Annotated in this window: 32 protein-coding genes and 3 pseudogenes (1 of these 35 running past the window's edge); 13 read left to right on the top strand and 22 right to left on the bottom strand. The window is 64.5% G+C overall.

The genetic code is table 11. The features are described from left to right. The 4 genes from A5707_RS10235 to A5707_RS10220 form a co-directional block, all read right to left on the bottom strand. Positions 1 to 10783, bottom strand: partial view of a non-ribosomal peptide synthetase gene (locus A5707_RS10235; RefSeq protein ID WP_065014385.1) — the 5' end (the start) only. The gene continues 16436 nt to the left of window position 1, outside the view; the window shows 10783 of its 27219 coding nt (coding positions 1-10783); it begins with the start codon at positions 10781 to 10783; its stop codon lies beyond the left edge, outside the window. Beyond that, positions 10780 to 22890, bottom strand: a complete 12111-nt coding sequence (locus A5707_RS24750; RefSeq protein WP_065014384.1) for an amino acid adenylation domain-containing protein — start codon at positions 22888 to 22890, stop codon at positions 10780 to 10782. Before A5707_RS24750 ends, A5707_RS10235 begins: the two co-directional genes overlap by 4 nt. A gap of 51 nt (positions 22891 to 22941) precedes the next feature. After that, complete coding sequence (locus A5707_RS10225; RefSeq protein WP_065014383.1) at positions 22942 to 23157, bottom strand: MbtH family protein; 216 nt, start codon at positions 23155 to 23157, stop codon at positions 22942 to 22944. 360 nt (positions 23158 to 23517) lie between these two features. Then, positions 23518 to 24927, bottom strand: coding sequence for an MFS transporter (locus A5707_RS10220; RefSeq protein ID WP_419866410.1), 1410 nt, complete (start codon positions 24925 to 24927; stop codon positions 23518 to 23520). A 495-nt stretch (positions 24928 to 25422) separates the two neighbouring features. Here A5707_RS10220 and A5707_RS10215 point away from each other — a divergent pair, with 495 nt between their 5' ends. Continuing rightward, the gene (locus A5707_RS10215) at positions 25423 to 26430 is read left to right on the top strand and encodes a hotdog fold thioesterase (protein WP_065014382.1); all 1008 of its coding nucleotides are present in this window, start codon (positions 25423 to 25425) and stop codon (positions 26428 to 26430) included. Positions 26431 to 26537: 107 nt separating this feature from the next. Next, a complete protein-coding gene (locus tag A5707_RS10210; RefSeq protein ID WP_065014381.1) occupies positions 26538 to 27731 on the top strand; it encodes an amidohydrolase family protein in 1194 nt (397 codons plus the stop codon). Between the two features lie 10 nt (positions 27732 to 27741). Here A5707_RS10210 and A5707_RS10205 read toward each other — a convergent pair whose 3' ends face one another. Together A5707_RS10205 and A5707_RS10200 are read right to left on the bottom strand one after the other, a co-directional pair. Further along, the gene (locus tag A5707_RS10205) at positions 27742 to 28995 is read right to left on the bottom strand and encodes an acyl-CoA dehydrogenase family protein (RefSeq protein WP_065014380.1); all 1254 of its coding nucleotides are present in this window, start codon (positions 28993 to 28995) and stop codon (positions 27742 to 27744) included. Further along, positions 28995 to 30146 (bottom strand): acyl-CoA dehydrogenase family protein, encoded by a 1152-nt coding sequence (locus A5707_RS10200; protein ID WP_065014379.1) that lies wholly within the window; start codon positions 30144 to 30146, stop codon positions 28995 to 28997. The genes A5707_RS10205 and A5707_RS10200 overlap by 1 nt, the downstream gene beginning before the upstream one ends. 180 nt (positions 30147 to 30326) lie before the next feature. Here A5707_RS10200 and A5707_RS10195 point away from each other — a divergent pair, with 180 nt between their 5' ends. The 4 genes from A5707_RS10195 (at position 30327) to A5707_RS10180 (ending at position 34174) form a co-directional block, all read left to right on the top strand. Then, positions 30327 to 31082, top strand: a complete 756-nt coding sequence (locus tag A5707_RS10195; RefSeq protein WP_065014378.1) for a hypothetical protein — start codon at positions 30327 to 30329, stop codon at positions 31080 to 31082. Beyond that, the gene (locus A5707_RS10190; protein WP_065014377.1) at positions 31079 to 31672 is read left to right on the top strand and encodes a hypothetical protein; all 594 of its coding nucleotides are present in this window, start codon (positions 31079 to 31081) and stop codon (positions 31670 to 31672) included. Before A5707_RS10195 ends, A5707_RS10190 begins: the two co-directional genes overlap by 4 nt. Positions 31673 to 31805: 133 nt before the next feature. Then, complete coding sequence (locus tag A5707_RS10185; protein ID WP_065014376.1) at positions 31806 to 33020, top strand: cytochrome P450; 1215 nt, start codon at positions 31806 to 31808, stop codon at positions 33018 to 33020. Next, on the top strand, positions 33017 to 34174 hold the full coding sequence (locus A5707_RS10180; RefSeq protein ID WP_065014375.1) for a Zn-dependent alcohol dehydrogenase: 1158 nt from the start codon (positions 33017 to 33019) through the stop codon (positions 34172 to 34174). Before A5707_RS10185 ends, A5707_RS10180 begins: the two co-directional genes overlap by 4 nt. 6 nt (positions 34175 to 34180) lie before the next feature. Here the strand turns inward: A5707_RS10180 and A5707_RS10175 are convergent, their stop codons facing one another. Together A5707_RS10175 and A5707_RS10170 are read right to left on the bottom strand one after the other, a co-directional pair. Then, positions 34181 to 35401 carry a cytochrome P450 gene (locus tag A5707_RS10175; protein ID WP_197495301.1) on the bottom strand — a complete coding sequence of 407 codons (1221 nt, stop codon included), beginning with the start codon at positions 35399 to 35401 and terminating at the stop codon, positions 34181 to 34183. Positions 35402 to 35425: 24 nt separating this feature from the next. Further along, the gene (locus A5707_RS10170) at positions 35426 to 36433 is read right to left on the bottom strand and encodes an LLM class F420-dependent oxidoreductase (protein WP_065014373.1); all 1008 of its coding nucleotides are present in this window, start codon (positions 36431 to 36433) and stop codon (positions 35426 to 35428) included. A gap of 106 nt (positions 36434 to 36539) precedes the next feature. Here A5707_RS10170 and A5707_RS10165 point away from each other — a divergent pair, with 106 nt between their 5' ends. Then, positions 36540 to 38036 (top strand): acyl-CoA carboxylase subunit beta, encoded by a 1497-nt coding sequence (locus A5707_RS10165; protein ID WP_065014372.1) that lies wholly within the window; start codon positions 36540 to 36542, stop codon positions 38034 to 38036. 84 nt (positions 38037 to 38120) lie between these two features. On the opposite strand, the gene A5707_RS10160 is transcribed toward A5707_RS10165, so the two are convergent. The 7 genes and pseudogenes from A5707_RS10160 to A5707_RS10140 all read right to left on the bottom strand — a co-directional run bounded on the left by A5707_RS10160 (position 38121) and on the right by A5707_RS10140 (position 42962). Continuing rightward, positions 38121 to 38957, bottom strand: a complete 837-nt coding sequence (locus tag A5707_RS10160) for an SDR family oxidoreductase (protein ID WP_065014371.1) — start codon at positions 38955 to 38957, stop codon at positions 38121 to 38123. Between the two features lie 7 nt (positions 38958 to 38964). Continuing rightward, entirely contained in the window at positions 38965 to 40008 is a 1044-nt protein-coding gene (locus A5707_RS10155; RefSeq protein ID WP_065014393.1) for a TIGR03857 family LLM class F420-dependent oxidoreductase, read from the bottom strand. A 2-nt stretch (positions 40009 to 40010) separates the two neighbouring features. After that, positions 40011 to 40091: pseudogene (locus tag A5707_RS23190) on the bottom strand (nuclear transport factor 2 family protein); the annotation flags it as partial. 25 nt (positions 40092 to 40116) lie between these two features. Continuing rightward, positions 40117 to 41217, bottom strand: a complete 1101-nt coding sequence (locus A5707_RS10150) for a PHB depolymerase family esterase (RefSeq protein ID WP_065014370.1) — start codon at positions 41215 to 41217, stop codon at positions 40117 to 40119. Continuing rightward, positions 41218 to 41361, bottom strand: a complete 144-nt coding sequence (locus A5707_RS23770) for a hypothetical protein (RefSeq protein ID WP_156657745.1) — start codon at positions 41359 to 41361, stop codon at positions 41218 to 41220. Beyond that, positions 41358 to 42380, bottom strand: a complete 1023-nt coding sequence (locus A5707_RS10145; RefSeq protein ID WP_065014369.1) for an NAD-dependent epimerase/dehydratase family protein — start codon at positions 42378 to 42380, stop codon at positions 41358 to 41360. Before A5707_RS10145 ends, A5707_RS23770 begins: the two co-directional genes overlap by 4 nt. Before the next feature lie 147 nt (positions 42381 to 42527). After that, complete coding sequence (locus A5707_RS10140; protein WP_065014368.1) at positions 42528 to 42962, bottom strand: nuclear transport factor 2 family protein; 435 nt, start codon at positions 42960 to 42962, stop codon at positions 42528 to 42530. 77 nt (positions 42963 to 43039) lie between these two features. On the opposite strand from A5707_RS10140, the gene A5707_RS10135 reads away from it, so the two are divergent. The 3 genes and pseudogenes from A5707_RS10135 to A5707_RS10130 all read left to right on the top strand — a co-directional run bounded on the left by A5707_RS10135 (position 43040) and on the right by A5707_RS10130 (position 45899). Beyond that, the gene (locus A5707_RS10135; RefSeq protein WP_065014367.1) at positions 43040 to 44032 is read left to right on the top strand and encodes a Rieske 2Fe-2S domain-containing protein; all 993 of its coding nucleotides are present in this window, start codon (positions 43040 to 43042) and stop codon (positions 44030 to 44032) included. After that, positions 44029 to 44144 (top strand): annotated as a pseudogene (locus tag A5707_RS24855) (cysteine hydrolase); the annotation flags it as partial. The gene A5707_RS10135 and the pseudogene A5707_RS24855, both read left to right, overlap by 4 nt. Before the next feature lie 102 nt (positions 44145 to 44246). After that, entirely contained in the window at positions 44247 to 45899 is a 1653-nt protein-coding gene (locus tag A5707_RS10130; RefSeq protein WP_065014366.1) for an acyl-CoA synthetase, read from the top strand. A gap of 134 nt (positions 45900 to 46033) precedes the next feature. On the opposite strand, the gene A5707_RS10125 is transcribed toward A5707_RS10130, so the two are convergent. Beyond that, on the bottom strand, positions 46034 to 47482 hold the full coding sequence (locus tag A5707_RS10125; RefSeq protein WP_065014392.1) for a coniferyl aldehyde dehydrogenase: 1449 nt from the start codon (positions 47480 to 47482) through the stop codon (positions 46034 to 46036). A gap of 151 nt (positions 47483 to 47633) precedes the next feature. Between A5707_RS10125 and A5707_RS10120 the strand changes: the two genes are divergently transcribed. Further along, a complete protein-coding gene (locus tag A5707_RS10120; protein WP_065014365.1) occupies positions 47634 to 48842 on the top strand; it encodes a cytochrome P450 in 1209 nt (402 codons plus the stop codon). A gap of 22 nt (positions 48843 to 48864) precedes the next feature. Further along, positions 48865 to 50079 (top strand): CaiB/BaiF CoA transferase family protein, encoded by a 1215-nt coding sequence (locus A5707_RS10115; RefSeq protein ID WP_065014391.1) that lies wholly within the window; start codon positions 48865 to 48867, stop codon positions 50077 to 50079. Positions 50080 to 50162: 83 nt separating this feature from the next. Here the strand turns inward: A5707_RS10115 and A5707_RS10110 are convergent, their stop codons facing one another. Genes A5707_RS10110 through A5707_RS10085 form a run of 6 tightly spaced genes read right to left on the bottom strand, consistent with a single transcriptional unit; the run spans position 50163 to position 56925 of the window. Further along, entirely contained in the window at positions 50163 to 51347 is a 1185-nt protein-coding gene (locus tag A5707_RS10110; RefSeq protein ID WP_065014364.1) for an acyl-CoA dehydrogenase family protein, read from the bottom strand. Continuing rightward, the gene (locus A5707_RS10105; RefSeq protein WP_065014363.1) at positions 51348 to 52400 is read right to left on the bottom strand and encodes an acyl-CoA dehydrogenase family protein; all 1053 of its coding nucleotides are present in this window, start codon (positions 52398 to 52400) and stop codon (positions 51348 to 51350) included. A 2-nt stretch (positions 52401 to 52402) separates the two neighbouring features. Next, entirely contained in the window at positions 52403 to 53233 is an 831-nt protein-coding gene (locus A5707_RS10100) for an amidohydrolase family protein (protein WP_065014362.1), read from the bottom strand. Further along, positions 53230 to 54867 (bottom strand): acyl-CoA synthetase, encoded by a 1638-nt coding sequence (locus A5707_RS10095; protein WP_065014361.1) that lies wholly within the window; start codon positions 54865 to 54867, stop codon positions 53230 to 53232. The genes A5707_RS10100 and A5707_RS10095 overlap by 4 nt, the downstream gene beginning before the upstream one ends. A 12-nt stretch (positions 54868 to 54879) precedes the next feature. Continuing rightward, positions 54880 to 56082 (bottom strand): amidohydrolase family protein, encoded by a 1203-nt coding sequence (locus tag A5707_RS10090; RefSeq protein WP_065014360.1) that lies wholly within the window; start codon positions 56080 to 56082, stop codon positions 54880 to 54882. Between the two features lie 15 nt (positions 56083 to 56097). After that, entirely contained in the window at positions 56098 to 56925 is an 828-nt protein-coding gene (locus tag A5707_RS10085; RefSeq protein ID WP_065014359.1) for an enoyl-CoA hydratase, read from the bottom strand. Between the two features lie 260 nt (positions 56926 to 57185). On the opposite strand from A5707_RS10085, the pseudogene A5707_RS10080 reads away from it, so the two are divergent. Continuing rightward, positions 57186 to 57479 (top strand): annotated as a pseudogene (locus A5707_RS10080) (hypothetical protein); the annotation flags it as partial. Positions 57480 to 57671: the final 192 nt, after the last annotated feature.

Below are 57671 nucleotides of genomic sequence, written 5' to 3'. Positions count from 1 at the left end.
GGGTCAATACCGCCCGGTTGCCCCATTCGTCTAGCTGGGCGTGCTCGCCCTCATTGAGCAGATCGATCGACGACAGCTGCCGGCTCGGCGCGGCGGTGATCGCCACCAGCACCCGCAGCAACCGTTCGATGAGCGCCTCGATGCTCGTCGCATCGAACACGTCGGTACGAAACTCCACTGCTCCCCGGATCCCGGCGGGCTCACCGGTGCCGGTGAAATGTTCGGCCAACGAAAATGTGAGATCCATGCGCGCCGTTTGGGTGTCGACCGTCAGGGGGCTGACGTCGACATCGCCCAGGCCTGGGTTGACGGCGTGGTCAGTGTCTTGTCCGGTAAAGTTCTGCCAGGCCAACAACACCTGGATCAGCGGATGATGGGTCAGGCTTCGGGTGGGGTTGAGGCGCTCCACCAACGCTTCAAAGGGCACGTCTTGATGGTCGTAAGCGGCCAGGCTGCGCGATCGGATTTGAGCCAGCAGTTCGGCGATCGTGGGATCACCCGATAGATCAACCCGCAGCACCAAGGTGTTGACGAAATAGCCCACCAACCCGTCTAGCGCCGCGTCGCCGCGGCCGGCGATCGGGAACCCCACCGCCACATCGCAACTGGCGCTCAGCTTGGACAACAACACCGCCAACGCGGCCTGCACCACCATGAAGCTCGTCGCGTGGTGCTCACCAGCGATCCGGGCGATCTGCTCCTGTAGGTGCGCGGGCCAATCCACGGCCACACTGGCGCCGCGATAACCAGCTACCGGCGGATACGGCCGATCGGTGGGCAACTGCAGCCGCTCGGGCAACCCCGCCAACGCCTGCTCCCAATAGGCCAGCTGCGCAGCGATGCGACTGTCGGGATCATCCAGATCCCCCAACTGCTCGCGCTGCCACAACGTGTAATCGGCATACTGCACCGGCAGCGCCGCCCAGCCTGGAGCCTGCCCGACACACCGGCTGGCATACGCCACGCCCAGATCCCGCACCAACGGGGTGACCGACCAGCCGTCAGCAGCAATATGGTGAGCCACCGCCACCAACACATGCTCATCAGCAGAAACCCGGAAAAGCGTTGCACGCAACGGAATCTCGGTCGACAAGTCAAACGTGTAACGCACCGCCGCTTCGATGGTCTTTCCCAGCGACTCTGCCGACCAACCGCTGGTGTCAATGACCTGCCAACCAAAGTCGGCCCGCTCAACCGGAACCACGACCTGTTGAGCTACCCCGTCGACCGCGACAAACAGAGTGCGCAGGCTCTCCTGGCGGCCCACCACATCGGCCAGCGCCGCAGCCAACGCCTCGACGTCCAACGCCCCGCTCAACCGCAACGCCACCGCCAGGTTGTAAACCGGCGACGGCCCGTGCAACTGGTCGAGGAACCACAGCCGGTTCTGGGCAAACGACAACGGAATCCTGGCCGGCCGCTCAACGGCCACCAACGGCTTACGCCGACCCTGACCGCCGGCGACCCGCGGGGCCAACTGGGCCACCGTGGGCGCCTCAAACACTGCCCGCACCGAAAGATCAGCCGCCAGGGCGGTGTTGACCGCGGCGATCAGCCGCATCGCCGAAATGCTGTCGCCACCCAAATCGAAGAATGAGTCGTCGACCCCGACCCGCTCCAGTCCAAGGATCTGGGCGTAAACGTCGGCGAGGATTTCTTCGGTGGGACTGGCCGGAGCGCGATACTCCGTCGCAACGTATTCCGGTGCCGGCAGTGCACGGATATCGACCTTGCCGTTGAGCGTCAGCGGGACGGCGTCCAACGCCACCACGGCTGCGGGGATCATGTAGGCCGGCAGCCGCTCAGCCAATGCTGTGCGCGACGCGACTGGATCGGCGGTGCCGGTGATGTAACCCACCAGGCGTTTGTCGCCGGGGCGGTCCTCGCGGGCAACCACCACCGCCTGCGCCACCCCATCTAAGGCGTTGAGCGCTGCTTGCACTTCACCCAATTCGATGCGATAGCCGCGGATCTTGACCTGCTCATCGGCGCGTCCCAAATACTCCAGCTGTCCATCAGCACGCCAACACACCAGGTCGCCGGTGCGATACATCCGCGACCCGGTCCCGCCGAGCGGGCAAGCGACAAACCGCGATGCCGTCAACCCGGTCCGGCGCACATACCCACAGCCCACCCCTGACCCGGCCACATACAACTCCCCGGCCACCCCGGCCGGCACTGGGCGCAACCAGGCATCGAGCACGAACAACGCCGCACCCGGCCGCGGTGACCCGATCGGCACCACCCCCGACCCTGGTGTCAGCGGCGCACTGATCGTCGCGTACACCGTGGTCTCCGTCGGGCCGTAACCATTGACCATCACTCGCCCCGGCGCCCACCGCTCCACCACCTCGACCGGACACGGCTCAGCAGCCACCACCAACGCCGTCGATTCCAAGGTCTCCGGGGAAAGCAGACCGACCGCCGAGGGTGTTTGGCTTAACACACTGACCTTTTCGGCAACCAACAGGTCCTGAAAGTCCTTCGGGGAGCGCGTCACCTCGTCGGGCACCACGACCAGGCGCCCACCGTGCAGCAGCGGCCCCCACATCTCCCACACCGAATAGTCGAAAGCCAACGAATGACACTGCGACCACACCTGCTCTGGGGCCAACTCCCAACCCACATCCAGTGAGTCAAATAACCGGCTCACGTTGCGGTGTGTGACGGCCACCCCCTTAGGGGTGCCCGTCGTGCCCGAGGTGTAGATGATGTAGGCGATGTCATCGGCAGCCGGCGCCGGCAATGCCGTGCTGGATTGGGCATCGATGCGTGGATCGGCGACATCGATGACGGCCAACTCGCACCCGTCGAGCTGTGACCTCAGACCAGCGGTGGTGATCACCGCGGTCGGCGCGGCGTCCGCAACCATGAACTGCATCCGCGCCGTGGGCACCGCCGGATCGATCGGCAGATACCCCGCCCCGGACTTGAGCACCGCCAGAATCGCTGCGATCGCCTCAACCGAACGCGAAAGCAGCAATGCCACATACTGACCCGGACCCACACCGAGATCAATCAACAAGTGCGCCAGCCGGTTAGAGGCCGCATCCAGTTCTCGATAGGTCCAGATACAGTCGCCGCAGACCAGCGCGACCGCCTCCGGGGAACGCGCCACTTGGATGGCAAACAACTCCGGAATCGACGCCCCGGTGGGTGCCGGCGCAGTCAGCACCGCCCGGTTGCCCCATTCCTCTAACCGAACCCACTCAGCCGCATCAAGCAGATCGACCGACGACAACCGCCGAGCCGGCTCAGCGGTAATCGCCAGCAACACCCGCTGCAGCCGCCCGATCAGTGTTCGGATGCTGTCTGCATCAAACACGTCGGTACGAAACTCCACTGCCCCACCAATGCCATCAGGCGCACCCTCATCGGTGAAGCGTTCACCCAGCGAAAACGCCAAATCTGTACGGGCCGTGGAAGTATCAGCCCCCAACGGGGACACCTGGAGGCCACCCAGGGCCATCCCGGCGGCGTTACTGTCCTGCCAGTCGGAGTTCTGCCAGGCGAGCAGGACTTGGATCAGCGGGTGGTGGCTCAGGCTTCGGATAGGGTTCAGGCGCTCGACGAGGACTTCGAAGGGCACGTCTTGGTGCTCATAGGCGGTGAGACTGCGCGATCGTATTTGGGCCAGCAGCTCAGCGACAGTAGGGTCACCGGATAGATCAACCCGCAGCACCAGGGTGTTGACGAAGAAGCCCACAAGGTCATCGAGCGCAGGGTCGCCGCGCCCGGCGATTGCGATGCCTACTGCCACATCAGAACTGGCGCTGAGCTTGGACAAAAGCACCGTTAGCGCGGCCTGGATCACCATAAAGCTGGTGGAGTTGTGCTCACTGGCTACTCGGCCGACCTGCTGCTGCAATTGCGCGGGCCAATTCACGGCCACACTGGCACCGCGGTAATCAGCCACCGGCGGGTAGGGCCGATCGGTGGGCAACTGCAGGCGCTCGGGCAGCCCGGCCAACGCCTGCTGCCAGTAGGCCACCTGGGCAGCGATTGGGCTGTCACTGACGGCTAGGTCACCGAGGTGTTCACGCTGCCACAGTGTGTAGTCGACATATTGCGCCGGTAGCGGCGCCCAGTCGGGGGCCTGCCCGACACAGCGGCTGCCGTAGGCCACCCCCAGATCCCGCACCAACGGGGTGACCGACCAGCCGTCGGCGGCGATATGATGCACCACCGCCACCAACACATGCTCTTCGTCGGCCAGGCGGAAAAGCCATGCCCGCAAGGGAATTTCGGTCGCCAAATCAAAGGAATAGCGTACCGCCGCGTCGATGGCCCCACCCAGCCGCTCCGACGGCCAATCAGCGGCATCCACAACCTGCCAACCCAACTCGGCACGCTCGGCGGGGACCACTATCTGCTCAGGGATCCCCTCGACCGTCGCAATCAGAGTGCGCAGGCTCTCATGGCGGGCCACCACATCGCCCAACGCCGCACCCAACGCCTCAACATCCAGCGCTCCGCTGATCCGCAACGCCACAGGCATGTTGTAAATCGGCGACGGCCCCTGCAACTGATCCAAGAACCACAACCGGTTTTGGGCATACGACAACGGGATCCGTTGTGGGCGGGGCATCGGCTGCAGCGGCGGGCGGGCGGGCCCGCCACGGTGACGATGCAGATACTCGGCCAGACCCCCGACAGTGGGCGCGTCGAACAGGTACCGCACCGGCACTTGGCGGCCCAGCGCCAGTTGCAGCCGCCCACTGACCCGCGCAGCGATCAGCGAATCCCCGCCCAGGGCGAAGAAGTCGTCATCAAGACCAACTCGGGCCGCCCCCAACACCTCGGCGAACACCTCGGCCACGAGCTTCTCGGTAGGGCTTTGCGGCGCCCGAAACGTCGTTGCTGCAAATTTCGGTGCGGGCAGCGCTTTTCGGTCGATCTTGCCCGAGGAGGTCAGCGGGAACTTCTCGAGCACCACAATCTGAGCCGGCACCATGTAGTCGGGCAACCATGCGCCCAACCGCTGTCGCACCGCACCCAGTTTGGAGTTGGTTTGCGGATCGTTGGCGTAGGTGCCGCGGTGCCCGACCTCCGGCAAGTACAAGTCAGTCAGCGCGATGCGCGGGTCCGCATCGTTGTCGGCCAGGAAGACCGCATCCAACATGCCCGGCTGGCCACCCCAGCTCACTGCGACCTGATACCCGACGTCGTCCCCAATGCGATACAAGTCTTCGGGCACAACAGAACCGGCGGTGGTGGCGGCAGCGTCGGCAAGCGCGTCGTCTAACGCCAGCCCAGCCTCGAGGGCGTGTTCGACGCAGACCTCACCGATCACCCCGGCACGCGGAATTCCGGACACGCGAACAACACTCGGACGTTGGGCTAGCAACCGCTCCGCTAACCCCTCCAGGCTCGGATGGTCGGTCCATGCCCAGACGGGTGCATCGGCCAGTGAGCGCACCGGGGTGGGGGTGGTGTAGATGATGACGTCGTAGCGGTAGCGGGTCAGTTCGTTGTCGGCTACTCCGCGTTTGACTTGCATCTCAAGCCCGGCCACCGACGGATTCTCAGCAGCCCAAGTGGTGAAATATTCTGGGGATAGCAGCAATTCGGTCTCAGCGAGCATCGCGCGCTGAGCTCGTTGGCGGATCTCGTCGGCATCAGCGGTAGCGTCCTGGGTAAGCGCGATCCCAGTCTGCAACGCGCTTTGCAGGCTGTGGTTGCGCACATCGCCGATGAACAGCGCGCCACCCGGGGCTACCAATTGCAAAGCGTTGTCGATGACGTGGCGCAGATAGGCGGCGTTAGGGAAATATTGGATGACAGAGTTGACAATGACGGTGTCGAAATAGCCGTGGGGCAGCGCTTCGATGACATCGGCGGCCTGGCAACGTAATTCGACTCGCTCACCCCAGGGCTGTGCGGCCACCGCCGCCTGCAGGCCCGTGATCGCTGCCGCGGACATGTCTGTGCCGACATAGTGCTCACACTGGGGGGCGACTTGCGAGAGCACCAGCCCCGAACCGACCCCGATCTCCAGCACCCGCGCCGGATGCAATGCACGGATCCGCTCCACGGTGGCCGCGCGCCACTCGGCCATCTCCTGCAGTGGAATCGGCTTTTCCGTGTAGCTGCTATTCCAGCCCCGAAAATCCATACCGAATTCCGGCGCCGCGACCTCAGCGCCGTACAACTCGTCATAGAGGTGCTGCCACCCCTCAACGGTCTGGGTGTCGTCCTCGGCGCTGGCGATGTCCTCAAGAGTTACGTAGGCGATCAACTGTGCGCCGGTAGCGCTGTGGTGCACGCTGGCGGCGGCCCCAGCGACTTGCGGGCAAGCCAACAGCGTGTTTTCGATCTCGCCCAACTCGATACGCTGCCCACGCAGCTTGACCTGCGCGTCAGCGCGGCCCACATAGTCCAATTGCCCCTCAGCGCGCCAGCGCACCAGATCCCCAGTGCGATACATCCGCGTACCGGCACCGCCAAAGGGGTTGGCCACAAACCGTTCCGCGGTCAGCCCCGACCGGCCCACATAGCCACGCGCTATCGCGGGGCCACCCAGATACAACTCACCGACCACTCCGACCGGCGCTGGGGACAACCACCCGTCAAGCACCCATGCGCGTACCCCCGCAATGGGGCCACCAATACTGATCGGCTGCCCTGCCACTAACGGCGCGCTACCGGTGGCCCAAATCGTGGTCTCGGTCGGCCCGTAAGCATTGATCATCACCCGGCCCGGCGCCCAAGCAGCCATTAACTCGCTCGGGCAGGCCTCTCCCATCGTCAGCAGCGTGCCCAGGTCGTCGAGCCGACCCCGGTCCAGCGATGCCAATACCGTCGGCGTCACCACTGCCGCGCTAACGCGGTGGTCGTGCAGTAACCCCGTCAGAGCCTCGCCGGCATACACCCCCGGCGGTGCCACTACCACCGCCGCGCCCGACCCCGCGGCCCACAACATCTCGAACACCGAGGCATCAAAGGTCGGCGCGGCCACCATCAAGACCCGCGCATGGTCACCCAAGCCGAGCAGCTCGCGTTGCGCCGCAGCCACCCCCAACAGTCCGGCATGGCTGACCGTTACCCCCTTGGGCACCCCGGTCGACCCCGACGTGAAAATCACGTACGCGCCGTTGTCGGCCCCCAACGGCGCGAGTCGATCGGCCTGGGTGATCGGATCAGCACGGCGTCCCGAGACATCCAGCTCGTCGATGCGCAGTACCGGCCGCGCCCCAGCGGCGGCGACATCGTCGCCACCGCAGGCCAATACACACACTGCCCCTGCCGCATCCAACACCGCGGCGATGCGCTCCACCGGATGCGAACGATCCACCGGCACGTAGGTGCCGCCGGCCTTGACGATGGCCCACCAGGCCACCACCAACTCCACACACCGATCCATCGCCACGCCCACCGCGCGCTCCGGACCCACCCCGGCCTCGATCAGCACCCGCGCCAACCGCGTCGACCACGCATCCAACTCGCCATACGACAGGCTGCCCGCACCGTCGACCACGGCCACCGCCTGCGCATCGGCCGCCACCGCCGCCGCCAATATTTGCGGCGCCGCCCCCACCGGCGCCTCAACCCCGACACCAGACCACTGCATTAGCAACAGATCTCGTTCACCGCGATCGAGCAACGACACCTGGCCCACTACCGCCGAGGCATCAGCGATCGCCGCCTCGATCACCCGGCCAAACCAACCGACCAACCGCTCGATGCTGGACCGGTCAAACAAATCCGTGGCATACAACACCACGCCTGCAGCCACCGGCGAGCCCGCCTCCTCACCAGGCACCTCGCTCAGCTGGATGTCTAAGTCGAACTTTGACGTTTGGGTGAACACGGCCAGCGGCTCGACGCCGACTCCGCCGAGTGCCACTTCGGGGCGCGCATTGTTCTGGAAGGCCATGCCCACCTGAAACAGCGGGTGGTGCGCCGTGGAGCGCACCGGATTGAGCTGTTCGACCAGCCGCTCGAACGGCACATCCTGATTGCTGTAGGCATCCAGTGCCTTATTCCGCACCCGCTCCAGCACCTCGGAAAACCGATCTTGCGAAGACACGCCGACGCGCAGCACCCAGGTGTTGACGAAAAACCCGACCAGATCATCCAGCGCCTCATCGACCCGCCCGGCGATCGGGGTGCCCATCGCGATGTCCTCACCGGCGCCGGCCCGGTGCAACACCACGGCCAATACCGCCTGCAACACCATCGACGCCGTCGCGTTGTGCGCCGCCGCCAAGGCCTTGACTCCCGCCCACAGCTGCGGGTCGATACCCACCTCCACCACATCACCGCGATAGCTGGGCACCGCCGGGCGAGGTCGGTCGGTCGGCAGCGACACCACCTCGGGCAGATCGGCCAACTCCTGCCGCCAATAGGCCAACTGCGAAGTAATCACACTGTCGGGATCAGACTCGATTCCCAGCCAATCCTGTTGCCACAGCGTGTAATCGGCATACTGCACCGCCAAATCAGGCCACCCCGGTGCACGGCCGCGCCGACGCGACTCATACGCCTGACCAACATCCCGGACCATCGGAGCCAGTGACCAGCCGTCAAAAGCGATGTGGTGCACCACAATCCCCACCACATACCGCTCGGGACCTGCCGCATAGATCTGGGCACGAATCGGAATCTCGCTGGACAGATCAAACCGATACCCGGCCAACCTCACCAACTCGTTGGCGACATCCTGCTCAGACACCGCCACCAAGGCAGCACCGCCGCGCCGCCACATCCCCGGCTGAGCCGGCAACACCTGCTGCACCGCCACGCCGTCAACATCGGGAAATATCGTGCGCAGCGCTTCATGGCGAGCGATCACATCATCGAGCGCCGAGTCCAGTGCCTCGACATCCAACGCTCCGTTGATCCGAAACGCGGTCGGCATGTTGTAGGTCGCCGCCCCGCCCTCGAACCGGTCCAAAAACCACAACCGGCTCTGCGCGAACGACAACGGGACCTTCGACGGCCGCGGGCCGGCCACCAGCGGCGCGCGGCGGTCGCCGTCCTCGCCGATACGTGGCGCCAGTTGGGCCACCGTGGGGGCCTCGAATAGCGTGCGCACCGCAACGTTGGCGCCCAAGCCGGCATTGACGGCCACAACCACCCGCATCGCCGACAGTGAATCCCCACCGAGGTCGAAGAATGAGTCGTCGACGCCGACCCGCTCCAGCCCCAGCACCCGGGCATAAATGCCGGCCAGAATCTCCTCGGTAGGGGTGGCCGGAGCACGGTAAGCATCGGCGTCTTGGTACTGCGGTGCCGGCAAAGCTCGCTTGTCGAGTTTGCCGTTGACCGTCAACGGCAGGCTATCCAGTGTCACAACCGCCGCCGGAATCATGTAGGCCGGCAACCGCTCGGCCAGCCGAGCGCGGATCTGTGAGGGATCTGCGGTGCCCGTGACGTAACCCACCAGACGCTTGTCGCCAGGGCGGTCTTCGCGGTCAACGACCACCGCCTGCTCCACCCCATCCAGCGCACTTAACGCCGCCTGGACCTCACCGAGTTCAATGCGATAGCCGCGGATCTTCACCTGCTCATCGGAGCGCCCCAGATAACGCAACTGCCCGTCAGTGCCCCACCAGACCAAATCGCCGGTGCGATACATGCGTGTCCCCGCACCGCCGAACGGACACGCAACAAACCGCGACGATGTCAGCCCCGCGCGGCGCCAATACCCAACCCCCACACCGGTGCCGGCGACATACAACTCCCCGACAATGCCAGCCGGCACCGCCTGCAACGATTCGTCGAGCACGAACAACGCCGCCCCGGCTACCGGCGCACCGATCGGCACCACGCCCGTGCCCGCGGCCAGCGGTGTACTGATCGCCGCATACACCGTGGTCTCCGTCGGACCGTAGGCGTTGATCATCACCCGCCCCGGCGCCCAGCGATCCACCACCGCCGCCGGACACGCCTCACCGCCGACCAGCAGCGTCACCGGTCCCAAACCGTCGGGCGAGAGCATTCCCGCCGCAGACGGCGTTTGCGTGAGCACGCTGACCTCTTCGGCGACTAGGAGGTCGCGGAAGTCTTCCGGGGATCCGGCCACCTCTTCGGGCACCACCACCAGGCGCCCTCCGCGCAGCAACGCACCCCAGATCTCCCACACCGAAAAGTCGAAGGCCAATGAATGACCCTGCGTCCACACCTGACCTGCCAACGCTGCGTCCAGTGCCTTGATCAGCTGGACCACGTTGTAGTGGGTGATGCCCACCCCCTTGGGTACCCCGGTGGTGCCCGAGGTGTAGATCAGGTAGGCAATATCGTCGGCGGCAGGTACCGGCAGCGCCGTGCTGGGTTGTGTGGCCGCAGTGGGATCGTTCACGTCGATGACGAGTACGTCATGCCCGTCGAGCCGGTCGGCCAGCCCGGTCGTGGTGATTACCGCGACCGGTCCGGCATCGGCGAGCATGAACTGCGTCCGCGCCATCGGTGCCGCCGGGTCGATCGGCAGATATGCCGCCCCGGTTTTCAACACCGCCAAAATCGCCACGATCGCGTCAGCCGACCGCGACAACAACAATCCCACGGGTTGTCCCGCGTCCACACCATGAGCAATCAGTAAGTGCGCCAACCGGTTTGCGGCCTCGTCCAGTTCGCGATAAGTCCACGAAGTCTCGCCGCAGACCACCGCCCTCGCCTCAGGCGTGCGCTCGACTTGCGCACCGAACAACACCGGAATCGACACCCGCCCGGTCGCCGGCGCAGTCAATACCGCCCGGTTGCCCCATTCGTCTAGCTGGGCCTGCTCATCCTCATCGAGCAGATCGATCGACGACAGCCGCGGCCCTGTGTCGGCGGTCATGACCGCCGCTTCGTGTCAGCGGTCAGCGCCATCAACACTCGCCGCCACCGCTCGATCAGCGCCTCAATTCTCGGTGCATCGAAAATGTCGGTGCGGAATTCCACCGCCCCTCCAATCCCGGCGGGCTCACCGGCCTCGGTGAAACGTTCGGCCAAAGAAATCACCAAATCCATTCGCGCCGTTTGGGTGTCCACACTCAGCGGGCTGACCTGGACATCACCCAACCTCAGCCCGGCTGCCGGTTCGCGCTGTTCGGGAAGATTCTGCCAACCCAACATCACCTGGATCAGCGGGTGATGTTTCCGTGACCTACTGGGGTTGAGCCGCTCCACCAGAACATCGAAGGGCACATCTTGGTGCTCGTAGGCGGCCAGGCTGCGCGCGCGCACCTGGGCCAGCAGCTCACCGATGGTGGGATCACCGGCCAGATCAACCCGCAACACCAACGTGTTGACAAAAAATCCCACCAACTCATCCAGTGCCGGGTCACCACGCCCGGCGATCGCAATCCCCACCGCCACGTCTGAACTGGCGCTCAGCTTGGACAACAACACCGCCAGCGCGGCCTGCACCACCATGAAACTGGTCGCATGGTGCTCACCAGCCACCCGGGCAATCCGCTGCTGCAGCTGCGCCGGCCACTCCACTGCCACACTGGCGCCCCGCTGATCAGCCACCGGGGGGTAGGGCCGATCAGTCGGCAGCACCAAGCGATCGGGCATTCCGGCCAATGCCTGCTGCCAGTAGGCCAGCTGCGCGGCGATCGGACTATCGGGATCGTCGAAATCCCCCAACTGCTCGCGCTGCCACAACGTGTAGTCGACATACTGCACCGGCAGCGCCGCCCAGCCCGGAGCTTGCCCGACACACCGGCTGGCATACGACACGCCCAGATCCCGCACCAACGGAGTGACCGACCAGCCATCAGCGGCAATATGGTGAGCCACCGCCACCAACACATGCTCATCATCGGCGACCTGGAAAACCGTTGCCCGCAACGGAATCTCGGCCGTCAAGTCGAACGCGTACCGTACTGCAGCGCTGACCGCCTCAGTTAACTGCTCCGCCGACCAACCGGTAGCGTCAACGACCTCCCAGCCGAAGTCGGCCTCCTCGGCCGCAATTACCACTTGCTGGGGTGCGCCTTCGACCACCGGGAACAGGGTGCGGAGGCTCTCGTGCCGGCCCACCACATCGGCCAGCGCCGCACCCAACGCGTCGACATCCAGTTGTCCGCTTAACCGCAACGCTACCGGCATGTTGTAGACCGGTGAGGGTCCCTGTAACTGGTCGAGGAACCACAACCGGTTTTGAGCAAGCGACAACGGAATCCGCGCCGGTCGCTCAACAGCTACCAGCGGCTTCCGCTGACCCTCGCCTCCGCCGACACGCGGCGCCAACTGGGCCACCGTGGGCGCCTCAAACACCGCCCGCACCGAAAGATCGGCCTCCAGTGCGGTATTGGCCGCGGCGACCAGCCGCATCGCCGAAATGCTGTCCCCACCCAGATCGAAGAATGAGTCGTCGACCCCAACCCGCTCCAACCCCAGCACCCGTGCATAGATGCCAGCCAGAATCTCCTCGATGGCGGTGGCCGGGACGCGATGACCGGTCTCGTGATACTCCGGTGCCGGCAGGGCGCGGATGTCCAGTTTCCCGTTGGGAGTCAGGGGCAAGGCGTCCAGGGCCACCACCGCCGCGGGGATCATGTAGGCCGGTAACCGGTCAGCCAACGCTGCGCGCAGTTCGACGGGGTCTGCGGTGCCGGTGATGTAACCCACGAGGCGTTTGTCGCCGGGGCGGTCCTCGCGGGCCACCACCACCGCCTGCTCAACGCCCTCCGAACGCGCTAAGGCAGTCTGGATCTCGCCGAGCTCGATGCGATAGCCGCGGATCTTGACCTGCTCGTCGGCGCGCCCCAAATAGTCCAGCTGTCCATCAGCGCGCCAACACACCAGATCGCCGGTGCGATACATCCGCGCCCCGAGACCGCCGAAGGGACACGCCACAAACCGTGATGCCGTCAATGCACCGCGGCGCACATACCCACAGCCCACCCCCGACCCGGCCACGTACAACTCCCCGGCCACGCCGGCCGGCACCGGACGCAACCAGGCATCGAGAACGAACAACGCCGCACCCGGCACCGGTGACCCGATCGGGACCACGCCCGAGCCCGCCGTCAGCGGCGCACTGATCGTCGCGTAGACCGTGGTCTCCGTCGGGCCGTACGCGTTGACCATCACCCGTCCGGGCGACCACCGCTCTACCACCTCGACCGGACACGGCTCGGCGGCCACCACCAACGCCGCCGATTCGAGCCCCTCCGGGGAAAGCACACCCACTGCCGAGGGCGTTTGGCTTAACACACTGACCTTTTCAGCAACCAGCAGGACGTGGAACTCATCGGGTGAGCGCGTCACCGCCTCGGGCACCACCACCAACCGGCCACCGTGCAGCAACGCCCCCCACATCTCCCACACGGAATAGTCGAAAGCCAACGAATGGCACTGTGTCCATACCTGCCCGGGCACCAGTCCCAACCCGGCATCCAGCGAATCGAACAGCCGTGTCACGTTGCGGTGGGTGACCGCCACCCCCTTAGGTATCCCCGTCGTGCCGGAGGTGTAGATGATGTGGGCGACGTCATCGGGGGCCGGTACCGGCAATCCTGTACTGGGCTGGTTGGTGACGCGAGGGTCATCGACATCGATGATCGGTAGCTTGCAGCCGTGTAGCCGGCCTGCCAGGTCGACCGTGGTGATCGCGACGATGGGCGCGGCATCGGCGATCATGAACTGCATCCGTGCCGCCGGCACCACCGGGTCGATCGGCAGATATGCCGCCCCGGTCTTGAGCACCGCCAGAATCGCAGCGATCGCCTCGGCCGACCGCGAAAACAGCAATGCCACACACTGTCCTGGGCCCACGCCGTGAGCAACCAGTAAGTGTGCCAATCGGTTCGACGCTTCGTCCAACTCCCGGTACGTGCAGGAATCGTCGCCGCACACCAGCGCCACCGCGTCCGGGGCGCGCACCACCTGGACGTCGAACAACTCCGGAATCGACGCCCCGACGGGTGTGGGCGCAGCCAACACCGCCCGGTTGCCCCACCCATCAAGCCGGGCCTGCTCGGCCGCATCGAGCAGCCCGATCGACGACAGCCGCCGAGTGGGCTCGGCAGTGATCGCCGTCAGCACCTGCTGCAATCGCCCGACGAGCACTTGGATGCTGGCCGCGTCAAACACGTCGGTACGAAATTCCACTGTCCCGGAAACCCCAGTGGGCCTGCCAGTTTCGTCCCAGTTTTCGGCCAGCGAGAATGTCAGGTCGACGCGGGCGGTGTGGGTGCCCGCCGATAGCGGGGCGACCTCGAGGTCACCCAAGGCGAATCCCGCAGGATCGGTGTTCTGGGCCGGAAGGTTCTGCCAGGCCAACAACACCTGCACCAACGGGTGATGAGTCAGGCTACGGGTGGGATTTAGCCGCTCCACCAGAACTTCGAACGGCACGTCTTGATGTTCGTAAGCGGCCAGGCTGCGCTGCCGTATTTGCCCCAACAGCTCAGCCACGGTGGGATCACCGGCCAGATCAACCCGCAACACCAACGTGTTGACGAAAAAGCCCACCAATTCGTCCAGCGCTGGATCGCGGCGCCCCGCGATCGGGAACCCCACCGCCACATCGCAGCTGGCGCTCAGCTTGGACAACAACACCGCCAACGCGGCCTGCACCACCATGAAACTCGTCGCATGGTGCTCACCAGCCACCCGGGCGATCTGCTGCTGCAGCTGCGCCGGCCAATCCACGGCCACACTGGCACCGCGGTAATCGGCCACCGGCGGATACGGCCGATCGGTGGGCAACTGCAGCCGCTCAGGCAGCCCCGCCAACGCCTGCTCCCAATAGGCCAGCTGCCCGGCGATCCGACTCTCGCTATCAGCCAGATCCCCCAACTGCTCACGCTGCCACAACGTGTAATCGACATACTGCACCGGAAGCGCCGCCCAGCCCGGAGCCTGCCCGACACAGCGACTGGCATACGCCACGCCCAGATCCCGCACCAACGGAGTGACCGACCAGCCGTCAGCGGCAATATGGTGAGCCACCGCCACCAACACATGCTCATCAGTAGAAACCCGGAAAAGCGTTGCACGCAACGGAATCTCGGCTGACAAGTCAAAGGAGTAACGTGCCGCCGCAGCCACCGCATCGCTCAGCCGCTGCGATGACCAACCAGCGGCATCGACGACCTGCCAACCCAACTCGGCCCGCTCAACGGGGATCACCACTTGCTGAGGCGTTCCCTCGACTGCGGTGAACAGGGTGCGCAGACTCTCATGGCGGGCCACCACATCGCCCAACGCCGCACCCAATGCCTCGACATCCAACGTCCCGCTGAATCGGTAAGCGGTCGCCATGTTGTAAATCGGTGAGGGGCCTTGTAACTGCTCCAAAAACCACAATCGCTGCTGCGCATACGACAACGGAATTGCCGCAGGGCGCGGCTGGGCTGTCAAGGCTGCGCCGACACCTTCCTCGTCATGCGCACTCATCCATTCGGCCAACGCAGCCACCGTGGGCGTATCGAACAACGCCCGGATCGGCACCTCCACACCCAGTTCAGACCGCACCCGCGCCTGCAGCCGTGTCGCAGACAGGGAATGACCGCCCAGGTCGAAGAACGACTCGTCGATGCCGACGCGCGTCACGCCGAGAACCTCGCCGAACAGTGCGGTTAACGTCTGCTCGCGTTGATCGCGCGGCGCCCGATAGGCCACCCCGCTGACGAACTCCGGAGCTGGCAATGCTCGGCGATCAAGTTTGCCGTTGACCGTCAATGGCAGCGACTCCACCACCATGACCGCCGCCGGCACCATAAAGTCCGGCAACCTTTCGGCCACAAAGCGACGCAGCTCAGTGACTCGCTCGATCGCCGCCGGGTCGTTGACATACCCGGCCAGTGAATTGACCGGCGCGGCCGGCAGATACAGATCCGACAACGCTGCCGGCCCCGAGCCGTTGGCCGGTGCAGCGGGGTGAGTGAAGATCAGATCCACCAGGCCAGTAGTCGGCGACCACGTCACCCCCGTCGCATATCCCAGTTCCTGGCCCAACGCATGACACTGGTGTGGCAATACCCCATCGGGTGCGGAGAGGCCGGCGCGCAACTCGCTGATCGGAACCCGACCGCTGGACTGAGCCAGCGCTCGCGCCAGCGCCACCTCAGACCAGATTCCGCTGTGCGGCACGCCCGTTACACGCAATTCCGGCAGCCGCTGCGACTGCAGATAGTCGGCCAGGCCGGCCAAGGTTCCGAACTGTTGCCACGGTTGCGACGGTAGGTCCCTCAGGGGGCGCACCGGTACCGGCGCCTTACGCAGCACCACGTCGTATCGGTAACCGCTGAGTTCGTTGACCGCCCGCATCTGCTTGAGTTGGACGTCCACGGCGCCGATTTCGGGAAGGCGCTGCGGCAAAGCCGCGAAAAACTCCGGCGCCAAGAGCAGTTCGTGCTCGGCAAGCATATCCCGGCGCACCCGCTCGGCCACGACAGCGGCACTGTCCTCGCCACCGGTCGGATTAGCGCACACCACACCGGTGGTGAACGCTCGCAACAACGACAGGTTGCGCACGTCGCCGATGAACAACGCCCCGCCGGGTGCCAGCAATCGCATCGCTATTGCCAGCACATCAAGCAGATATCCCGCGCTCGGGAAGTATTGGGCTACCGAGTTGAGGACCACGACATCGAAATGCCCGTCCGGTAAGCCGTCGGCCACGTCGGCCGGCTGCACCCGCAGCCGGACCCGATCACCCCACGGCTGCCCGGCTACCGCCGCCTGCAACGTCTGGATTGTCGGCGCGGCGAAATCTGTGCCCCAATATTCGGCGCACTCGGGTGCCAACTCCGCAAGCAACAGCCCGGAGCCGACGCCGATCTCGAGTACCCGTGCCCCGCGCAAGCCGCGGATTCGTTCCACGGCAGCAGCGCGCCATTCCCGCATCTCCTCAAGCGGAATCGGGTTGCCCGTATAGCTGCTGTCCCAGCCTGCGAACTCGTCTCCCAACGCAACCGGGGTGTGCGTCGTCGACGCCAACCCCGAATAGAGGCCCCGATAAAGTTCCTGCCACTGCGCAACGAGCTTCGTTTCTCGCCCGGGCTCTCGGGTCAGGATCATCTCCTGATCCAGCACCACATAGCCGACCAACCGTTTGTTGCTCGGCTCGTCGCCGGCTCCCGCTGTCCGGGTGTCCGTGTGAGCGACGACCACCGCCTGCCCCACCCGAGGATGCGCCGCCAACGCGGCCTCGATCTCCCCGAGTTCGATGCGATGGCCGCGGATCTTGACCTGTTCGTCGGCACGCCCGAAGTAGTCCAGCTGGCCGTCGGGGCGCCAACACACCAGATCCCCGGTGCGATACATACGTCGTCCGGGCGCCTCCGCGCCCCCGAACGGGCACGCCACAAACCGCGACGCCGTCAGCGCGCTGCGGCGCACATACCCACAGGCCACCCCGGCACCGGCCACATACAACTCACCCGCCACACCAGCGGGCACCGGACGCAACCATTGATCGAGCACAAACAACGCCGCCTCAGGTATGGGCGACCCGATCGGCACGACACCGGGGCCCGGCCGCAACGGCGCACTGATCGCCACCACCATCGTCGTCTCGGTCGGGCCGTAGGCATTGCGCATCACCCGGCCCGGCGCCCACCGATTGACCACCTCGGCCGGGCAGGCCTCGCCGGCTACGAACAACGTCGCCGACTCCAGCCCCTCTGGGGACAACGCCGCCACCGCAGACGGCGTTTGGGCGAACATGCTGACGCCTTCGCTAACCAGCAACGCATGCAAGTCTTCTGGCGAGCGCGCGACCGACTCGGGCACCACCACCAGTCGTCCACCCTGCACCAGGGAACCGAAGATCTCCCACACCGAGGTGTCGAAGGCCAAGGTGTGGCACTGCGGCCGCACCCCTGCTTGGGGCACGACGAGATCCCGCGACGCCAGCATTTGGGTCGCGTTGTGGTGAGTGACTGCCACCCCCTTGGGCAGACCGGTAGTACCTGAGGTGTAGATCAGGTAGGCGATGTCGTCGGCCGCCGGTGCCGGCAAGGCACTGCTGCGCTGAGTGCTCACCGCAGGGTCATCAATGTCGATGACCGTCAGGTCATACCCATGCAACCGTTCGGCCAGTGCGGTCGTGGTGATCGCGGCCATGGCTGCGGCGTCCTCGATGGTGAATTTGATCCTGGCTTCGGGATACGCCGGGTCGATTGGCACATACGCCGCGCCGGTCTTCAAAACCGCCAACATTGCCACGATCGCCTGGGCGGAACGTGAAAATAGAAGCGCCACAGTCTGTCCCGGGCCCGCCCCGTGGCCCGCCAACAGGTGTGCCAACCGGTTGGAGTCCTCGTCCAACTCGCGATAAGTCATCGAGCGGCCCTCGAAAACCAGCGCAACTGCCTCCGGAGCGCGCGCCGTCTGCGCGGCGAACAACGCCGGAATCGACACCGGCGGGGAAGCGCGGCGGGTCAAGACCGCCCGGTTGCCCCACCTATCCAGCTGGGCGCGCTCGTCGGCATCGAGCAGGTCTATCGACGAGAGCCGTCGATCGGGATCGGTCGTCATACCGACCAACACCCGCCGCAGCCGCTCGATCAACGCTTCGATTCTGCCCGGGTCGAAAACGTCGGTCCGAAATTCCACCACTCCGTAGATCCCGGCAGGTTCACCGGTTTCGTCCCACCGTTCGCCGAGGAATAGCACCAAATCCGTACGGGCAGCCTGGGTGTCCACCGGCATCGGTGCGATCTGCAGATCGTCAAAGCTGACCCGGCGCAACGGATCGGTGTCTTGCCCAGGGAAGTTCTGCCACGCGAATACGACCTGAACCAATGGGTGGTGGGTCAGGCTTCGGGTGGGATTGAGTCGATCGACCAGAACCTCGAACGGCACATCTTGGTGTTCGAACGCCTCCAAACTGCGCGCCCGCACTTGGGCCAGCAGCTGCTCGACGGTGGGATCCCCATCCAGATCGACACGTAAGACCAACGTGTTGACGAAGAACCCCACCAGCTCATCCAGCGCAGGGTCACGACGCCCGGCAACCGGGAACCCCACTGCCACATCAGGACTCCCGCTGAGCTTGCCCAGCAGCGCCGCCAGCGCGGCCTGTATCACCATGAAGCCAGTCGTGTTGTGCTCGCGGGCCACCGCTGCAACCCGCTGCTGTAGCTCGACGGGCCAGTCCACGGGCACGCTGGCGCCGTGGTAGTCAGCAATCGGCGGGTAGGGCCGGTCGGTGGGCAATCGTAGGTACTCGGGCAGCCCGATTAGGGTCTTCTCCCAATAAGCCAGCTGGGCAGCAATTGGACTCTCGCTGTCGGCCAGATCACCAAACTGCGCACGCTGCCACAGCGTGTAATCGGCGTACTGGACCGGTAACGGCGCCCAACCGGGGGCTTGCCCGGCACACCGGCTGGTATAGGCCGTACTCAGATCACGCACGAGAGGGCTAATCGACCAACCGTCCCCGGCGATATGGTGCACCACGGCCACCAGTACGTGCTCGTCATCGCCGACACGGAAAAGCCATGCCCGCAAGGGAATCTCGGTCGCCAAGTCGAAGCTGTACCGTACTGCGGCGCTAACCGCCTCATCCAGCCGGCTTTCTGACCATTCGGTCGCATCGACAACGTCCCATCCGAAATCGGCCCGTTCGGCTGGGATCACTATTTGCTGGGGTGCCCCCTCAACCGCCGGGAACACGGTGCGCAGGGTCTCATGGCGGCCCACCACATCGGCCATCGCCGCGTGCAGCGCCTCGACGGCCACTGGGCCGCTGATCCGAAAGGCGGCCGGCATGTTGTAGGTCGCGGCCCCGCCCTCGAACCGGTCGAGGAACCACAACCGCTGCTGAGCAAACGACAATGGCACCACGTCCGGCCGCTCAACCGGTGTCAGCCGCGGCCGCCCGCCCGGCCCCTCAGTGATATGGGGCGCCAACTGGGCAACCGTGGGAGCTTCAAACAACGCGCGCGCCGAAAGAGCCGCGTTCAGACCGGTATTGACCGCCGCGACGACCCGCATCGCGAGAAGCGAATCCCCGCCCAGGTCGAAAAACGAGTCATCCACGCCGACGCGCTCTACGTCGAGCACCCGGGCGAAGATGCCGGCCAGAATCTCCTCAACCGCGTTGGCCGGGGGGCGGTAGTGATCAAGGTCCCCGTACTCCGGTGCCGGTAAAGCGCGCTTGTCGAGTTTGCCGTTCGGTGTTAGCGGCAGCGCCTCCAGCGCTACTACCGCGGAAGGCACCATGTACGACGGAAGCCGCTCGGCCAGTGCGGCCCGCAGTTCCGCGGCATCCGCTGTGCCGATGACATAGCCCACCAGACGCTTGTCGCCGGGGCGGTCCTCGCGGGCGATCACCACCGCCTGCTCTACCCCGTCCAGCTCGGCCAAGGCCGCGCGTACCTCACCGAGCTCGATGCGGTACCCGCGGATCTTGACCTGCTCATCGGCGCGGCCGAGGTACTGCAGTTGACCCTCGGCGTCCCAATACACCAGATCCCCGGTGCGGTACATCCGCGCCCCCGGAATCCCGAACGGGCAAGCCACAAATCGCGAACCCGTCAAGCTCGGGCGTCGCCAATAACCGCAACCCACCCCGGCACCGGCGACATACAACTCGGCGACCACGCCGGCCGGCACCGGGCGTAACCACGCGTCCAGCACGAACAAGGCCGCGCCGCTGACCGGCGAGCCGATCGGTACCACACTCGACCCGGCTGCCAACGGCGCGGTCATCGCCGCATACACCGTGGCCTCGGTCGGGCCATAGGCGTTGATCATCACCCGGCCCGGCGCCCACCGGTCCACTACCTCAGTCGGGCAATCCTCGCCGGCCACCACCAACGCCATCGAGTCCAAGCCATGCGACGACAACATCCCTACGGCAGAAGGGGTTTGGCTCAAAACGCCAACTTTTTCGGCGACCAGTAAGGCATGGAAGTCGTCGGGTGCACCGACTGCCGACTCGGGCACCACCACCAGCCGCCCACCGTGCAGCAGCGCGCCCCAGATCTCCCACACCGACACGTCAAAGGCCAGCGAATGCCACTGCGTCCACACCTGACCGACCGGCTTTAGGTCGGCCTGCAGCGACTTCACCAGCTGGGTCACGTTGTGGTGGGTGACGGCGACGCCCTTGGGGACACCGGTAGTGCCCGAGGTGTAGATGAGGTAGGCGACGTCATCAGGGCTTGGCGCCGGGAGAGCTGTGCTCGGCTGGGCGTCGATGCGGGCGTCGTCGACATCGATGAGCAGCAGATCGCACCCGTCCAACTGAGACCGCAGGCCCGTCGTGGTGATCGCGGCGATCGGCGCGGCATCGGCGAGCATGAACTCAATGCGGGCCGCCGGTAGCGCCGAATCCATCGGCACATACGCCGCCCCCGTCTTGAGCACCGCCAAGATTGCCACGATCGCCTCAGCCGACCGGGAAAACAGCAGCGCCACACACTCGCCCGGGCCCGCGCCGTGCGCAGTCAGCAGATGTCCCAGCCGATTCGCGGCTTCCTCGACTTCGAGGTAAGTCATGGAGCGGCCTTCGAAGGTCAGCGCCAGCGCCTCCGGGGTGCGCGCCACCTGCGCAGCCCACAACGCCGGAATCGACGCTGCGACAGGTGCCGGCGCAGTCAACACCGCCCGGTTGCCCCAGTCGTCCAGTCGGGCATGCTCACCGGCATCCAACACATCCAGCGACGACAACTGGTGTCCCGGGTCGGCGGTCATCGTCGCCAACACTGATTCCAACCGCTTCGCCAAATCGCCGACACCGAAATTCGACAATGGATGCCCAGCGCCCAATGTGCTGAGAAAAAGATCGTCGCCGCTGCCAGAGAAGATCAGCCCAAAGCCGTCCACGAGACCGGCGTTGGTCAATGATGCCGATGCCGCGACACCACCGAAATCGAGAGTGAATGCGGCCGGCAGGAAATTGACGCTCACCCGATCGAGTGGCTGCGCCGCGCCGCGCGAGCGGGCCTTTCGCTCAAGGGCTTGCACCGGAAACCGCTGATGTTGCAGCGCTTCTCGTATTTGGGTGTCAACATGCCCACAAAATTCGGTCACTGTGGTTCCGGGTGAAACCGTCAATACCAACGGCACGACCCCGGCGACCATCCCGGGAAGCGTTTTCGACTCCGGATGGACTCGTCTGGTCACCGGAAAGTCCAGCGCCACCTCCAAACCTTCGGAACACCACGCCCGCACCAAAAGAGCGCAGGCCGCAGTGATGACCGATGACCGAGGTACATTCCAGACGCGAGATAACTCTTCGACTCGGCGAAGGACTACCGGGTCCAATCGAACCGGCGCAGACGGCCAATACGAATCACCGTCATTCGAGCCCAGCGGGGACCGATAATTCGGTCCCCGCTCGGCCGGCAGATTCCTATTCCAATACTCCTGATCTTCGAGATAGTCGGTTGACGCTTCGTATTCAAATTCAGAATCGACCAAGTCCTGCAATGACCCGAAGACGGCAGGGGGGATGGGGGACCCAGAAACAATTGCAGAATAGACGGTCGCAATCCGATGACCGACCAACGCAATGCCCGAGCCATCGACGACGATATGGTGGCCGCACCCGAATAAATAAAATTCATCAACCCGCGTCTGGAACAACGCGAATTTGAACAGCGGGCCGCTGAGCGGCATTGGCGTGCGCTGGATCGATGCTGCTAGCCGCTGCGCTTCCCGCACCGGCTCGCGGGAACCGGTCAGGTCGCTGAATTCCAGCTGGACATCCGGGTAATCGACAGGTTTTTGAAAAACTTGCCCATCGACTTCGAAGATTGCGGCCCTGACCGGTTCAGCCTCTTGAATCACTCGACGGATCGTCCACTCGAGCGCATCACGTTCTACCGCGCCCGCAATTTTCACGAATAGACCGAGTTGCCACTCCGTGCAGGATTGACCCGTCTCCTGCGCAAGCCAAATGTCCAACTGTCCGCGCGTCAACGGAAGTCCTGCGTCGCGCTCCATTGCCTGTCCGCGCGTCAGCAGAAGCGACCGGACATCAAGCTCCATTCATCTTCCCCAAGGACTCCCCAACCCCCGCGGTTGAAATCGTAAGGGCCGTCAGCCCGTTGCCAGCCTGTCGCGCAAACTCTTCGGTCGTATATCGGCCCAGTTCTGCTCGATGTAGTCCAAACAAGCCGCGCGGTCCGCTCCGCCGTAAACCACCTGCCAGCCGGCTGGAACGTCGGCGAAGGTCGGCCACAGGCTGTGTTGCTCCTCGTCGTTGACCAAGACGAAAAAGCTGCCATTGTCGTCATCGAACGGATTGATACTCACCAGTTCCCCCAGGGCGTCTAATTGACATACCGTCGCAAACTTTACGGGAGTCGAACAGCGGCCGTCGGCGGTTTCGAGAAAGTGACGCTCGCAAAAGCGGCGGAATCTGAAGTAACTGAAGGATGGTCTGTGAGCGAGTGCGCCCGCCGCCCCGCGATAGGCGCGGCCGAGCGTTGGAGTCAAAACTGATACCGCCGACCTGCGGCGTCGTGTCTCGAAATCGAAATCGGGACAGCGGATGACCACAAGTCGGTTGGATGGCAACAGATGCGCGCAATAATTGCTGACGATTGCTGGATTAGAGGTGACACGCGGCGGTATGGCGCTCTGAGGTCGGGCACGGTCCGGTGCTGCGGTTGGTTACAGTCCCCCGGCGTCGACGGCCTTCTTGACTTCCTGCGCGCGTGCCACCTGCTGCGAGGTGTAGCGGATGAGCAGCGCCACCCCAGCGACCAGGATGACCAGCCCGGCCAGCCACAGCAGACCATAGGTGTAGCCGCGGTCCAGTGCATGCAGCTGCGCCGGGTTCATGGATTTCACCGGTCCGATGATGCCGCCCAGCTGCAGCGTGCGCGATGTGACAGCGACCTGAACGACGGCCAACACCATCGGCCCGCCGAGGGTCTGCAGGATCACTGCGATCGCTGACGCCGGCCCGATGCGGTCTGGGCCGACGCTGGCGATCAACGACAGCGTCAGCGGGACACCCATCGCGCCGATACCGATGCCACCGATGACGATCGGGACAACCAGGTTGGGGAAGTACGGCATGTCGTGTTTGAACGTCGAGCCGTACAGCATCGCAACCAGCACCAGGACGCTGCCCGCGGCCACCACCACCCGCGGCGAGAACCACATCACCAAGCGCGACGACACCCCCACCCCGACGGCCATCGCGATGGTGAACGGGATGAAGCTGATGCCAGCCCGCAGCGCGCTGTAGCCCATGATGTCCTGCACGTATACGGCGACCAGCAGGACCAAGGTGAACATCAGCCCGCCAGCAAGGAACATCGCCGCCAACGTAGCGAGCCGGCTGCGGTCGAAGAACAAATCGAACGGCACGATGGGGTTCTCGGCCCTGCGCTCCACCACCACGAACGCCACTGCAGCAGCCAAGGCCACCGCCGCCAAACTGATGGTCGGCACCGAAACCCAGCCCTTCTCGGGCCCGATCGAGAAGCCGAAAACCGCCGCTGTGCCGATCAAGGTGGCCAGCACGGCCCCGGCGGCGTCGAGCTTCATCCGCTCTTTCTGAGTTTCCCGCAGCGCGGTCTGGGCCAGCCAGAGCACCAAGATCCCGATCGGCACGTTCACCAAAAACACGAGCCGCCACGACACCTCGGTGAGCACTCCGCCCACAACCAGGCCGAATACTGAGCCGACACCTGCCATTGCGCCCAGCACCGCTACTGCGGTGTTGCGCGCCGGCCCTTTCGGGAACGTGGTCGCCACCAGCGCCAAGCTGGTCGGTGCGACGATCGCGCCTCCCACCCCCTGCAGCAGCCGACCCACGACGAGAACGCCTTCGTTCCAAGCAATGCCGCACATGGCCAGGGCCGTGGTGAACACCACTACCCCCATGATGAAGGCGCGCTTACGCCCGATGGTGTCGCCCAGGCGGCCGCCCAGCAGCATCAGGCCGCCGTAGGTCAGCAAGGCGGCGGTGATCACCCAACTCCGGCCGGCATCCGAGAGCCCCAGCTCGTTCTGGATCTTAGGTAGCGCGATCACCGCGATGGTGTTGTCCATTCCCACCATCAGCTGCATGCCGCCGATCGCGACAATCGCGGCGAGGAACCAGCGAGACGGCCGCCAAGGCGGCGAATCGTCACTCGTCTGGACCGCCGTGGAGGTTTCGACAGTCGTTGGCGCCGCTTGTTCCGCGGATTCTGTCATCGACCGAGGTAGCGCTTCTTGCGCATCATCACGAGCCCCCATAGCTGGCCACCGTACTGGAACCTCCTCGTACCGCGGGGGAAATCCGAACGGATCACCGCCACTTTGCGGCAGACCGTACCTGCTTCCCCGGTGAGGCCAAACGACTCCCGCTGTCGCACAGCCCTTCTCGGCAGTAGAGGGGTGCCCGATGACCTGACACGTGCGCTGACCTGCTGTCCAAGGGCGCTAACTCTTTCGTTGCGGGGGCCGTGGTGAGCTGACGGCGAGATACGACGTCGGGCAGGTTTGCGGCGGTCAGGACGCTACCTGCGGTAATCTCATTCTCAAGTTGTGACCAGGCGCGGCGGAAGAGGAGATGCGCCCATGCCCATCCTGGACGGCGAAGCCGACGTCACGCGCGGTGAACGCTTCATCAAAACGGCGGTCGAAATCCTGGGCGAAACCGGCCGCACCGATTTCACGGTGCAAGAAGTGGTCGCCCGTTCCAAGACGTCGTTGCGGGCTTTCTATCAGCACTTTTCCAGCAAGGACGAGTTGCTGCTCGCCCTGTTCGACAAGACGATGGCGCAGACTGCGCGGGCCTGGCGCGCGGAGACCGCCGGGCTGGACAGCACCGCGGCGATGAAGCTGGTGATCGACCGGATCAGCGCACAACCCGAATCCAGCACCCAGGACAGCCTCAACCGGGCGTTGAGCCTCTACAACCAGCACCTGGCCGAAACCCGGCCGCGCGACTACGCCCGGGTGCTCTCGCCTTTGCATCAGCTGATTCGCGACATCGTGCAACGCGGCGTCTCCGAAGGCGTTTTCGGTCCCAGGCTCGACGTCGCAGCCGCCGCGGCGATCATCATGCAGACCGTTTTGGGTGCCCAGCGATTGCATTGGCTGGGCGCGGAATTGACCGGCGCGCCGATCGACTCGGCCCAGTTGTACGACTTCTGCATCCATGCGCTCGGCGCCGACGACGAGCGCGAGGTGACCGCGCCGACGCTGGGTGAATTGTTCGCGCAGATCGGTCTCCGCGAAACCGACCACGACGACGAGTACACGATGGAGTTGCCAGTCAGCCCGCAGGTGGTCAACACGTCCGGCGCGGTTCAAGGCGGACTGCTCGCCACCCTCGCCGATGTAGCGGGTGGACAGCTCGGGCTGCATTATCTGCCGACGGGCGCCGGCTTGACCACCGCTGATCTGTTCATCCGTTATCTGCGCCCGATTACCGCCGGTTCCGCGCGAGCGGTCGCCCGGGTGCTGCGGGCCGGCCGACGCGCCGTCGTTACCCAAGTGGACGTATACCGCAGCGACGACGACGAACTCGCTGCGACTGCGACGGTGAATTTCGCCATCGTCAACGGCCCGGAACGCCACTGAGTCGGCCGGCGCTGACCGCCGACGACTATTCCGCATCCGCCCATCTGGGTGGTAACGTCATTACCGCCTCCCGCAGCCGCTTTTCGGAACCACGATCAGGAGTCGCCATGCCGTCCCGCGAACTGTCCTTCCCGGTATTCGACGCCGACAACCACATGTACGAGCCGCAGGAGGCGCTGACGAAGTTCCTGCCGGAGAACCGCAAGCGCGCCATCGACTACGTGCAGGTTCGCGGTCGCACCAAAATCGTGGTCCGCGGCCACATCAGCGAGTACATTCCCAACCCGACCTTCGAGGTGGTGGCCCGGCCGGGCGCCCAGGAGGACTACTTCCGCCACGGCGCCCAAGGCAAGAGCTACCGCGAGATCCTGGGTGAGCCGATGAAGGCCATCCCCGCGTTTCGTGAACCGGGCGCGCGGCTGGAGGTCATGGACGAGCTCGGCATCGACTACGCCTTGATGTTCCCGACTCTGGCCAGCCTGGTCGAGGAGCGCATGAAGGACGACCCGGAAATGACCCACGACGTCATCCACGCACTCAATGAGTGGATGCATGAGCAGTGGTCGTTCAACTACAAGGACCGCATCTTCGCCACTCCGGTGATCACCCTGCCGATCGTCGAGCGAGCGCTCGAAGAACTCGAATGGTGTCTGGAGCGCGGCGCCCGCACCGTGCTGGTCCGTCCGGCGCCGGTGCCGGGTTTCCGCGGCAGCCGGTCGTTCGGCCTCGAGGAGTTCGACCCGTTCTGGCAGGCCTGCATCAAAGCCGAGTTGCCGGTCTCGATGCACGCTTCGGACAGTGGCTACTCGGAATTCGCCAACGTGTGGGAACCCGGCGACGAGTTCCTGCCGTTCAAGCCGACTCCCTTCCGCAGCTTCGCGATGGGCCACCGGCCGATCTTGGACGCCATGGGTGCGCTGGTGTGCCACGGTGCGCTGTCGCGCAACCCGGAACTGCGGATCCTGTCGATCGAAAACGGTGCCGACTGGGTACCCGACCTGTTCAAGGGCCTCAAGGGCGTCTACAAGAAGATGCCGAAGTCGTTCAGCGAGGACCCCATCGAGGCGTTCAAGCGCTGCGTCTACATCACCCCGTTCTGGGAGGACCGGTTCACCGAGATCGTCAACATGGTGGGCACCGATCGAGTGCTGTTCGGATCCGACTGGCCGCATCCGGAGGGCCTGAAGGATCCCATCTCCTTCGTCGACGAGCTCACTGACTTCGATGAGGCGGATGTCGCAAAGATCATGGGCGGCAACCTGATGAAGCTGATGAAGGTCGTCAAACCAGTCAGCGCCTAAGCCCGGCGCGCTACTGGGACTTGCCGTGCCGCACTTGGTTGAACGGCACGCCGCGGTCGGCAGCGTATTCGCGGGGGAAGTCCAGTACCCGCTCGCCGATGACGTTGCGGGCCATCTCGGTGGTTCCACCGCCCATGCACACCGTCTGGCGGGCCAGATACCGCAACCCGGTTTGCAGTCCCTCGCCCTGTTCGCCGACCACCCCGGCCGAGGCTGCGATTGCCAACGCGGTATCCATGTCCAGCGTCACGGTCTCGGCGTGGAAGAGCCGGATCAGCGTGCCGCCGGCCGGCGGCAGGGTGCCGTCGCGCACGCTGCGGTACACGTGACCGGATAGCTGGTCGCTGACCGCGCGATGCACCAGCACCCGCCCGGCCATCTCGCGCACCCGTTCGTTGTCGGACCGGCCGGTTTTGTCGACCAGGGCCACGTAATCCACCGGCGTCGAACGGCCGCCTTCACTGCCTGTGCCGCTGGCGAATTCGGAGCTCTGGCCCACCGCGCGACGCTCATGGTAAAGCTGACGCGACGCGACCGCCCATCCGTTGTTCACCTCGCCGACGACGGCGTCAGGTCCGACGTCCACGCTGTCGAGGAACTCCTCGCAGAACTCTGTCGAGCCGTTGAGCTGGGTGATGCGCCGCAACGTGATTCCAGGATGGGCGATCGGCACCAAGAACATGGTCAGCCCGTCGTGTTTGGGGACCTCCCAGTTGGTACGTGCCAGGCACAGCCCGTAGTCGGCGGCAAATGCGCTGGTGCTCCACGTCTTTGCACCATTGATCACCCAACGGTCGCCGGCTTGGTCGGCGCGGGTGAGTACACCGGCCAGATCCGATCCGCCGCTAGGCTCCGACAGCAGTTGCACCAACACTTCGTCGCCGCGCAACGCCGCAGCTATGTGCTGTTTCTTCTGTTCCTCGCTGCCGGTGTCGAGCAGCGTCGCACAACAGATCGTGAATGTGGGCGTGTTGAGGATCAGCGGCATCTCGTACGCGAGGCTCTCCTCGTCGAACGCCTTCTGGTACTCGTAGTCCAGTCCCAATCCGCCATACTGCGGCGGGAAGCAAATGCCGGCGAATCCGCCGTTGTACAACAACTTTTGCAGTTCACGGGCCCGTTGCCAGCAGCGTTCGTCGTCACGGTGGGCGACTGGCGGCGATGCCGGATCGATGCGCGGCATGTTGTCGGCCAGCCAGGCCCGGGCTCGGGCGCGGAACTGCTCGACCGACTCGGCGGCAGCTGTCGCACCGGTCTGGGTCATCAAGCCGACCGCGGTGCGTGTTTTCCGGCTTCTTGCCATGCATACACCCGCAGGTTGTGTTCCTCCGGAGTGCCGAACATGGAGCGGTACAGCGCAACTCGCCGCAGGTACAGGTGCAGGTCGTGTTCCCAGGTGACGCCGATGCCGCCGTGCATCTGGACGCAGCCTTGCACGATCTCGTTGGCCATCTCCCCGACGTAGGACTTGGCGATGCTGGCCGTCAACCCGGCCTCCGGCGAGCCGGCGGCGATCGCGGAGACCGCTGCAGCCGTCGTCGCCCGACATCCCTCCAACCACATTTTCATATCGGCGAAGCGGTGCTTGAGCGCTTGATAGGACGCCAGCGGTCGCCCAAATGTGTGGCGGTCCAACGCCCATTGCACGGTGAAGTCGAACACCGTTTGCAGGATGCCGACCACTTCGGCGCACTGCAGCACCTGGGCAATCTGACTCTGCCGGTCGATCAGCGCGGTGGTCTCGGCGGCGCAGCCGACGGCTGCGCTGTGGTGAATGTCCACACCGCCGAAATGCACACGGGCGTACTGCTTGACCAGATCGATGGACTGTTGCGGTTCGATCCGCACCCCCGCCGCATCCGTCGGCACCAAAAATTGGCGCACACCGTCGTCGCAGCGCGCCACCACCAGGAGCAGGTCGCTCTGAGCGCCCGCCTCGACGCGATCTTTGACCCCGTCAATGCGGTAGCCGGATTCGGTTGGCGTGGCGGTTACCGACGGTTCGTCCGGCGCCCAGCCCTGGCCCGGTTCGTAAACGGCCCACGCGGCCACGGTCTCGCCCGAGACCAGCGATTCGATCGTGCCGGCATGGGTTTCGGGCTCGCCGCAGCCTGCCAGCGCGGCAAGCACCGTACTGACCGGATACAACGGCCCGGGCGCCACCGTCTTTCCGAGCTGTTCGGCGACCATCGCCAGATCCGCAACGCCGCTGTCGGAAACGGCTCCGCCCCCGAATTCCTCGGGCACCAGCAAAGCCGTCCACCCCAACTCGACGGCGCGCCGCCACCACGCCCGGTCAAAGGAGATGCCTGCTTCGTGCAGCGCCCGCACCCGGCTGAGCGGGACCTCTTTTTGGAGAAACGCTTGGGTGGTGGAGGCGAAGAGTATCTTTTCGGGAGAATCGACGGCAGTCATGATGCTGGCTAAGCCTCCTGGGCTTTTCCTACGAACGCAGCGGATGAAGGTCGGCGTGTCCTGCTCATCCGTACGATCGGTCCCAGTCGGGGTTCGCTGGTTCTCCGATGGTAGCAATGGTCAATACAGTAAGAGACACCGGAGATCTGTCGATAATGACGTTGACAAGCTGGGGACAGCATGGCTGACGAGCGCCCGAAAGCCGACAAGGCGGACGCGGACGCCCTCGCGCTGGCCGAGCAAGCCGAAGCCGAAGCTGCTGAGGCCGAAGCGCTGGCCGCAGCAGCACGGGCCCGTGCGCGGGCGATCCGATTACGCCGCGAGGCAGAGGAAGCGGCCGAAGGCGGCGACGACGCGGTGAGCACCGCTACTGAGATAACAACCACCGCCGCATCCGCCGAGTCGACCGAGCCGGCTGTGCCGAGCGACCCGGTCCTGCGGCGCCGGCGGATACCGGGCATAGCTACGGCGCTGACCGCTGCGGCAATCGTCGCCATCTGCGCTCTGCTTGGCGCCAGCGGATTCATGATCTGGCATCACCACGGCGTCGTCGCGCAACAGCAGCGATCCGCGGCGTTCGTCGCCGGGGCCAAGCAAGGCATCGTCAACATGCTGTCGCTGGACTACAAAAATGCCAAGGACGACGTGCAGCGAGTGATCAATAGTTCCACCGGCGAATTCTTGGACGACTTTCAGAAGCGGGCCGCCGATTTCACGTCGGTGGTTGAGAAGTCCAAGGTCGTTACCGAAGGAGCGGTGGTGGCCACGGCGGTCGAGTCGGCCGACAAGGACTCCGGCGTGGTGCTGATGCTGGCCACTGAACGCGTCACCAATTCCGCTGGCGCCAAAGAGGAGCCGCGCACCTTCCGGTTGCGCGTGTCGGTCGCCCGGGACGGCGATCAGATCAAGCTGTCGAAAGTGGAGTTCGTGCTGTGAACGCGGACGACACAACCGAGCGCGTCGACGTCGAGATCGACAAGGCTGTAACGGAATCCGACACGTCATTGCAGCGCAAGCCGGCCGCTGGCCGCAGTGCGGCGGTGCACATCAAACTCACTCCGGCCATTCTCGTCCTGCTTCTGTTGGTCTCCAGCGGGCTAGCGGCTTGGCTGTATTTCAGCCAGTACCGGCCTGATACGCAGACCGGCGACGCGGCTGCCAAGGCGGCGACCACCGCCGCCGCGGAAGGCATGGCCGCGTTGCTGTCCTATAGGTCCAAAACCCTCGACCAAGACCTCACAGCCGCCAAATCTCACCTCAGCGGGGATTTCTTGAACGACTACGAGGCGCGGGTCCGCGAAGTCGTCATTCCGGCGGTCAAGGGAAAGGACGTGACGACCACCGCTCAGGTCGTCGGCGCCGCGGTGTCCGAACTGCGCCCGGACTCGGCGGTCGTGTTGGTCTTCATCGATCAGACCACCGTGAGTAAAGACCGGCCCGATCCGGCGATGTGGGCGAGCAGCGTGCTGGTGTCGTTGACCAAAGCCGACGGTAAGTGGCTGATCACGAAATTCGAGCCGGTATAGCCGACTGACTCGTCCGCGCCTGGGTGCATGAGGCATCGACCGTTGGGCTTCGTTGCTATCTATATTATGATAGCGAGGTTCGCCCGGACGGCTGGTCCGGGACGGCCCTACCGGTTGCCCAGGAGGGACGCTGATGCCCATCGGCACCGACCCGCACGGCCAGTCCGTCACGCTCGACCCCACCGGCGAAACCAGCCCATATCCGTTCTTCGAACACATGCGGCACACCGAGCCGGTCTGGCACGGAACGCTCACCGACCAATCACAGTTGCCGCCAGAGTTGGTGCCCGACGACGAGTGGGTCTTGTTCGGGTACGACGACGTATTCCGGGCTTTCCGCGACGACCAGATCTTTAGCTCGCATGCCTACGATCAGACCATCGGGTTGGTGATCGGGCACACGATCTTGGCGATGGGTGGCAAGGAGCATCACGACCATCGCAACCTGGTAGCCAAAGCTTTTCGTGCCACGGCGCTGGAGCGCTGGGAACCGTCGGTGATCGCGCCGGTCTGCGATCAGTTGGTCGATGAGATCAAGAACGACGGCACAGCCGATCTGGTCAAGGCTTTGACGTTCGAGTTCCCCACCCGGGTCGCCGCCACGCTACTTGGGCTGCCCCGCGACGACCTTGACTTGTTTCGGCGATTGTCTTTCGACTTGATCTCGATCCCAGTCGATATCGAGGCGGGACTAAGGGCATCGATCGAACTGCACGACTACTTCCTCGCGCAAGTGGAGCAGCGGCGCCGCAAGATCACCGATGACATCATCGGCGACCTCGTTGCCGCTGAGATCGACGGTGAGAAGCTGACCGACGAGGCCATCATTTCCTTTCTGCGGCTGCTGCTGCCGGCCGGCCTGGAAACCACCTACCGCTCCTCGGGCAACCTGCTCCACCTGCTGCTGACCCATCCCGAACAACTGGCGACGGTCTACCAGGACCGGTCGCTGATCCCGGCTGCATTCGAAGAAGGCCTGCGATATGAGACACCGCTGACCACGGTTCCGCGGACGACCACCGAAGCCGTCGAAATAGGTGGGCGGACAATCCCATCCGGCGCGCAGGTCGACCTGTGCATGGGCTCGGCCAACCGCGACGAAAGGCGCTGGAGCAATCCGAACATGTTCGACATCCACCGCCCACGGCAAGCGAATCTGTCCTTCGCCGGTGGCATTCACATGTGCCTGGGAATGCATTTGGCCCGGCTGGAGACGCGGGTCATGCTCAATAGTCTCTTCGACCGGGTGGGAAACCTGACGCTGGCGTCCGACGACGAAGCCAGGATCGTGGGGCTCACCTTCCGCTCCCCCAACAAACTTCCGGTCACCTTCACCGCGACGTCATGAGGAGCCGGGCGGCGATTCTGCACGACGTCGGCGGTCCTTGGGCTGTCGAGGAATTCGAGCTCGACGCGCCTCGCGCCGGCGAGGTTCTGATCGAGATGGCGGCCGCCGGGCTGTGCCATTCCGACGACCACATCCTCAAAGGCGACATGTCCGCGCCCAACGAGGTACTTCGGTCGCTGGGGCTGCCGACGATGTTCCCGACCATCGGCGGTCACGAGGGGTCCGGCCGGGTGGTCGAAGTCGGCCCAGGTGTCACCGAATTGGCGCCTGGTGACCATGTGGTGACATCGTTCGTCGCGGTATGCGGTCAATGCCGTTGGTGTGCAACGGGGATGGAGTACCTCTGCGACACCGGAATCGGAACGTTGACTCCCGGTATGCCTACCGACGGGACGTTTCGTCACCACACACTGGACGGCAAACCACTGGGCCACATTTCCAAGATCGGCGCATTTGCCGAACACACTGTGGTGGCGGCTAATTCGCTGGTCAAGATCGAACGGGACATACCACTGGCTCCGGCTGCGTTGCTGGCTTGCGCTATCCCGACCGGATACGGATCGGTCGCCAACCGCGGCGCGATCCGGGGCGGCGACACCGTCGTCGTCGTCGGTGTCGGCGGCATCGGCACCGGCGCGGTCCAGGGTGCCCGCATCAACGGCGCCGCACGCATCATCGCGGTCGACCCGGTGGAGTTCAAACAGAAATCGGCGCTCCAGTTCGGCGCCACCCACAGCGCTGCTTCCGCCGCTGAGGCACTGGATCTGGTGCGGGCGCTGACCTACGGGGTGATGGCCGACGCGGTGGTGGTTTCGCCGTCGCTGATCACGCCCGACGACGTCCGCGATGCGCTACAACTCACCCGCAAGGGTGGCACCTGCGTGCTGACCGGCATGACCTCTCAGCTGACCCGCTCGGTCAACCTCGACCTGCAGGACTTCATCTTGATGAACAAAACGTTGGCAGGCACGGTGTTCGGGTCGTGCAACCCGAAGGCCGACGTCTTCCGGCTAGCCCGGCTCTACCAGACCGGCCAGCTACAGCTCGACGAAATGATCACCAGGCGCTACCGGCTCGACGACATCAACGAGGCGTATGTGGACCTGCTGAACGGCAAAATCATCCGGGGCGTCCTCGATTTCGGGAACGGGTGAGTTGCGCTACCGAAAGGAGTAGCGTACCGGCAAGTGCTTGAGGCCTCCGACGAACGTGGTGGCGACGAACTGCGGTTCACCGGCCAGCTCAATAGATTTCAGGCGCGGCAGTAGTTCGGTGAAGAAGCTGTTGACTTCCATACGGGCCAAGGCCGCGCCTAAACAGAAGTGCACACCGTAGCCGAAGGACAAGTGTTTGTTGGGATCCCGGGTGACGTCGAAGCGGAAGGGGGTCTCGAAGACATCCTCGTCGCGGTTGGCCGACACATACGACAGCAGCACCGACTCCCCCTTGGCGATCGGCACTCCGTGCACCGTGGTGTCTTCAGCGGCGGTGCGCATGAATGCCTTAACGGGGGTGACCCAGCGGATCATCTCCTCGACGGCCAGCGGCATCAATCCTAGATCGTCGCGCAGGCGTTGTAACTGATTGGGGTTGTCGATCAGAGCGTGCAGGCCACCGGAAATCGTTGCGCTGGTAGTGTCGTGGCCGGCCGCGGCCACGATCGCGTAGTACGAAACGGTGTCGATATCCGACAACGGCTCACTGTCGATACGGGCATTGGCGATGGCGGACGCCAGGTCCTCGGTGGGGTTTTCGCGCCGTGCGGCGGTCAACGCGGTGAAGTACTGGAACATTTCCAGCAGGGCGGTGGATTGGTCCTCCACTGTGGCGCCACGTTTGTACTCGTCGTCGTCGCTGCCGAACAGTTCTTGGGTCAGCTTGAGCATCAGCGGAAAGTCGGATTCGGGCAGACCCAGAAGCGACATGATGACATACAGCGGATAGTTCACCGCGACCTGCTGCACGAAGTCGCATTCCGGGCCGATCGCCGCCATCTTGTCAACGTAGGACTTGGCGAGTTCGTCGACGCGGACCTTCAAGGCCCGCATGGCCTTCGGCCGGAACCAATCAGCGCCGATAGCTCGCAGGTCACGATGCTCGGGGTCATCGAGGTGGATCAATGTGCGCACTCCGACAGCAGCTTGCATCTCGTCGGCCTCCGCGGTCACCAATACCGGGCGCGGCGAGTTGGTGAACAGCATGTTTTCCCGCTCGATATCCATGATGTCGACGTGTTTGGTGATCGCCCAGAACGGCCGATAGTTCGGCACGTCGACCCGCGACACCGGAGCGTTGGCCCGAAGATGGGTCAGCGCCGCATGCAATTTCGGCTCGTCGGTATAGGCCAGCGGATCGGCGAGCAGTTTGGCGGCATCGTCCATCGTGGGTGTGGTCATGGCGGTTCCTTACTCACGCAACTCTTGCAGCACAGCGGTGACAGTGGCCTCCGGAAGGGTGTGGGGAAGCGACGGCATCACCCGGTCGATCACGCCGTCGCACCGGCTTGCAAGCGCGGCGGCCAGCTTTTCGACCGGCGCAACGACCGCGAACGCCTCGAGTATCTCGTCGTCGATCACCGCGCTCATCGCGTCCCATTCGCCTTGCAGCGAAAGCCGATGCAGTTCCGTTGCCACCTGCCCCCACCCATGCAACTCGAGAACCTTGCGATAAGCCGGCGTCGAGCCATAGAAGGCAATCTGTTTGCGGACTCGCGCCGCGGCGCCCTCCAACTCGGCATCGTCGTTACCGGTCACGGTGAACACCGGGCACGCCACCTGAAACCCGCTGCGTTCCCGGCCGGAACGTCGCATGCCACGCTCCAGCGCCGGAATCGTCACCTCGTGCAGGTAGCGCCTGGTGGTGAATGCGTGGACCAGTAATCCGTCCGCGACGTCGCCCGACATCTCGGTCATCGCTTCGCCCACCGCGGCGATGAAGACCTTCGGCGCCGGATACGGCTGCGGCTCCGGGGTGAACATCGGCGTCATGAGCTTGTGGGTATAGAACTCGCCTTCGAACCGCAGCCTGGTGCCGTCCTTCCACGCCGACCAGATCGCGTGCAGCGCCAGCACGAATTCGCGCATCCGGCGCACGGGATGACTCCACGGCATGCTGAATCGCTTTTCGATGTGCGGCTTGATCTGCGTGCCCAGCCCGAGAATGAACCGACCCTGCGAGTAGGTCTGCAGGTCCCAGCCGAGGTTGGCCACGGTCATCGGGTTGCGGGCGAACGCCACCGCAATACTGGTGCCCAGTTCCAGGCGCGAGGTGTGTTCGGCGGCCAGCAGCAGCGGAAGAAACGGATCGTGGTTGATCTCACCGGTCCAGCAGCCGTCGTAGCCGCGTTTTTCCAGTGTGCCCGCTAATTCCGGCACCCGAGCCAGGTCGCTGAAAAGGCCGCCGTCAACCTTCATCGCGGCGCCAGCCAGACACCCATGTCGCAGACGCTACAGTAAGCAATTCAGTAGGGTCAATGGAGGTTAGGCTCTAATCAACCCGTCGACGAGTGAGGACATGCGGATGACGAAGCCCCCCGATTGGGAGGAGACGCTCGACGATCTCGATCGCCGCCGTCAATACGCGTGGGGCATGGGCGGCGAGGAGCGACTGGCCAAGCACCGCGGCAAGGGCAAGCTCGACGCGCGCGCCCGGGTGGAGCGACTGCTGGACCCGGGGACGTTTCGCGAGCTGGGCACGCTGGTCGGCGGCGACGCGGCCGCCGACGCGATCGTGGTGGGTTCCGGATTGGTCAACGGCTCGCCGGTGATGGTCGGCGCCGAGGACTTCACCACGTTGGCGGGCAGCATCGGGCCCGGAGGCAACTCCAAGCGGTACCGGATCGCCGAATTGGCGCTGCGCGACAAGATTCCGTTGGTGATGCTGTTGGAAGGCGCCGGCTTCCGGCCCACCGGAGGGCATTACGGCCGCACACCGACCGACCTGCTTGCCCAGGCGCAGTGCTCGGGACGGGTGCCCACGGTCGCCGCGGTGCTCGGTCCGTCGGCTGGGCACGGCGCCTTGGTGGCGCCAGTGTGCGACTTTCGGATCATGAGCCGGCAGGGCGCGATCTTCACCGCCGGTCCGCCCGTCGTCAAAGAGTCGACGGGAGAAGACATTTCCAAGGAAGACCTGGGCGGCCCGGATGTCGCGTTGCCCAGCGGCGTAATTCACAACGTCGCCGAAGACGACGAGGCCACACTCGCCGACGTCCGGCGTTACCTGTCCTACTTTCCGTCGAGCGCCTGGTCCTATCCCCCATCGCTGACGACCGACGAGACCGCCGAGCCGCGGCCGACGCCGGAGCTACTCGAGATCGTCTCTCGCGACAACCGGCGGGTCTACGACATGCGCGCGGTGCTCGACGTCATCTTCGACCGCCCCGACTGGTTCGAGGTGCAGCCGCAGTTCGGGCGGGCCATCATCTGTGCGCTTGCACACCTGGGCGGTCACCCGGTGGCGGTGGTGGCCAACCAGCCGCAGGTGCTGGCGGGTTCGATCGACGCCGATGCCGCCGACAAGGCAGCGCATTTCATCATGGTGGCCGACTCGTTTCACCTGCCGATCGTGTTTCTGGCCGACAACCCGGGGATGCTGCCGGGCAGCCGGTCGGAGCGTCAGGGCGTGCTGCGCGCCGGCGGGCGAATGTTCGCCGCGCAGACCGCGGCCACGACGATCAAGCTGCACGTCACGTTGCGCAAAGCCTATGGGTTCGGGTCGATGGTGATGTCGCTGCTCGGCTTTGATTCTCAGGCAGCGACGTTCGCGTATCCGGGTGCGACGATGGGCGCGATGAGCGCGGCGGCGCTGAGCCGCGCATCACATGCCGGAGAAGACCTTTCGGCCAAACTGCGCAACGCCGAGCTGCAGGCGTCGTATCGGTCGGCTGAGCACATGGGTTTCGACGAGCTCATCGATCCCCGCGAAACCCGCGACGCGCTGTTGGCCACGCTGCAACGCGGTCTGCACAGCCGCCAAGCCGCCCCCGAACCAGTGATGCGAACAGCGATCCTGCCGTAACTTTTCTGCGCGAGCGTGCGTGTTCCCGGCCGACACGCCGGGGAAATTACCGTTTTTGCGCACGCTCGCGCCTATTTGGGGAGATCAGTAGACGTAATTCTCGCCGGTTGCCCGCACCGTGACGTCGCTGAGGTTGATCCCCCACGGCTGGTCGATGACGTGCACCACCGCGTTCGCCAGGTCGTCGGGCGTGATCAGCCAGTACTGTATCGAGTCGATGTCCGTCTGCTGCGGTCGAAGGGAACCGTTCGTCAAATCGTCGACATTCTCCGAGAATTGAGCAGTTTTGTGCCCGACGATACCGATGACCGCCGCTTCGTTGACCACCCAGCTGGCGAGATTGGTTCCCAACACGCCGGTAGGCTTGACGGTCGTCACCTTGATCTTGCCTTGGGCCTCAACGCGTAACGACTCCGAGAGCGCATCGACGGCAGCCTTGGTCGCGCTGTAGACCCCGGAGCCCTCGGTCCCGGCGTTACCGTAGATGGACGAGATGTTGATGACCTGTCCACGGCCCTGTTGGATCATCGTGTCGTAGACAGCCGCGATGCCGTTCACGACGCCCTTGATGTTGATGTCGATCGCTTTATGCCATTTCTCCCACGCGCGTTCATGATCGGCGAAGAATGCCAGCGGCATCACGCCGGCGTTGTTCACGATGACGTCGATGGCACCGTAGGTGTCGACGGCATGTCGGGCCGCCGCTTTGACCTGGCCCATGTCGGTGACATCGGCGACATGGCCGCTGCCTTCGAAGCCGGCAGCCCTGATGCCGTCGAAGACCTCGTTCAGGCTCTCGGCGTTGACATCCACGCCGACGACCTTTGCGCCGCCGGCAGCGCATTTTTCCGAGATCAGCCTGCCGAAGCCGCTCGCGGCGCCGGTGACGATAATGACCTTGCCCGTCAAGTACTTCGACATGTCTCTCCTATTGGCTCACTCGATAATCGGCGACGATCGGCGCCAACTCGTCGGGCGTGGCGCCGTGCATGATCACCGCGTCGGCGCCGTAGTCGAACTCTTTGCGGATGCGTTTTACGCATTGGCCGGCTGATCCGGTTGCCGACGGTTCCAGCCATTCCTCGGGAATCAAGCCCGCGACGTGTTCGATCTGGTCGGGGGTGGCCTTGTGGTCGATGCCACCGGCGATCGACGTCACCACCGGATCCTCCCGAAAGCGCTGCAGCACCGCGGGATCCCAGTTATTGGTCTGCACCAAAAGGTCCCCGTAGCCCTGAAGATAAGTGGCGAGCCGTGCGACGGTCTTCTTCAGGCGCAGCTGTTCGGGAAGATGATCGCCGACGGTGGCCAAACACGACCACACCCGCACACTGTCTGGGTCACGACCGGCTTTCTCCGCCGCGTCCTTGACGGTTTTGACGCAACGCTGCAAAGTCTCCGGCGTGAAGTAGGTGTGCAGGACGACGTCGTCGAAGACACGACCGCCCAGGGCAAGTGACTGCGGTCCGAAAGCCACCAACGCCAGCCGGATGTCCTCGTTGAAATCGGGATCGAGGAACAGCACCTGGTAGCTGCCCATCGGGCCGTCGTGGTTGAAGATCACCTCGCCGTGCCACAGCCGGCGCATGACCTGAGCCCAGTCCTCCATCGCAGCGGTGGTCACCGCCGGTATGCCGAACGCCGCGTACATCGCGGCCACGCCACGACCGATGCCCAAGGTGAACCGCCCGCCGGAAAGCCGATGCATGGTGGTGGCCCACGACGCGGTGATCAACGGATGTCGAGTGTTGTGATTAGTTGCGGCGGTGGCAATCTGCATACGTGACGTGACAGCGCAAGCGGCGCCGACGAGCGACGATGCCTCTTTGACGTTCCAGCGCTCGGAGATGAAAGCCGTCCCGAAGCCCAGCTCTTCACCGCGTCGGGCTTCGTCCATCAGGCTGGCCGGCCCCTCACCACCGGCTCCGGCCAGCAGATAATAGCCAAGTTCGTCGAGCACGCGACCGCTCAATTTCACACCCCTTGCTTGTAGCCACAGTTCCACACCTCGGTGATCTTGCCGTCGACGACGCGGATGACCTCGATGCTGGCAACTCCACCACCTCACGGGCAGTGCGGCTCACCCCACCACCTCCCGCAAGAAGCGCTCCGAGACCGCCTGCACGCGCCGGGAGAAGATGTGGCCGACGTGACTGCCGTCGTACCAGTAGAACTGGCCGCCCCACCGGTCCTGCAGCGCAACAGCGGGCTCGCGCATCGCCATTCGATCATGCCACGCTCCGACGATCAGCCGGCGATGCGGCGGCGGCGCAGGCTCCACCGAGAGCGGATCGATCACCGAAGTCAGCGCCGACACGACCGGTGACCCCAGCAGCTCTCTGACCTCGCCGCGCGCGGTACCCCAACGTGCCAGGTGTTGGGCGATCATCGCGTTGAGTCCGAGAATCGGCGTGTACAACGCGACCGCATCGACCTGCTTCTCGAAATGCGACACCAACGCCGCCACCGCGCTGCCCATCGAAATGCCGGACACCACAACGACGGTCGACTCTGGCTGCACCCACTGCACGACGGCGCGAACCTCCGATACGGCGCGCATCATGCCCGCAACATTGGTCAACGGATCCATGTTCGGATACGGCGGCCACTGACGGCGACGGCTGCCGTGTCCCGGCTGTACCGGTACCGCAATGTTGAAACCCAGCGAGCGCTGCAATCGTCTGGCCCGGGACACCAACAGGTCCTCAGGTCGCCCCTGGCCGGCGCCGTGTACCCATACCAGCCACGGCCTCGGCTTGTCGCGGTATCGGCACACGTGCACCACTGCGGTCGCCGAGCCACCGAGGCCCGCGGTGGTCAGCGCACTCGGCAGCAACGGGTCGTGTTCGAAGGTCACTCGATCGTAGGCCAGCATGCCCATGCGCCGACGTTGGATCGCCTTGACGTGCAACGGGTGCGGGTCGGCGTGCGCGCCGTCGACGCCCAAGGTAGACAGTTCCTGAGCCGCGTCGGTGCACTCACCCAATGGCCGTACGGCTTCGGCTAGATCGCCGCCGAACAGCGAGAAACCGGTGAGAACCAGTTCGTCCATCATGACCTCACCGAACTGACGCGCACCGCGCGGCGACGGGGTCCAGCCGGTCGATTCGGTGAGCCCGGACACCGTCCGCGGCAGCACCATGGCTAGCTCTCGGCCGACATCCAATGCGCGGTTTGCCATCTACGCCAGCTTGCATCCGGTGTACCCGCCGGCAGCGATCTCGTCGCAGCGACACCGGTATTCGGGAATCCCGCCGGTGTACGCATACAAGCCGGAGAAGCCGGCGCCGACGACTAGCGCGTCACAGGAGTCTGCGGACGTCATGGCTTGACCGCCTGTGGTCGACGCTGTGCGCGTTCGACATAGAAGTGCGCGGCACGTCGTATCGAGTCAGACGTCGGATTCGGAGTCCATCCCAACTCCCGGACGGCCTTGCCGTGGTCAAGCGGCGACGTCAGCCGCATCAACCGCACGGTGGTGGCGTTCACCGGGAGGCCAAGACGCAGCAGACTGACCGCATGTCCGAACATCGTCACCAGTTGCAGCGGAACACCGAAGCGCGGCGGCTTGACTCCGACGGCATGGGCGGCGGTTTCCAAGACGTCGCGCGTGGTCATGAAGCTTTCGGAGATGATGTAGCGTTCGCCGACGCGGCCGCGCTCCCCCGCCAGCAGCATTGCCGCCGCGGCATCTTCGATGCCGACCACTTCGGCTGCCACGTCCTTGACGTAGACCGGCATCTTTCCCAGGGCGGCCGCCGCGACCAGCGAGCCATGCGGGGTTGGCTGCCAGTCACGGGGGCCATACGTGTTGGACACGCACATCGCCACTGCGGGGAGTCCGCGCTCTTCGGCGTATCGCATGACCAGTTGCTCGGCCTGTAGCCGAGACTCGATGTAGGGACCGCCCTGGCCGTGCCAATTGAACGGTGTTTCCTCGTTGGCCGGGCTGTCGCCGGAGCCGATTGCAACGGTCCCGATCGTGCTCAGGAACACGAAGCGGTGCAGATTGGCCTCGGCCGCGACATCCAGGACGTGCCGCAGGGCCTCGACATTGGTTGCGAACAGCGGAGCGGGATTGTGCAGCCATGCCCGGGCATCCACGACGCAGTAGTAGACGACGTCGCGATCGGCCATCGCCCGGCGCACCGCCTGCTGGTCGACGAGGTCGCCGTAGTGCACTTCGACGTCGAGGTCGTCGATTCCTCGTGTGGAGCTGGTTTTCCGGAGCAGCACCCGCACCTCGTCGCCCCGCTCGACGAGTTGGCGGGTGACATGTGAACCCACGAAGCCGCTGGCGCCCATGACCAGTGCACGCCGTCCGATTCCGGTATGGCTTTCCATCACCGCTCCCTATGACTGGACACGTCTCCAGCCTGATACTGGAACAATTACAGTATCTGGTCCGGCCTGTGTCACTCCCCGAACTCCACCAGGATCACCACGTCGACGGCGCCAGCGTGCACGCGTTCATCGCGCCGGCGGGCTAGGTCAGCCCCCGATCACCTTCAATATCGTTCGGGTCAGGTGCAGGCTCTTGATTTGCCACGCACCGTCATTTTTCTCGTACGTCTCGTGGTAGTGACCGGCGCCGTGCAATTCGCGGCCGTCGCCGAAGATCAGAAGATCTTCCATCGCCCAGATGCCGGTAGCCGTGGTGGCCGAGGTGAGCGTGATCTCCGGGGTGTGGCAGTGATGCATGGTCGCTACGCCCTGGAGACCGGCCATCACCGTGGGAGCGAAGTTGTCGACGCCCTCGATCGGCGGGGCAGTCATCGGGTCGGCGCCGCCGGTGGACACCGCCATATCCAGCGTCACGACCACATCGCTGGTGAACACGGTGCGCCACGAGTCGAGGTCCTTGGTGTCCAGGAATCGGCAATACCGCGCCTTCAACTGTCGGATCGCCTCGAGCTCGTCGGTCACCTGGAACCACCTCCTTGCCTGAAAGCTATACTGTAACGTCTTTAGTATCAGCGGACGAAGGTAGGAAGGCGCTTGGCGTGAAAGTCCCGTTCACCTGGAAAGTCACGGGCTGGTTCATGATCGGCTGGTCGCCGGAGTTCCCGGTCGGCGAAGTCCGACCGCTGCGCTACTTCGGTGAGGACCTAGTCGCCTACCGGGACGAGTCCGGAGAACTGCATGTACTCGAAGCGCACTGCAAGCACCTCGGCGCCCACATCGGGCATGGCGGCAAGGTAGTCGGCGATTGTGTGGAGTGTCCCTTCCACGGTTGGCGCTGGGGACCCGACGGCTGTAACAAATACATCCCCTATCAGCCCGACCGGCCGAATCGCGGACTGCGGCTGCGGGTCTATCCGGTCATCGAGCAATACGACTGTGTCTTCATGTGGCACCAGCCCGACGGCAAGGAGCCGCAGTGGGAGATGCCGGATATCTTCCGCAAGTTCCCGCAATTCGAGATCGATCCGACGGCTTACTATCGGGCGTATCCCGAGTTCTCCCGACGTGCTGAATGCGAGCCGGTACATCCGCAGATCGTGGCCGAAAACGCGCCCGACAGTGCGCATTTCGAGTACGTGCACCATGCCACGGTGACGCCCAGGGTGCTGGACTGGAAAATCGCGGACCACGAATGGCAATTTGTCGCGGGCTGGCCGGACGCCACCAGTGAAAACCCCGACGACCTGGCGCTGCGGTTTCACAGCCACTTGTTCGGCCTCGGCGGCGCGATCAGCGTCTTTGAGGGCGCGCAAAACCATCGGCTGATCTTCACTTGCACGCCGGTCGACGATGAATGCTCCGACCTGTTCTACTCCATCTGGTGGCCGCGTATCCCCGGTGACACCGCCGACGTGCCGTCCGGCAAGCTGCGCGACGTCATCGAAAAGCAGTTCCTGTCCACTGTCTTCGACGATCTGCAAATCTGGCGCTACCAGAAATACGTGGAACATCCGCCGCTGTCCAAAGTAGACGCGAAAGGCTATATGGCGCTGCGGAAGTGGGCGACGCAGTTCTACGAAGTGCCGGCATGACATCCCTCGCCGAACTCATAGACCCGGCATACATCGCGGTCGTCACTCAGGAGTGTCAGGGTGCAGTCATCGCCCCAATGCCGGGCTGACCGCACTTGCCGACGAATCCCGCGGCGGATTTCCCGAACCGCTACGATGACAAGCGCCGATGGCACCTGCTCACCGAAGCCGGCGGCCTGAAGATCCGCCTGCTCCACCAACCGTAAGAGGCACGATGTCCGACACTGCAGCGCAATTCACAGTGCCCGCGGTCGCTGCCGCCGTCGCGGCGGCGATCGGCGACCGCGAACTGGTCATCCAGGGCGATCGTCGTTTCACATACGCGCAAATTCTCGAGCGATCCCACCGGCTGGCGTCATTCATGCACTCCCGCGGACTCGGATGCCACACCGAGCGATCTGGGCTCGCCGGCCACGAGGTCGGGCAGGACCTGGTCGGGCTGTATGCCTACAACGGAAACGAATTCGTCGAAGGGTTGCTGGGCGCATTCCAAGCGCGCGTCGCACCGTTCAACGTCAACTTCCGCTACGTCAAGAGCGAACTGCAATACTTGCTCGCCGACTCCGGCGCGACCGCACTGATTTACCACGCCGCATTCGCGCCGCGGGTCGCCGAGGTGCTGCCGGATCTTCCTCAGCTACGTGTGCTGATTCAGATCGCCGACGATTCGGGCAATGACCTGGTCTACGGCGCAGTCGATTACGAGACGATCGTCGGATCAGGTTCATTGACGCCGCTGCCGGCGCAGCCGTCGCCCGACGATCTGTACGTGCTCTACACCGGCGGCACCACCGGGATGCCGAAAGGCGTTTTGTGGCGTCAGCACGACATCTTCATGACATCCTTCGGTGGCCGAAATCTGGTGACCGGCGAGACCGTCGGCTCCATCGAGGAGATCGTCGGGCGCCTGACCGATGGCCCGGGCACCAAACTGCTGATCCTGCCGCCGCTGATTCACGGCGCCGCCCAGTGGAGCGTGATGACGGCGATCACGACCGGGCAGACGTTGGTCTTCCCGTCGGTGGTTGACCATCTGGACGCCGACGACGTCGTCCGAACCATCGAGCGGGAGAAGGTTGCGGTGGTCACGGTGGTCGGGGACGCGATGGCGCGACCGCTGCTGGCGGCGATCGAAAAGGGCATCGCCGACGTGTCGTCGTTGGCGGTGGTGGCCAATGGCGGTGCCCTGCTGACCCCCCACGTCAAGCAACGCTTGATCGAGGCGCTGCCCAACGCCATGGTGATCGACGGCGTCGGCTCCTCGGAGACCGGTGCGCAGATGAGCCACCTGTCGATGACCGGGGCGGTGTCGACCGGCACGTTCAACCCCGGCCCGGATACCTACGTGATGGCCGAAGATTTCGGCTCGCTCCTGCAACCGGGTCACGACGACATGGGCTGGCTCGCGCAGCGCGGTTATGTCCCGCTCGGCTACAAAGGCGACGCCGCCAAGACCGCCAAAACGTTCCCGGTCATTGACGGCGTCCGATATGCGGTGCCCGGCGACCGCGCACGCCACCGCGCCGACGGCGTTGTCGAGCTATTGGGGCGCGACTCGGTGTGCATCAACTCGGGCGGCGAGAAGATCTTCGTCGAGGAGGTCGAGACGGCGGTCGCGTCACATCCCGCGGTGGCCGATGTCGTAGTCGCGGGGCGGCCGAGCGAGCGGTGGGGCCAGGAAGTCGTCGCGGTGGTCGCGCTCGCCGAGGGCGCCGATGCCGGCGCCGAGGAATTGATCGCGCATGCCGCAAACTCGTTGGCCCGCTACAAGCTTCCCAAAGCGATCGTCTTCCGGCCGGTGATCGAGCGAAGCCCGTCGGGTAAGGCCGACTACCGCTGGGCACGTGAGCAGGCGGTGACCGGTTAGTTCGGGCCACCTACTCGGCTATCACGGGTCACACCGGCACCAGCAGCTGGTCATAAGGCCCTTCTCGAAAACGATGCCGTATGTGATATCAAGTCGGAGAAGGTGTTGTCCCCACTCAGGGACAGTTGGGTTTACTAAATTTCAGGCATGCCGCGCGCACCACGCTCGAGCCTGCGACGGGTACGCATCCGCGCAATCCGCATCGCCGCACTGGCGCCGAGGCGCAACGGCAAGCCGAACGGCGGGGCCGCGGTTCCGGTGATGCTGAACGGCAGATCGTTGCCGACCACGGTGCGGTAGTGACTGAACGTATCGAAACCGGCCTTGCCGTGGTAAGCGCCCATCCCGCTGCGGCCCACTCCCCCGAATGGCGCCGCTGACGGAATCATCTGCGCAGCAAAGTCGTTACGCGCCACTCCGCCGCTGCGGGTGTTGCGGACGAAGGTTCGGAAGTCGTCGTCGTCCGGACCGTACCAGTAGGCTACCAGCGGTGCCGGCCGTTGGTTAATGTAGTCAATGGCGCCGTCGAGCCGGGAATATCCCTGGACCGTTAGCACCGGGCCGAAGATCTCCTCGTGCGCAATCTTCATGCGATCATCGATGCCGCACACAATAGTGGGCCCGATCTTGCGAGTCGCCCGGTCGGGTAGTGACTCTCCCTCGGGCGCAATCGTTTCCACATGTGCTCCGTGGGCTCGCGCATCCTCGATCAGTCCCACAACCCTGTCGAAATTGGCTTGGTTGACGCTCGAGCAGTAGTCGTCGTTGGTGACGATGCGCGGGAACATTCCGTGCAGGGTCTCACGCGCGGCATCGACGAATGCCGCTATCCGGTCGTTGGGCACCAACACGTAATCGGGGCAGACACACACCTGGCCGCCGTTGACCATCCGGCCCCGCGCGATGCGCGTCGCCGAGCGCCGGACATCAGCGCCCGGCGCGACGACCACCGGGTTCTTGCCCCCGAGCTCCAGCGTCACCGGCACCAGGTTCTGCGCGGCCGCTCGCTGCACCAACGCCCCCACCGACGGCGAACCAGTGAAGAACAGGTGGTCGAACGGCAACGCGGAGAAGGCGGCCGCAACCTCTGGGCCGCCGGTCACCACATCGAGTTCGGCCGCGTCGAAGTATTTCGGTGCGGTGGCCTTCATCAACTCCGCGGTGTGTGCGGTGATCTCCGACATCTTGATCATCACCCGGTTACCGGCCGCAAACGCCGCTGATGCCGGCAGCACCACCAGGTTGACCGGGAAGTTCCATGGTCCGATGATGCCCACGATGCCCAGCGGGGTGGGCTGCACCTCCGCACGCAAGCCGGACATCCGTGCGGCCCGCATCAGTTTTGTCGGCCGCATCCAGTGCGCCACATGACTTCTGGTGTGCTCGACCACCGAGATGATGCCGACGATTTCGGTGAACAACGATGCCGCCTTGGACCGGGTGCCATAGTCGGCGGCCATGGCGTCGATGAACGCGTCGCTGTTGTCCAGCAGCAACGCCATCAGCCGATCGATCCGGTTACGCCGCACGGCGGCGCTGGGTGGCCCCTCGGCAAGGAATGCTCGCCGCTGGCGTTCCAGGATCGCCTGTAGCGCGGGCGGAGGCTGCTCTACGGAATTGCCGATCCGTTCGCCGACTGAGCTCATGGCTGCAGAGCTTACGGCAGCCGCCCGCGCTGACGTAGTCTACTGTAATATTTACAGTAGGAGCGTTTAGCCGAGCCGGAGAGCAGCTGTGGAAAGTCAACTTCAAGAGGCCGTCGCCGTCGACAAGCCTGCCGGCTACCTCCGCGACCCATACCCGTATTTTCTCCAGCAGCGCCAAAAGACCGGAGTGTTCGCCGGAACGGTGATGGATTACACCAAGACCCCCGATTCGCTGCGGCCAAAGCGATCCTTCGCCGCGATGTCCTTCGATGCGGTGAACAAAGCATTCCGCGACGGCCAGGTCTTCAGTTCGGCGATGTACGACACAACCATTGGCTTATTCATGGGTCCGACCATCCTGGCGATGGAGGGCAAGAAGCACCGCGACCATCGCAACCTGGTTTCGGCGGCCTTCAAGTCCAAGAACCTCGCCCGCTGGGAGCCCACGATCGTGCGGCCGATCTGCGATGCGCTCATCGACGAATTCATCGATGCCGGCGAAGCCGACCTCGTCCGGCAGTTCACGTTCGAGTTTCCCACCCGGGTCATCGCCAAGCTCCTGGGTCTGCCAGAGGCAGACCTGCCGATGTTTCACCGTCGCGCAGTCGAATTGATCAGCTACACCGTCAACTACGAGCGCGCCTTCGAGGCGTCGACCGCGTTGAAGGATTACTTCCTCGAGCAGATCGAACAACGTAAAACCACGCCAACCGAAGACATCGTCGGCGACTTGGTCACCGCGGAGATCGACGGCGAAAAGCTCAGTGACGAAGCCATCTACTCGTTTCTCAGGCTGCTGCTGCCCGCCGGGTTGGAAACCACCTATCGCTCGTCGGGCAATCTGCTCTACCTGTTGCTCACCCATCCGGATCAGTTCGCCGCGGTGCAGGCGGATCGCGAGTTGATCCCCAAGGCGATCGAGGAAGGGCTGCGCTTCGAGACACCACTGACCACCGTGCAGCGGTTCACCACCGAAGACACCGAACTCGACGGGGTCACGATTCCCGCGCGGTCGGTCGTCGACGTGTGCATCGGTTCGGCGAACCGCGACGAGCACCGCTGGGAGCGCCCGGAGGAATTCGATATCTTCCGCCCGCACATGCCGCATATCTCCTTCGCCGCAGGCGAACACACGTGCCTCGGGCTGCATTTAGCGCGCATGGAGACGCGGGTCGCGCTGGAATGTCTGCTGAACCGGATGACCAATATCCAGCTCGTCGTCGACAGCGGTCCGCATATCCACGGTCAGCCGTTCCGCTCGCCCACCGCTCTTCCGGTGACCTTCGACGCCAAGTAACGTGCCGGCAATGATCAAGGTGATGGACGGGTTTCGGGTTCTGGAAGTTGCGCAGTTCACGTTCGTTCCGGCGGCCGGTGCCATCCTGGCCGACTGGGGCGCCGACGTCATCAAGGTCGAGCATCCGGTGCGCGGCGATACCCAGCGTGGCTTCCTGAACATGGGTGGTATCCAGATCGACCCCGAGCGGCATCCATTGATGGAACATCCCAATCGAGGCAAGCGTAGCGTCGGAATCGACATCTCCACGCCGGGCGGCCAGGAAGTGCTCTATGAACTGGCCAAGAACTCCGACGTTTTCCTGACCAACTACATGCCTGCGCAGCGGGAGAAGCACAAGTTCGACGTGGCGCACATTCGCGCAGCGAACCCCAACATTGTGTATGCGCGCGGTTCGGCATACGGCGACAAGGGGCCCGAGCGCGACGTTGGCGGCTATGACGGGACGGCATTCTGGACGCGGAGCGGGGTGGGATACGCGCTCACGCCGGAGGAGCTGGGCGGCGCACTGGGACAAGGTATTCCGGCCTTCGGCGATTCCATCGGCGGCATGTTCATTGCCGGTGGCATCGCGGCCGCGTTGCTGCACCGTGAGCGGACTGGCGAAGCCCTGGAGTTGGACGTGTCGTTGCTGAGCACGGCATGGTGGGCCGCTGGCGCGAGTGTGACACAAGGTATGGAAACCGGAGAGGTGATGCGCAGCCCCATGCCGGGATCCGCCGCGCCATCGGTAAACCCGTTCATGAGCAACTACTTGACCTCCGACGGCGGCACGATCAACCTGTGCATCATCAGTCCGACCGGCTTGATCCGCGACACTTTCGAGCACCTCGGTATCCCGGAGGCGGCCGACGATCCGCGCTTTTCAGATGTGCTCCCACTGATACAAAACGCCGACGCAGCTACCGAACTCATCGCGAAGGCCTTTGCCGGCAAGACTTTTGACTACTGGCGACAGCACCTGAAGACGATGAAAGGCCAATGGGCGCCGTTCCAAAGCCTCATCGATCTGGCCGCCGACGAGCAGGCGATCGCCAACGACATGATCGTCGACGTCGAATTGGCCAGCGGCGGTGCGCCGTTCAAGGTTGTGCGCGGGCCGGTGCAGTTCAATCACGAGCCGCTGGTGACGACGCGGGCCCCGCAAGCGTCGGAGCATACCGAGATCGTGCTGATGGAACTCGGGATGGATTGGGATCACATCGCTGAACTGAAGGATTCCGGCGCGATCGCGTGAGCGCCTTCCGCGGCGAGTGTGCGTAAACCCGGAAATTAGTTCGGCGTGTCGGCCGGGGACACGCACGCTCGCGCCAAAGGGGGTTACGACGCTCCGTACGTTGGCCGGCCCAGGCCGAGGACGTGCTGGGCGATCATGTTGCGGAATACCTCCAGCGTGCCGCCGTAGATACCGACCAGCGGCGCGAACCGGTACACGTATTCGGCCGCGCCGTCGTCGGCGGCCCGGTCAGTACCGATCGGCAACGACGCTGCCGTGCCGAGGATGTCCATCAGGTCCGGTGAGATGTCGCGCATCGTCTGCGCGAGCGCCACACGTCCGAAGATGCTCGGTGCGCTCAGCGCCGCCTCCATGCGTGCGGCGCTACGGCCCAACCGGTATGCCACCGAACGATCGTCGATCAGGCTGCGGCCGTTGGGATCCTGCTCGGCGGCCTTGCCGGCGGCTTTGTCGAGCGCGTCAGCCATGAAACCGGCCTGGTGCATCATGATCGACACGTCCTGCAGTCCGTCGGGCGCCGCCGCCACCGCGCCGTGCTCGACGTTCAGCGGTTCGCGCAGCACCGTCCACCCACCGTTGACATCGCCGAGCCGGTACTTGTCGTCGACGCGCACGTCGCTGTAGTAGACGATGTTGGTGCGATCGCCGTCGATGGTCCGGATGCCCTGGATTTCGATGCCCGGCGAATTCAGCGGAACCAAAAACATCGTCAGGCTTTTGTGTTTCGGCGCTTCCGGGTCGGTGTTGGTAATCAGGAACACGTACTGGCAGTTGTGCGCTCCGGTGGTGAACATCTTGGAGCCGTTGATGACCCAGCTCGACCCATCCGCCTCCCGGACCGCGCGAGTCTTACAGGTGGCCACGTCGGAGCCACCCTCGGGTTCGGTGTAGCCCAGGCACAGCCGAACATGCCCGCTGAACACCCCGGGCAGCACCTCATCACGCAGTTCGGCAGAGCCGAACGTCACCACCGAGCGAGCCACCATGGCGGTGGTGCCCCAGGTGACCCACGGCACGTGAGCGCGTCGCTTCTCCAGTTCCCAGATCCGGCGTCGCACCCGGCTGAACCCGCCCTCAGATTCCGGCTTCCATTCGCGTTCGAGGTAGCCGGCGGCGCCGAGAGCCAGATGCACACCTTCGTCGAAGTTGTCACCGGTTTCGCGGTCGCGGCGTTTGACGTCTTCGGTGACATGGGTGCGCAGGAAGTCACGAACCTCGTCGAGGAAGGCCTGGTCGTCGTCGGTCAGCGCGACTCGAGAGAAATCCATTTATGCGTCCTTCCCGGAACGGCTTTCACGAGCGGCAACGAGCTCACCGATGTAGGTGGCGCTGGCGCCGGGGTCCCCGCCGGCCAGCGCCCACCCACGGGCGCGCACCAGATACGCGGTCGCCGCCGCTTCCGCAGAGACCCCGAGGCCGCCTTGGATATGTACCGCCATCGTCGCGGCTTTGGCCGCCTCCTCGGCCATGAACACGAATGCCGACGGCGCCAACTCGGGACGCTCGTCGGGCTCGTTGTCCAAAAACCATGCCGCGCGCCGTGCCAGATTGCGGCCGGCCTGAACGGTGATCGCGATGTTGGCCAGCGGATGTGAGATGGCCTGCAGGGTCGAGATCGGCACACCGAGCGTATAGCGGGTCTTGGCGAACTCTGCTGCGATATTCATCGTCTCCTCGACCAGACCGACCAGAGCCGCGGCCGTCAACAGCCGCCATTCATCAAGGGCCCGCTGGTATTCGGCCAACGCGCCCGGCCCACTGGCAAGCACAGTGCGGCTATCCGCGGCCGCCGGGTCGACCCATGCCATCGGCAGCCTGCCGATGTTGTCCACTTTGGTCGGGCGGGTGGCGAAGGTCAGCCGCACCACCTCGCCGCCCTCCCGCACGATGATCTGGTCGGCGATCGACCCCGTAGGGATGAGCCGCGCTCCCGAAACGCTGTCGTGTTGCGGGTCCACCGCCGCGAGTCGCCGACCGCTGACGACGTCGGGTTCGGTCGCATTCAGCCGGGCCAGCAGCCGGGCCGCGCAGACGTGATCGATCCACGGCACCGGCGCCAGCGAGCGGCCGATCTCCTCGGCCACCAACGTCAAATCGACCAGTGTCGCGCCGTCACCGCCGACGGCTTCCGGTAGCGCCATCGTGGTGGCACCCATGGCGCACAACCGCTCCCACAGGCTCTTGTCGAATCCGGTTTCCTCTGCGGCGCGCACCGTTTCGATCGAGCAGTGTGTGGTGAAGAAGTCCTTATACGCCGCGTGCAACGCCTGATGATCCTCGGTCAGGCTGTAGTCGAACCTGCGCAGCTCGTAGCGGTCCATGGTCAGCGCTCCTCCTGGCCGCCGAAGAAGAATTCGTGTGCGTTGTTGTAGAGGTAGTTCTCGAGCACATCGCCCGGCAATTCCAACGCAAGAGCTTCGGGAACGACACGGCGCATCTTGAGCACCGGCCAGTCCGAGCCGAAGATCACCTTGCCCTGTCCACGCGTCCGCATATAGTGCAGCAAGCTCTCGGGTAGCCGCTTCGGCGACCACGCCGACGTCATCAGGCGCAGATTGGCGTATTTGATCAGCAACCGGATCGCGACGTCCCACCACGGATCAGCACCGTGAATCATGCACAGCTTGAGCTCGGGGAATCGTACGCAGACCCGGTCGAGATGAATCGGGTTCTGCACCTCCCCGGGGATCGGCGGCCCCGGGATGCCGGTGTTGATGCACAGCGGCAACTCCAGCTCAGCGCATTTCGTGTACAGCGGGTAGTAAACGGCATCGCTGGGCGGATACTGCCCGTCACCCCAAAAGCTGGGCCCCACAGCGGTATACGCGACCGGCAGGTCGGCGACGACGGTGCTGAGTTCACGCAACGACGGAATCGGCCGCAGCAGGTTGACGCCGCCGATCGCCAGCGCGAACCGATCCGGCTTGGCCTCCACGAACTTGCGCGCGGTGGTCGACGGCTTGGCCAGGTTGTCCATCAGGATGGCTTTGACCACGCCCTGCTCGTCCATTTCGTCGAGCAACTCCGACAGGTCGACCGGCGCGAACATCGATTCCGGGCCCTTGAAGTAGTCGTCGCGGACCTTGAGCATCCACGTCGGCTGTTTCTCGGTCTCGCCGAAGTGAACGTTGACGAGGCAATCGATTGCTTTCATGTCGGCAGCCAAGCCCTTTCTCCAGTCGGCTCAGTCGCCCGACTTTTCGCCCAACGGTAATCGGCCTTCCCGTTGCCCAGCCGCTGGACGCGCTCGACGAAGATGAACTCCTTAGGTGCTTTGAACCGTGCCAGCTGGGACGAGCAATGCGCGTGCAACGGCTCATGGACGGCCTCTACGCCGGCACGCAGTTGCACCAGGGCGACGAGCTCTTCGCCCCAGCGCTCGCTCGGCCGGCCCACCACCAGCGCGTCGACGATCCCGGGGTGGGCGCGCAGCACTTCTTCGATCTCCTCGACGAAAACCTTTTCGCCGCCGGTGTTGACCACTAGCGAGTCGCGGCCGAACAACCGCAACGTGCCGTCGGGCTCCAGGGCGGCACGATCACCCGGTATCACCACCCGCTTACCGTCGACCTCGGGAAAGGTTTGCCGGGTGGCGTCGCGATCGTTGAAGTAGCCCAGCGGGATTCGCCCTTCCCGGGCCACCCATCCCACTCCGGGCTCGCCGGCCGCAACGAAGTGGCTGTAGTCCTCTGACAGCACCAGCCCACCCTCGCGCAATACGAAGGTGTCGGTTCGACTGTCGCGCCGGCTGTGCCCAAATCCCATGTTCCCGGTTTCCGACGAGCCGTATCCGTTAATGAGCGTGATGTGGGGTAGCAGTTCCAGCAGCGCCCGTTGGTATCGCGGATTGGTTGCCGCACCGCCGGTTCCGATCGCATACAGCGACGACAGGTCATAGGAGCCACGCCGTAGCTCGTCGACCAGTGGCGCCGCGTAGGCGTCGCCGACCATCGTCATCAGGCCGACCTTCTCGCGTTCGGCGGTCCGCCAGACCGATCGCGGGTCGAGTCTTTTGCCCGTGTCGTAGAGCACCACAGTGGTGCCGGCCATGATCGCCGAGAACGCCGTCCACATCCCGGCCGCGTGCATCAGCGGTGAGACGGCGAACCACGGCGCCCCGGCCGGACCGCGCACTTTGTCGTGGATCTCCTCGACGGAGCCGTGATCGGCGCCCACCATCGACGACACGTAGATATCGGACTGTCGCCAGAGCACCCCTTTCGGACGGCCGGTGGTGCCGCCGGTGCAGATCATCAGCAGATCATCCGGCGACGCCGTCACGTCCTGATCGGTGTCGCCTTGTGCGAGTGCATCATCCAGCGAGACCGCGCCGGGCAGTTGAGGAGCTACGCTGCCGTCGTCGATTGACACCAGCACCTCTGCGCCGTCCGGTGGCAGCACGGAGGCGAACTTGGCGCCGAGTGAGCGGTGGTAGATCACCACGGTGGGCCGCAGGTAGTCCAGCAGGTCGGCAACCTCGCGCGGCGTGTAGTTGTAGTTGACGTTGACGGGCACGGTGCGGGCCTTCAGGCACCCGATCACCATGTCGGTGTAGAGGTCGTTGTGCATGATCAGCGCAACCCGGTCTTGCCCACATTCCCAGTTTTGCAGGCTGGCCCGTTCCCGGTGGGCGCCAAGCCCTTGGCCGGCAAGGTAGTTCGCCAGCCGGCGGGTGCGATCTGCGGACTCGGCGAAGCTGCTGCGGCGGCCCCCGCACACCGTCATCGTTCGGTCGCCGATCACGTCGGCGATGGCGTCGAGCACCGCGCCTATGGTCCATTGGCTCATGCGCGTGATCGGCTAGGCCGCCGACCCAACGTTTACGCCGAGCAGTTCCAAGGCATTGTCGCGCATGATCTTTCGGATATCACCGTCGCTGAAGCCGGTCAATTCTTCGGTGAACGACAGCGGCGATTCCAGGCCTTCCCCGTGTGGCCAGTCGCTGCCGAACAAGATCTTGTCGACCCCGATGGTGTCGGCCAACAACCGCACATCGTCTTCGTAGTATGGAGCGATCCACACGTTGTTGCGCAACTGCTCCACCGGGTCCTCCGGGAAATAGCGCGGCTGGTTGTTGGCGGCCTTCTTGAGCCGCTTGATCAGCCGGTAGACGAAATACGAGCCGTTCTCGATGCTGACGGCCTTCAGCTTCGGGTGCCGGGTGAACACCCCGTGCACGATCATCGAGGCCATGGTGTCGTGGATCGCGCGGTCGTCGAGCAGCACCTGGTCGAGCGGATCTTTGGCGCCGAACCCCTCGAAGGTCACCTTGCCGCCCCACAGCGCGGCGATCGCCAAATAGCCGCTGTCGCTTAGGTGAAAGCCCACCGGCACGCCGGCCTCCGCCAACCGGGCCCACACCGGGTCGTGGCTGCGATCACCCAGCGAGCGTGGCTTGACCACCCCGGGCACCGGCGCCGGGCGCACCAGCACCATCTTGGCGCCGCGCGCCAGCACAAACTCGACTTCCTCGACAGCCTTGTCCGGGTCAGCCAGTGAGATGATCGGGGCCGCGACGATGCGGTGATCAGGTCGGTCGAACCCCCAGTCCTCGTCGAGCCACAGGTTGAACGCGTGGACCGAGGCCATCGTCGCTTCGATGTCGTGCTTGAGGGCCTCTTCGACACCGCACGCGAAAGTGGGCAGCATGAAAACCGTTTCGATACCCTGGGTGTCCATCACCGCGATACGTGCGTCGCGGTTCTGGTACTCCGGGTGCTCGGCCAGCCGCTCGACTTTCATCAGTGACGCCGGGTCGACACCTTCTGGAATCTCGCCGCGGAACAACAGGTCCAGACAGCCGGGCACGATGATCGGGTCGAACGTGACATTGGGAATGAAGTGGTTGATGCGCTCGCCCATCAATGCCCAGGTGCGCTTACCGTCGCTGACCATCTGCACTCCCCGGCGCCTGAATTCCTTGTCCAGATGCCGGGTGAACGAGTCGAGCGGCTCGTAGTAGTGGTTGTCGACGTCGATAGCTTGGTAGCCCAACGCGGTCATGATGATCCTCTCGGCTTAGCTCGGCAGCGGCGGGAAATTCGGCGGCCGCTTCTCCAGAAAACTGGTGATGCCTTCGATGACGTCGGGCCGTAGCAGTGACTCGTGCATCAGCGTTTCGGCACGCGCACTGACGTCGGCCACGTCGCGCAGCGCGTCGCCGTAGGCCTGTTGCTTGATCACCGCCAGCGATGCCGGTGAACAGTTGCGCGCGATGTCTTCGGCGTACTCCATGACGCGTGCCATCAACTGGCCGGGTGCGACCACTTCGTTGACCAGTCCGAGTTCGTGGGCCTCTTCGGCGTAAAACGTCCGTCCGCTCAGCAGCAGATCCATTGTGGCGCCCCAGCCCGCGACCCGCGGCAGGATCCAGGTAATGCCGTATTCGCCGATCAGCCCGCGGCGGGTGAACGCCGTAGCGAACTTGGCGCCGGCAGCCGCGAACCGGATGTCACACATCAGGGCATGGGTCAGGCCGATCCCGACGCAGGCGCCGTTGACCGCAGCGATGACTGGCTTGCGCAGCGCGGTGAGGAAGTGCGGGTAGCGTTCGCCAACCAGCTGGGTGACGTCGACGTCGCGCTCGCCCAACTTCTCGTCGATGGAGCCGGCACCGCCCAGATCCGCGCCGGCACAAAACCCCTTGCCGTTGCCGGTCAGCACAATCACCCGCACCGCGGGATCGGCTTCGGCGCGGTCCATGCATGCGTAAAAGCGCGACGAGATGTCCGGCCCCCAGGCGTTGAGCCGTTTCGGGCGATTCAGCGTCACGACCGCGACACCACTCGGGGTCGCCTCGTACAGGACCGCAGCCGCGCCCGTTGCGACATCGTCGGCCGTACTCACATGACGCTCCTGTCGCCCAGTGGCCAGTTATGACACGCGAAATCGCCGACGGCGTGTTCTAAGTGGCCACTCGCGGCTGTCTGGTAAAGCTATTACTCATACTGTATACCTTTCGATATCGAGATCTCGCAAGTTGCGGCAGACTGCCGATGAACCGACCTTGCTGGTCAGAGGTCAGGTCTGGGGCAGTACCGGAAAGCGCCCATGAACCGGCATCCGAGTGACTGGCGGCGCGGGTCAAACTCGGTAAGCTCACCAGCATGTCGCCCGACAATCTGGAAGCCCGTGTGACCAAGTTGGAGTCTCAGGTACACCAGCTCGCGGCGCGGGTAGGGGCAAGCGAACAAGACGCCGCCGCTGCACGCGTCCTCGCAGGCGCAGCCGACCGCGATGTCACAGAGTTTCGTGACGAACTGCGCGACTTCCGGCGGGCCACCACCGCCAGCTTCAACGCCGTACGGGAAGACTTCACGGACTTGCGGGGGTATGTCGACACGCGGTTCGAGCAAATCGACGAGCGATTCAACCAAGTCGACACACGGTTCGGCCAAATCGACGAGCGATTCAACCAAGTCGACACCCAGCTCGGCCAAATCGACGAGCGATTCAACCAAGTCGACACCCAGCTCGTCCAAATCGACGAGCGATTCAACCAAGTCGACACCCAGCTCGGCCAAATCGACGAGCGATTCAACCAGGTCGACACCCAGCTCGGCCAAATCGACGAGCGATTCAACCAAGTCGAC

This window comes from Mycobacterium kyorinense, assembly GCF_001672775.1.
GTDB classification, from domain to species: Bacteria; Actinomycetota; Actinomycetes; order Mycobacteriales; family Mycobacteriaceae; genus Mycobacterium; species Mycobacterium kyorinense_A.
Note: the sequence above shows the minus strand (reverse complement) of the source record. Positions and strands in the feature narration are given on the sequence as shown.

Bases quoted from the DNA above. Each gene is read 5' to 3' on its own strand.
- A5707_RS24750 (WP_065014384.1), bottom strand. From the start codon at position 22,890: ATGGAGCTTGATGTCCGGTCGCTTCTGCTGACGCGCGGACAGGCAATG.
- A5707_RS10220 (WP_419866410.1), bottom strand. From the start codon at position 24,927: ATGCAGCTGATGGTGGGAATGGACAACACCATCGCGGTGATCGCGCTA.
- A5707_RS10215 (WP_065014382.1), top strand. From the start codon at position 25,423: ATGCCCATCCTGGACGGCGAAGCCGACGTCACGCGCGGTGAACGCTTC.
- A5707_RS10210 (WP_065014381.1), top strand. From the start codon at position 26,538: ATGCCGTCCCGCGAACTGTCCTTCCCGGTATTCGACGCCGACAACCAC.
- A5707_RS10205 (WP_065014380.1), bottom strand. From the start codon at position 28,995: ATGACCCAGACCGGTGCGACAGCTGCCGCCGAGTCGGTCGAGCAGTTC.
- A5707_RS10200 (WP_065014379.1), bottom strand. From the start codon at position 30,146: ATGACTGCCGTCGATTCTCCCGAAAAGATACTCTTCGCCTCCACCACC.
- A5707_RS10195 (WP_065014378.1), top strand. From the start codon at position 30,327: ATGGCTGACGAGCGCCCGAAAGCCGACAAGGCGGACGCGGACGCCCTC.
- A5707_RS10185 (WP_065014376.1), top strand. From the start codon at position 31,806: ATGCCCATCGGCACCGACCCGCACGGCCAGTCCGTCACGCTCGACCCC.
- A5707_RS10180 (WP_065014375.1), top strand. From the start codon at position 33,017: ATGAGGAGCCGGGCGGCGATTCTGCACGACGTCGGCGGTCCTTGGGCT.
- A5707_RS10175 (WP_197495301.1), bottom strand. From the start codon at position 35,401: ATGGACGATGCCGCCAAACTGCTCGCCGATCCGCTGGCCTATACCGAC.
- A5707_RS10170 (WP_065014373.1), bottom strand. From the start codon at position 36,433: ATGAAGGTTGACGGCGGCCTTTTCAGCGACCTGGCTCGGGTGCCGGAA.
- A5707_RS10165 (WP_065014372.1), top strand. From the start codon at position 36,540: ATGACGAAGCCCCCCGATTGGGAGGAGACGCTCGACGATCTCGATCGC.
- A5707_RS10160 (WP_065014371.1), bottom strand. From the start codon at position 38,957: ATGTCGAAGTACTTGACGGGCAAGGTCATTATCGTCACCGGCGCCGCG.
- A5707_RS10150 (WP_065014370.1), bottom strand. From the start codon at position 41,217: ATGGCAAACCGCGCATTGGATGTCGGCCGAGAGCTAGCCATGGTGCTG.
- A5707_RS23770 (WP_156657745.1), bottom strand. From the start codon at position 41,361: ATGACGTCCGCAGACTCCTGTGACGCGCTAGTCGTCGGCGCCGGCTTC.
- A5707_RS10145 (WP_065014369.1), bottom strand. From the start codon at position 42,380: ATGGAAAGCCATACCGGAATCGGACGGCGTGCACTGGTCATGGGCGCC.
- A5707_RS10130 (WP_065014366.1), top strand. From the start codon at position 44,247: ATGTCCGACACTGCAGCGCAATTCACAGTGCCCGCGGTCGCTGCCGCC.
- A5707_RS10115 (WP_065014391.1), top strand. From the start codon at position 48,865: ATGGACGGGTTTCGGGTTCTGGAAGTTGCGCAGTTCACGTTCGTTCCG.
- A5707_RS10110 (WP_065014364.1), bottom strand. From the start codon at position 51,347: ATGGATTTCTCTCGAGTCGCGCTGACCGACGACGACCAGGCCTTCCTC.
- A5707_RS10105 (WP_065014363.1), bottom strand. From the start codon at position 52,400: ATGGACCGCTACGAGCTGCGCAGGTTCGACTACAGCCTGACCGAGGAT.
- A5707_RS10100 (WP_065014362.1), bottom strand. From the start codon at position 53,233: ATGAAAGCAATCGATTGCCTCGTCAACGTTCACTTCGGCGAGACCGAG.
- A5707_RS10095 (WP_065014361.1), bottom strand. From the start codon at position 54,867: ATGAGCCAATGGACCATAGGCGCGGTGCTCGACGCCATCGCCGACGTG.
- A5707_RS10090 (WP_065014360.1), bottom strand. From the start codon at position 56,082: ATGACCGCGTTGGGCTACCAAGCTATCGACGTCGACAACCACTACTAC.